Consider the following 56,409-nt stretch of genomic DNA (forward strand, 5'->3'; position numbering starts at 1 on the left):
AGCGGCTACGATACTTTGGGGGTTGCCCCACGGGACAATAGCTCGATGCCAGGATTAATCTTCAAACACCATTACCCTCTATCCGAAACGATAGGGGATTTTTGGTTTGGGTAATTTTTACCTATCCACGTACTCGATTAATAGTTTTATTGTGCCAGTAAGCTGTTAAAATTTGTGGGTTTGGAAGACCATGACGACATACAACCCTTAGTCCTCGAAGCGTATTGCCAAATTTATAATAAGGAGTTTTCTCTAAAATACGATCGCTGAGGGTGTAGATAACAGCACCTTTATTATATTGTTTACGGCCATAAAGAAGCGCAATCTGAATCATTATCTTATTTATAGCTCGCTGTTGCTGACGACGTTGAACATGATTAGTATCTTTTTGTGGTTGCAAGATATTTAAAGATTGAATTTTAATCTTGTTGCTGTCATCTTGAAAAATCTGGTAAATCTGTTTTTGTGTATTCATATTTTATTTCATATATTCGATAATTTGAGATTAATTGAAAAATCAAAGCTTAGAAAGAGCAGAACGCATCAGAAAAAAAGTGAGGTGATCTGAGCTTGTGTTGAATTTAGTGAACAACTATGATTTTGTTATGAGCTTTTGGGAACTCTAAATTATAAACATGAACATTCTTAACAAGATCGGTATGTCTACAAGAAGTGTTAAAGCAAATCCAGAAGGACAGAAGAAACTCAGATCAGCACAATGGCAAGATGGCAAATCTTTAACTTATGAGCGTATAGAAGAAATAACAGGAATATCTAAAACTACAATTGAACGATTTTTTAGAGGCATAGGTATTGATAGATCTAATGCAGAAGGAATTACTCAGTGTTTAAGATTAAATCTCTCTGATATAGTTGATTCTCCTTTCTCCTTAGAAAAAGTCAAAACTTTTACAGAAATGATAGAAGAACAAATTCAACGTCTTACAACTAATCCTCTAACAGCAAGAGGAGGAATGACGTTTAATAGTACAGATATTTACGTTCCTTTAGATTTAAAAGAAAGAAAACAACAACCAATCATAGATAATGTATCTATAAAAGATGATGTAAAATATACTGAAACTAAAGATGAAATAACTCGTGTATTTAATAATAATGAGTTTTTCGAGGAAGTTTTAGAAAAAGGAAATAGCCCTAAAAGTAATAATCAGCGAATTGCTATCATTGGAGAGCCAGGAGCCGGAAAAACAACATTTTTACAGAAGGTTGCAAAATGGCTATTGAATAATAAACAAGAAAATACCGTAATTTGGGTTTCTTTGGCGGATTTGCAAGAACAAAGTTTAGAAGATTATTTATTACAAGAATGGTTAAAACAAGCACTCAAAGTTAAACACACCACCGAAGAAGCCCAAAATACTCTAGTAGAAATTTTTAAACAAGGACAAGTATGGTTATTATTAGACGGTGTTGACGAGATGGGATTGAATAACCCCTTGTTGTGGATAAATACACAATTAAAAAGTTGGATAAATTCAGCAAAAATTATTTTAACTTGTCGTTTAAATGTTTGGGATACTGGAAAAAATTATTTAGAGAAGTTTGATGTATATTGCAATTTGAATTTTAATGAGCAACAAGTTGAGCATTTTATTGATAAATGGTTGGCTACGGTTAATCCAAATAAGTATGCTATCTCTCTAAAAGAAGAATTAAATAGAACAGGAAATCAGAAAATCCGTAATTTAATAAAACAACCTCTTTGTCTAACTTTACTGTGTTATTCTTGGCAATTAAGAGGAGAAAGATTACCAGAAACTAAAGCAGGTTTATATAAATGTTTTGTTGAGCATTTATATGAGTGGAAATCACAATACTTTTCTACAACATCAACACAGCAAGAGGAATTAAATAAAGCTTTAGGAGAATTAGCCAAAAATTCATTGGATCAGTCATCATCTCGTTTTCGATTAACTCATACTCAAGTTGTTAACGTTTTAGGTACAATAGATGAACCTTCATCTTTATTTAAGTTAGCTTTAAATATAGGATGGTTAAATAAAGTAGGGGTTGCTGCTGAAAATCCTAATGAGCCTGTTTATACTTTTTTCCATCCTAGTTTTCTAGAGTATTTTGCAGCAATTAGTATTGATAATTATAATTTTTTTATTAATCATATTCCTGAAAATCCAGAGCAAGGTATATATCGAGTTTCTGAGCCTCAGTGGAAAGAAGTAATTTTACTATGGTTAGGACAAGACAATAATAAAATTGATGAAAAACATAAAAACTCTTTTATTCAAACTGTTATTAAATTTATCGATAATGAAAATAATTTAAAATTTTATCGTTTAAAAGCTTTAAAAAATCTAAAAGATTGGCTAGAAGAATTTTCAGATTGTTTTTTAAATGAAATAATTTTTATTGATTATGATAATTTAGAGCAACAATATTTTTATGATTTTCATGTTGAAAAAAGTAGAATTAATCATTTTGATCAATCTATTTATGTAGATTTTTGTCAATGGCTTAATGTCGAAATTGACCCCAATTTTCCTGTTAGTTTATTAATCCATATTGATCAAGAGTTATTAAATGAAATTTTAGTTTTGTTTTTAAATAAAATTGGATATTTTAGTAGTAATGTAGAAGATAATGTCAATTTAATCATTAATTACTTTTTAGAGAAAGAATCAATCAATAAAATACGTTTAGGTAGTATTTTAAGTCTTAATAAAATCTTACATAATACGGAAAGTATAGATGAATCAATACTTATAAAGATAGTTCAATTATTCAAAAAATATCCAGAATACGAATGTAATTTGCTATTAGAATATTGTTCTAAACATATGAGCTATCCAAATTTCTCTAGAGCATGGCATGGAGAAGCTATAATAACTAACGAGACTACTATCCAATATTTAAATCAACAATATACGGATATAAGCGAGATCCTTAATCAACTCACTCCGACACAAACAATTTATCCCATTTGCATCAACATTAAAACTATTAGTGAAGAAACAAATATAGATAAACTAGCTAAAGGAATCAGTAACCGAATCTTTAAAACGATCGCTAATTACTCCAATCGTCAAATTAATGATGTCTACGACTTAGAAAATCAACTGATCAACCTCAAAACACATCTAAATATTTCAAAACTCGCTTTGATTTTTTATGGAGACAATCCTAGTAGCACTTTTTTAACTCTTTGTAAAATTTTTAGTGATGAAGCCTCTATTGCAGTAATCACAACACAACCTGTCGAACCTCCTTTACGAGGATTTATTCCTAATCAACCTTTTTTAGTTAATGCTTTACAAACTTGGCTAAATGAAATGGAATAATCAAACTTGGTCACATTCACTCTTTACACGATAACCTATAGCAGTAACCCCCGAAAATCGAACGCGTTATGAGGCTCCGTGCATCTTTTAAATACCTGCAAACGCTGGTTTAAATCTCGACACTTTGGACGAAGTGCGATCGATACCCGATATGCTCTTGTCGAAGCGTGTTTAATTGGGGTTCTCTCTGCTGTTGCGGCACTGCTCCTCAAAGAAGGGATCGGATGGTTAGGGGGGATACGCCTCGATGCAGCAAATCAGTTTGGAGCATGGATTACATTACCTCTAGCGGGTTTAATTTTTGGTGGTTTATCGGGCTGGGTACTCGAACACTATTCCCCTGCTGCTGCTGGTGGTGGAATTCCGCAAGTCAAAGCCGCCTTAGCTAGATTTCCTATTTCTTTATCATTAAAAGTTGCAATTGTCAAGCTTTTTGGGACAATTTTAGTTTTAGGAGCGGGGTTAACTCTGGGTAGACGAGCGCCGACGGTGCATATCGGGGCTGCTTTAGCCGCACAACTGTGTACTTGGGTGCCGACTTCGCCTGAGCATCGCCGTCAAATGATTGCTGCGGGGGCTGCTGCGGGGTTAGCTGCGGGTTTTGCTACACCAATTGCGGGGGTTTTGTTTGTTGTCGAAGAACTAATGCGGGATGTTTCAGGATTAACTTTAGAAACCGCTATTGTTGCTTCATTTACGGGTGCAGTTGTTTCGATGCTGCTTCAGTCAGCAGATTTGAATATTCCTGCTGTATTATTGGATACCGTTAAAACAAGTTTTTCAGCACCAGAAATTCCCTTTTATATTTTACTTGGTGCATTAGCTGGCGTTTTAGGCGCTTTTTTTAATAAAGGTGTGTTGTACTTTTCGGGGTTGCAGAGACGATTAAATTTATCATTATCCGTCAGAATTGGTGTAATTGGATGCTTTTCGGGGTTTATTATCGCTTTATTGCCGCCATTCTTCCGAGATAATGCAGGATTACGAGAATTCTTAGTCAATGGAGAATTATCGTCGCCCAACATCGCTATTGCATTTGTCGCCCATTTTCTCCTTACCATGTTAGCTTACAGTTCTGGTGCGCCGGGGGGTTTATTTGCACCAGCTTTAGTCATGGGTTCAGCGTTAGGATATTTAGTAGGGGAAGTAGAACACTTTATTACAGGTACATCGACAGAGGTTACGTTTGCTTTAGCGGGTATGGGAGCAATGTTTACTGGAGTCGTTCGAGTTCCCATAACAGCGATTGTAATTGTTTTCGAGTTAAATAGTGATTTTAATTTAGTTTTACCTCTAATGATTACTTGTGCAGTTTCTTATATTACTGCGGAAAGTGTTTTCGGGGGTTCACTCTATCAGCATTTACTCATCGCTAGTGGTATTCCTTTTAAAGAAGAAAACGCAAACGATAACTTTTTGAGTCATTTAACCGCAGCAGATGTCATGCAGTCTCAGGTAGAAACCTTATCGAGTGACTTAACCTTAGATGAAGTGCTAAAAATCATGTCTCTTTCCCATCATCGGGGTTTTCCAGTCGTTGCACAAGATGTATTAGTGGGAATTTTTACACAGAGTGATTTAGATAAAAAGCAACACTCAAAAGAAACCCTTCTAAAAGAAATAATGACAAATCAACTGATAACCGTCAACCCTTCAACTTCCATCAGTGATGTTTTATTTTTACTTAACCGCTATAAGCTTTCGCGTCTTCCCGTCACCGAAGGTAATAAACTGGTGGGAATTATTACGCGTACTGATATTATTCGAGTAGAAGTCAATCAATTGAGTGGACAACCTTTAGATTTAGTCAAAACTGCACCCTCATATATAATTTATCAGACTCGTTCCCCAGCTACAGGAAAAGGACGAATATTATTACCCATCGCTAACCCAGAAACAGCAACAGCCTTATTTCAAATAGCAGGAGCGATCGCACGTTATCATAACTATGAGATAGACTGTCTCCAGATTATCAAAATTTCTCGTCATAGTTCCCCATCAGAAACCCAAGTTGATACACGTGAAGCTAGAAAAATTATGCACCGTTTGGAACGAATGGGGAGACAACAGCAACTATCTGTACATACACAAATCAGAGTAGCGCAAGATATCTCTGAAGCTATTATAGAAACAATACGAGAACGTCATATCAAAATGATGGTGATGGGATGGAAAGGAAATACATCAACTCAAGGTGCAATTTTTGGTGATATGGTTGATACACTTATTCATCAAGCAACCTGTGAGTTAGTCTTAGTCAAACTGAGTACAAACCCTTTAGTATTTCCCTATTATCTAAATAATCGTGCAACTTGGTTAGTATCACTCGCAGGCGGACCAAATGCTCAAAGTGGCATACAATTATTACCAGCCTTTGCTAAATTATATGCTCGCCCTGATACACCCGAACTTTGGTTATGTCGAGTTTATCTTCCATCTGATCTTGACCCAGATTATCAAAGTTTGCAAGAAGTTACCCAAGCGTTAGAAAATAAAATAGATAAACCGATTATCTCTGTGCCTATTTGTTCTCATTCTGTTGTTGATGCCATTACAGACTTAGCACAAGCAAAAAACTGTGATGTGGTGATGTTGGGAGCAAGTCGAGAAGGATTACTCAAAAATGTGATTTATGGTAATATTCCCGAAACCATTGCGAAAAATGTCGATGGGACTGTTATTTTAGTAAGAGGAGCATTGTGATTTTTCTAAATGGAAATTTAATCTAATGACAAGTACACCAGTGAATGAATTCACTGTCTTATAGCAAAAGTCCATTAAAATGGACTAAACTCCTTGCAAAGAGTCGGTTTTAACCGACTTAAGCTTTGAGACAGGGATTTTAATCCCTGGCGTACTGTATTACAGCACAATTCCCTTAAAATGGACTGAAAGCCTTTTAAAATTAGTCGGTTTTAGCCGACTTAAGCTTTGAGACAGGGATTTTCATCTCTGGCGTATTTATTGTATTTATAGCATTAATGAAAGAAAACGCAGATTATTTAGAATCTTGGTGGGATGTTTTGCGAAAAGAACGAGTCATTGCTGTGATACGATCGCAAGATATCGATTTAGCTATTAGTTTAGCGTCATCAGTGGCAGCAGGTGGCATTAAATTAATTGAGATTACTTGGAATAGTAAAGATCCTGCTCAGATTATCCAACAATTGAATATAGATTTACCTGATTGTTGGATTGGTACTGGAACTATTTTAACCGTAGACGAACTCCAAAAAGCGATCGCATCTAAAATTCGTTTTTGTTTTACGCCTCATGTTAATCCTACACTAATCCAAATGGCGAATCAGGCTAAAATTCCGATTATTCCAGGTGCATTAACTCCAACTGAGATTATTACAGCTTGGCAAATGGGGGCAAGTTGTGTCAAAGTATTTCCCATACAAGCAGTAGGAGGTGTGGAATATCTTAAAGCATTACAAGGGCCTATGGGAGAAATTCCCCTAATTCCCACTGGAGGTGTTACGCTAGAAAATGCGAAAAATTTTATTAGTGCAGGTGCGATCGCAGTTGGTTTATCTAGTCAATTATTTCCCTCATCTTTAATTCAATCTCAAGCTTGGTCGAAAATCACCCATTTAGCAGAAAGACTGAAACTGGATTTAGCCTCATAATACTAAGAAAATAGTATCCCATCTAATTGTATTGACCGTCTTTTAAAGTTAGGATCATGAGTACTCTAGTAATTGGTGATATACATGGTTGTTCAAAAGCTTTGGATCATTTACTCAAAGCTGTAGGACTGCGATCGTATGATAAGATCATTACACTAGGAGACTATGTTAACAAAGGCCCTGATTCAAAAGGAGTCCTTGAAAGATTAATTAAATTAAATAAAACGGGTCAATTGATCCCATTACTGGGAAACCATGACATCATAATGTTAGAGGCGCGTACAGATAAAAAAGCTGCCCTAGATTGGTTTTACAAAAAAGATGGAAATAAAACCCTAGCATCTTATGGACAAAATGACTTAAAAGCTTTGTCCAACATACCTAACTCTCATTGGAATTTTCTAGAAAAGAAATGTTATTCCTGGTTAGAAACCGAAAATTTTATCTTTGTTCATGCCAATCTTAATCCGAAACTTCCCCTAAATCAACAATCCCAACAAGACTTATTTTGGAAAAAACTTGATAAACCGCTTCCTCACTATTCTGGTAAAACGATGATTTGTGGTCATACCAGTCAAAAAAATGGTAAACCAATTAATCTAGGTTATGCTATATGTATCGATACATGGGCTTGTGGTCGTGGTTGGTTAACAGGATTAGAAATAGAAACGGGTAGAGTATGGCAAGCGAACCAAAAAGGAGACATTAGAACCAGTTGGATTAATGATTATTATACTCGCCCGATCGCTTTACCCGCTAACCAAGAAGTTGTCCATGCACTCTGAAAATTAAAACCACCCGTCACCCCGTCAATATCTAAGATTTCCCCCGCAAAATATAAACCCCGACAGATTTTACTTTCCATCGTCTTAAAATCAATTTCTTTTAAACTCACCCCCCCACAAGTCACAAACTCCTCTTTAAACACCCCTTTACCTGTAATTTGATATTGACTTTGCGTTAATTCTTGCACCAATTGATTTAAAGAAGATTTCGATAAATCTGCCCAAAGGGTTTCAAAATTTATTTTTAGATAAATTAGAATGCTTTGCCAAAGACGTTTAGGCAATGAAAATGGACAAAAACTAGATACTTTTCGTTTAGAATGCTCATTTTTTATATTAATTAAAAATTGGCGAATCGTTTCAGAATTATATTCACTTAGCCAATTAATTTGTAAAGACATCTTATAACTGTGGTCATGGAGAATTCTAGCACCCCAAGCCGATAATTTTAACACCGCAGGGCCACTTAAACCCCAATGAGTAATTAAAACTGGTCCCGTTTGCTCTAATTTTGTTTTATCGAGAGTCAGTAACCTAACAGTCGCATTCTCGACGCTTACCCCTGCTAAATCTTTCAGACGAGAATCATTAATTTGGAACGTGAATAAAGACGGTACAGGTGGTTCGATGGTGTGTCCTAGGGTTTTTGCCCAACGATAGCCAAGAGGGTTACTTCCAGTAGCGATGAGAAGACGATCGCATTTTAAGATATTTCCATTTTTTAAAGCCACCTCAAAGCCATCTGATACGTGACTAACGGACTGCACTATCGTATTAGTCATCAGTTTTACCCCATTAAAATTAGCCGCATCCATCAAACAATTGACGATCGTTTGAGAATTATCTGTAACGGGGAACATTCTGCCATCGGCCTCCGTTTTTAACTTAACACCTTGCGTCCCAAACCAGGTCCATGTATCTTTAGGTTGAAAGCGAGTAAACGCACCTCTTAACGCTTTTCCCCCTCTAGGATAGTAATTAATTAATTGAGATGGTTCAAAACAGTGATGGGTGACATTGCATCTACCCCCACCCGAAATGCGAACTTTAGCGAGAGGTTCGCGTCCTGCTTCGAGTAAAGTAACTTGTACATTAGGATAGGTATTCCCGCAGGTTATCGCACCGAAAAAACCCGCAGCACCTCCACCGATTACAATAACTTTTTGTTGAGTCATAATCTAATTATGGAACACAAATAATTCCTAAACCTGCCATTTGACGGATGTGTTCATCAAAAGAGAAAACTTCTAAGACTTCTAAGCGATAAGCCATAACTAAAATAGAACAGTCTGTGTAACTCCATTTTTTGTCATCATATTTACAAAAAGCTTCCCAGACTTTAGCATCATCATAATCTGATAGATTAATATATAGATGTTCTGTTCTTAGAAGTTGACCAACTTGGATCGATACTTGACTAGAAATTTTAGTGCGAAGCCATGTGACTGTTTCATCAAAGACTGTTTCTAGGATAATCCAACGTTTTTGAGGGTTTTGTGAGATATATTGAATAGCTGAGTGATGATGAGTTTCAGAACGAACAAAAAAAGCGACTAAGGCAGATGTATCAACAATAATTTCTTGATTCACAGGTTTTTAGGAGAAAATTTCATCAATTTTTTCAGCATAGTTAGTCATTATCTCACCTTGTTCATTTTTGCCCACGATATATTTAGGGTCAGGCTGAGAAATTTCAAGAGTACCACACAGTTTCCACGTCTCGGTATGAGTAATATTATAGGTCTCCTCAAGATATTTTTCTAACGCTATGGCGATGATATCGGATACAGGTGTCGGAAGGCTATTCAGACGGGATATCAATTCATCGGGAATGTTAATCGTGATTTGAGTCATAAAGTGTTTATAGCGATCGTCACTATTTCTATGATAAATCTGTATAAGGGTTAATGGGTTAACTTCTACTTTTTTCCACATAGAAACCCTAGTATTTCCAAGTCTTTTGGGACTGACATGACTTTATCTCTCTTTTATTCTGTAGATAGTTAAAGAAAGAAGGAAAACCCATGTTAGTCAACTCTCTCATTCCCCAAGCAGTTCGTAATTATGTAATGATTAGTGCATCGGTTGTTGTTCTCAGCATGGGTTTAACAGATGTATTTTATAGCCCGCAGAGAATGGGTCAACAAGATAGAATCGATAACTATAGCAATTATATTAAAGCGGGTATGGTAGCTGCCACAAAAACCAGTTTAAAATCGGCACAATAAAGGTGGGTCATCCCCACCTCGATTAAAAAAGTTTAAGATAGTAATGCTTTAGTACTCGATTCTCCTAGTTTTCGTAGTTGACGTGACATCTGGAAACTGATTAATGATAAAGCTGTCCATTGTCCTAAAACAGACATTAAAAGCGGAAACAAAGACATTTGATGTTGAACCGCTAACATGGGAAAAGCAGAGAAAAACCAAGGCCAAGCGAGATCATCGGGAAAGATTCGTAATATACTAAGAAATAGTTGCGGTAATGTGATTAAAGATGCGATCGCACCACCTACCCATAAACTACGCTTCTGAGTTTTTTGTAATAAGATCCATTGGGCGATCGTACCATAAATTAAAATCATGTTTACGGTGATGAACAATCCCACGATAGTTGATATCTTGTATTCTTTGAGGGGTGAGAAAAGAATCGCAGGAACTAGAAATACAATCACAATGGCTAAATTTAGCGCGAATGCCACAGTAGACGGACTTTTTTCGCTAAATAGCAAATCATAAATCAGATTTTTGGGTTTATCTAAATGACGATAGCGCATCCAATCTTGCATTGCTTGTCGTCCTGGACTGATGGCAAACATTAAAATTATTGAAAATGCTACCAATAATCCAAGTAATATGGTATAATTAGCGAAAATTGCTTGAGGATTTGTGGTTTGTAAGACAAAACCTAAGCCAATAACGATAAAGCTACCTGTTACCCAATAACTCTGGGATTTACTTAATAGTGTTGCCCTAGGATTATGAAAACATCGTTTTAAACTTTGATGAATCCAATAAGTCCACAAAGCAAAATTGAGTAAGATAAAGGTTATAGTGGCGATCGTATTACTCCAGATATTTTGACCATACCATCCCCAAGTTGAACTACTCGGAAGACCTAAATAACCGACTGCGGAGTTAGAAAGAAAAGTCGATCGCACCAAATAGGGTAAACTAATTACTGGATTAAACAGTAAAAGGAAATTAAAAGGTGTAGCGGGCATATCTTCATAAGCATAACTATAACTATGGAAAAGCCATAGAGATGAAACGAAGAGAAACCACAAAATTGAGCCACTCGCTACAAAACCTTGAAAACTGCCAATTTTATGACCAATTAGCCCAAAAAGTAAAGCCGCACTATAGAAAAAGGCGCAACTAGCGATTAATACTCCATAAAAGCTTAAAATTAGACTTAAAGGAATACTTGCCAATAAACCCGCAGTAAGATGAAACGGTAGAGCCAAAGCCCCCACAATATAAAGTAAAATCGGAACACCGAAGATTTTGCCCAAGAAAATATCTTTAGCGGATTGAGGACTCAAACGTATAAAATTCAGTGTACCTCGGTTTTCCTCTTTAGATAAATCTGCGATAAGTAAATATGTACCAACCACCAAGAGAGCAAAAATCCCAAGGATGCTAAGACAAATAAAGATATCTAGCCACCATAATTTATCGAGAATCATTAAGTTATCATTAAGATCCTTGACACAGTAAGTATTGTTATGATAATAGCCTGATTGATAGCTTGGTGGCGGACTACCCGTACAATAACGGTTAAAAACTCCTTCAGAAACAGGTAAATCACTTTTGGAGTTGAGATAGACCAAAAATTGACCAATAATCGAGACAGCCGCAGCGATGAATATGTTTCGAGGTTTAAGCTGTCCTTTTAATTCTCGCAAAAGTTGGGGATTCCATTCACCTAGTAGATCGATTTGTTTTAATCCCATCATCTGTCATTCCTCATTGTAGGGGATTCGAGGTTCTTTCGCTCAACCTCTATGCAATCCATAATGACGCGATTTTGTTCAATTGCCAAGCTACCGCCCCCTAGCCCCCTCCTTCAAGGAGGGGGAACTGGAAAACATCGCTCAATTCTCCCATCTCCTCATAGGAGAGGGGCTGGGGGTGAGGTTCAATAAGGAGGGGGAACTGGAAAAAATTGCTCAATTCTCCCATCTCCTCATAGGAGAGGGGCTGGGGGTGAGGTTCTCTAAAAAACAAAAAAATTTTTTCTTTTAGTGATATGTATTTTGATCAAAGTGGGTACATTGTATTTAGAAGAGAAAAACCCACCTACCACAAGGAAAAAATACTCACATGAATACTCAATTTAAAGTCAAATTTCTCAACCACCTCGCTAAAAAGAAAAATAACAAAGGTTTCACCTTAATTGAACTATTAGTCGTTGTTATCATCATCGGTGTACTGGCTGCGATCGCACTTCCCAACCTCCTCAGCCAAGTTGCTAAAGGCAGACAAGCAGAAGCTAAAACCAACCTCGGCGCTCTCAACCGCGCACAACAAGCTTACCGTTTAGAAAAAGCGACCTTTGCTAATGCCATGACGAGACTACCCATTCAAATGGATTCTGGACAATACTACACTGTTACTGTAGTAGGTGGCACTGTAGTGGGTGCTAATCACCTAGCATCATCACTACCAGCCTATACTAATGATATTAAAGATTATACCTCTGCTGTTGGTCAACTTGCTGATGGCACATATAGTGCGATCGTCTGTGAACAAAACACGAATCCATCTCTAAACAACATCGGTCCGGCTGTTGCTACTGGTACTGCTGCTTGTGGTACTAATAGTGAAGCAGTTAACTAAGTCTAATCGGTTAGAAATAGCTTAATTCTATATATTTACGGAGGGTTTGATTTTACCTTCCGTATTTTTTGTTTTATTGGGGTGGGTGAGGTGTAGCGAAGTATGCTAGAGCCAAGTATGCTAGGGATTTTAGTCCATAACCCACCGCGAAATAAATTTCACGGCTAATAGCAAAAGTCCATTGAAATGGACTACAAACCATTTAATTAAATTAGTCCGTTTTAACGGACTTAAGCTATGAGACAGTGAATTTATTCACTGGCAAACCAACAAACCAACAAACCAACAAACCAATAAACCAACAAACCAATAAACCAACAAACCAACAAACCAACGAACCATCAAACCAACGTACCAATAAACCAACAAACCAACGAACCATCAAACCAACAAACCATCAAACCAACGAACCAACAAACTAATACCAATTCTAAAAAATTTGACTACAGATCCTGATTAGCGATCCCCCCAACCCCCCTTATGAAGGGGGGTGCCGCAGGCGGGGGGATCAAAACCTGTAGCATTGGAAAAGTGAATTGATATAACTAACAAACCATCAAACCAACAAACCATCAAACCATCGAACCAACGAACCAACAAACCAATAAACCATCGAACCATCAAACCAACAAACCATCGAACCATCAAACCATCAAACCATCGAACCATCAAACCATCAAACCATCAAACCAATAAACCAATCAACCAACGTACCAATAAACCAATCAACCAACGTACCAATCAACCAACGAACCATCAAACCAATAAACCAACGAACCAACGAACCAACAAACCAACAAACCAACGAACCATCAAACCATCAAACCAATAAACCAATAAACCAATAAACCATCGAACCATCAAACCTACGAACCAACGAACCATCAAACCATCAAACCAACAAACCATCAAACCTACGAACCGACGAACCAATTAAACCATCAAACCAACAAACCAACGAACCAATAAACCATCAAACCATCAAACCATCAAACCAACAAACCAACAAACCAATAAACCATCGAACCATCAAACCATCAAACCAACGAACCAACGAACCAACGAACTAACGAACCATCAAACCAACAAACTAATACCAATTCTAAAAAATTTGACTACAGATCCTGATTAGCGATCCCCCCAACCCCCCTTCATAAGGGGGGTGCCGCAGGCGGGGGATCAAAACCTGTAGCATTGGAAAAGTGAATTGATATAACCAACAAACCAACAAACCAATAAACTGATAAACATAATAAAGGAAACAAAAAAATGGCATTATGGCGATTATATTATCATCTTGTCTGGGCTACAAAAAACCGTTATCCCTATTTAACATCTGAAAAAGAAAAAAAACTTTATCCTTATATAATAGGTAAAGCCGATTCATTAAACACAATTATTCATGCAATTGGAGGAATAGAAGATCATATACATCTTGTTGCTTCAATTCCACCTAGTATATCAATTACTGATTTTGTGAAAAACCTCAAAGGCAGTAGCTCTCACTACCTCAAGACTAAATTAATAAATTCTCCTAAATTCTTTTGGCAAGAAGGATATGGAATTTTTTCTTTAGGAAGGAAACAATTAGACCAAGCAGTAAATTATGTTATAAATCAAAAAACACATTATCAACAAAAAACTATTATTACATCCTTAGAAACAACTAGCTTTGAAAATAATCCCCCATCCCGTGAGTATTTGATTAGTCAATCAGAGAATTATGAAAGTTAAAAATTAATCAGGTAATCGTTAGAACACCAATTCGCCAGGGATTAAAATCCCTGTCTTAAAGCTAAAGTCGGCGGGGCTTACAAGGTGCGGACGCAGGTTCCGCACACAGCCCCTTGTTAAAACCGACTAAAAGAACGACTTCCAGTCCATTTTAATGGACTTCAGCTATGAGACAGAGAATTCATTCTAGATGCGGTATTAATATTTCAACAATTACCCAATTAAATCTTCAATTTCTATCATTCACTGGCGTTTTCAATGTTAAATTTATAATATTTAGCGTTTTGAGAACTAATAACTAACGTAAAAGCTTCATTTAAGAAAGCTTGCCAAATTATGCTAGGTGAGCTAAATACCTCACTTCTATAGTTAGCTGATATAATTACTGAAGTATCTAAAATAACTCTTAGCTTATCCTTTTTAGGATTCACCATTTAAAGCCTCATCTAAGATTCTGCTAATCTCTAATTGTTCTTCAGGTGTACGAGGCATACTTCTAACATCCCGAAGTTATTTTTAAAATAAGCTGTTCAGAACATTTTAAGGGGTTTAAGCTAATCTGTTCTGCTGCTTGAATTGCATTTATAATAGCAGTTTTAGTATCTAACCAATTATTAAGATACAATTCTGATAAACTTGGTATGCTTTTAGTAAAGTCCATTTTATTCTCAATAAAACTAAATATATAATCTTTATTTATAGTCATTAAATTAAAATTTTTATAAAACTAGATAAGAATGAATGACTTAATGTAAATATAATTACAATAGTGATTAATTTATATTCTATCTTGATTGTAGAGTTGGCGGCAACTGACACTTTGTAGGTCAGAAGTAAACATTCTACTTCTACAAAGACGTTAGCATAAATATCAAGATTTGATGAAGATGACATATCTTTAGCTCAAAGTGGGTATCCTGTAACTAATAAGACGAAATCCCTACCACAAAGATACAAGGACAATGAACACCCACTTTACAGCCGAATTTCTGCAAAACCTTGTTAGGAAAAGAGAAAACAGAGGTTTTACACTAATTGAACTTCTAGTTGTTGTAATTATGGTAGGTGTTCTTGCCGCTATTTCTCTACCCATGCTACTACAACAAATAGCAAAAGGAAGACAAGCCGAAGCTAGAGCAACTCTTGGAGCGATGAACCGCGCACAAATGGCTTATCGCTATGAAAAAACGGTTTTTGGACAAATACAAGACTTACCGATGAAAATTCCATCACCAGGGCAATACTATTCTTTTGCCAATGATGGAACACCTGATGCAACCTATGGCGCACAAAAAGCACTAGCTTTACCTGACTATGACAACGATATCAAAAACTACGCCTCAGCATCTGGACAAAGTGCCTCTGGTGGCTACAATGCGGTGTTATGCGAAGATGATACACCCATTCAGGATAATGTTACTACGGCTAATGCAGCAGGTGTTGTATCTTGTGTCGATGGAATTGACCTAAAATAAAAAGCTTATGATTACAACTTTTAATCAACAATGGGTAAAAACAATTGGTTTAGTTAGTGGGTTAATAGCCTGCTTAGGTAGTATTAGTTATCTGCAATTATCTCGCATTAATATTGTATCTAACAATTTAGGAGTTAGAGACGTTCAACAAGAAGCGAATACCGAAAAAGTTAAATTAAATTTTGTTAATTCGATGCCTAGTTTTGGCTTCAAAAACCTAGTCGCCAATTGGTCATTATTGCAATTTATTCAATACTACGGTGATGATGATGCGAGAAAAGTAACAGGATTTGATCTAAGTCCCGATTATTTAGATATCATTGTCAAAAATGATCCACGTTTTGTTAAATCTTATTTACTAATTTCTCCTGCTTCTTCCATTAATGCAGGTCTTCCTCTAAGAACTATTTCTGCAATGAATAAAGGTTTAGAGAAATTATCACCTCAAACAAAAGACGCTTATCTAATTTGGTTATATAAAGGTGTTGATGAACTCTTATTCTTAGGCGATATAAACGCAGCAAAAAACTCTTATAGTATGGCGGCAGACTGGGCAAAAATAGCTAACAATACACGCCTAGAAAGAGCGGCTCGTGGTACAGTTGAGTATCTTTCTAATAATCCCGATAGTAGTCAAGCACAAGTCGGGGCATGGTTTTTAGTCTGGGTAAATGCTCGTGATCAAAATACTCGTAAAATGGCTCAAAATAATATTGAAAAGTTAGGGGGAAAAATTGTATTTGGTGAGAATGGTCAAGTTTTTGCAGTACCTCCAAAGTCGCTCAAAGATTAAAATTCCTGTCTCATAGCTAAAGTCGGTTAATGAAAGAAGATAATGATTTAATTGGGTAATCGCTAGAATAACAATATCACCAGGGATTAAAATCCCTGTCTCATAGCTAAAGTCGGCGGGGCTTACAAGCTGGGCGCGCAGGTCGCCCAGACAGCCCCTTGTTAAAACCGACTAATTGAATGGCTTACAGTCCATTTTAATGGACTTCAGCTATAAGACAGTGAATTCATTCACTGGCGGTCCTGGCGGTACTGAGTTTAGATAAAAATATTTGTGCAAGAGTTCTAATAATTAACTCAATAATTTTAAACTTTCATCATTTTTGAACAGAATTTCCTACTTATTTACTCTCCTTTAAATATATCTTCTGCGGTTAATTTTAACTCAGGAAAACTCTTAGAATTGATTAACTCATTGCCTCTAAATTGAATGGATTGATACTCACCATTTACAAGATTATATATCGTTAAAGTTGGCTGTTTAGGAGAGCCAATAAACTTTCTTCCACCTAAACCTAAATAATCAATAATCCAATATTCAGCAATACCTATTGATTCATAAACATCTAATTTGAGAGCATAATCATCACTCCAATTGCTGCTGACTACTTCAATAACTAATTGTATAGATTGTCCGAAGATAATTGTAGATTCTTTTTCCCATCTCGGTTCATTTTTAATAAATTCCTTCTTTAAAACAATAACATCTGGCTCATATCCAGATAAATCATCTGCCTTAATAAGACATTCTTTTGGTATAAAATAAGGTAAACCCAACCGTCGAATCTCGAAACTGAGTTCATTCATGGAAAATCCAGCAATTTGAGAATGTTTTCCTCGCGGTTTAGGCATTGATATAATCACTCCATCATGCAATTCATAACGATTTTCTGAGCTTTCTGGATACCAGTGAATAAACTCATCAAAATTAACCAAATTTGTTTTTAATAAAGATAAAATCATATTTGTTTTCCCATTTATTAATGTGAATTAACTCATCCATTCTGAGTGACGCAGTTGGCGTACCCATTCGGTACTATCTTTTAAATCTTCTCGCTCCTGCCACATTCCAACAAAAGGTTCATTTTTCATCCTTAAAGGTTGAACTTCTTTAGCTTCAGAAGTTTTCTTTAACTGAATATCAAGTAAATGTTTTTCTTCCTGACTTAGAGAATTAATAATATTTACTAAAGAATTAATTAATTGAGTATTCATAATAAACGATCGATCATAGTTATAGAATTATTCTATGTTAAAATAACAATCTATGAATTATTCTACCGTTCATGTTATTGGCGGCGGTTTAGCTGGAACTGAGGCCGCATGGCAACTCGCAAGCGCTGGTATTCCTGTTGTTTTTTCGGAAATGCGTCCAGTTCGCTCCAGTCCTGCCCATCATACCGCCGAATTAGCCGAGTTAGTCTGTAGTAATTCCTTTGGGGCGAAAGAAAGCGATCGCGCAGCCGGTTTACTACACGAAGAATTGCGCCGTCTTAATTCAATTATCATCCAAAAAGCCGATCAACACGCCGTACCCGCAGGCGGTGCCTTAGCCGTAGATCGAGCGATATTCAGCCGAGAACTCACCGAAACCCTCGCCAGTCACCCATTAATCGAATTTCGCCGCGAAGAAGTAACCGAAATCCCCACAGATAGTATAGTTGTTCTAACCACTGGACCCCTAACCAGTCCCGCATTAGCGCAAGATCTCCAACGCTTTACGGGGATGGACTATCTTAGCTTTTTCGATGCCGCTAGTCCCATTGTTACGGGAGATTCCATCAATCAAGATATCGCATTTCTCGCCTCTCGCTACGATAAAGGAGAAGCCGCCTACTTAAATTGTCCTTTTACTAAAGAGCAATATCTTGACTTTTTACACGAATTGTGCATAGCCGAACAAGCCGAATTAAAAGACTTTGAACGCGAGACAGCCAAGTTTTTTGAAGCTTGTCTCCCCATAGAAGAACTCGCTAGACGCGGTGAAGATACGATGCGTTACGGGCCACTAAAACCCGTTGGTCTTTCGGATGCTCGTTATACCGGACAAAGACCCTATGCTGTGGTACAGTTACGCCAAGAAGACAAAGCCGGGCAACTTTGGAACATGGTCGGTTTTCAGACGAATCTAAAATGGGGTGAACAAAAACGCATTTTTAGCATGATTCCAGGGTTAGAAAACGCCGAATTTGTCCGGATGGGTGTCATGCACCGTAATACTTTTATTAATTCTCCTCAGTTACTTTCCCCTAGCTTACAGTTTAAGACCTGTCCGACTTTATTGGCAGCCGGTCAATTAGTGGGAACCGAAGGCTATACCGCAGCAGCAGCAGGAGGATGGTTAGCGGGAACGAATGCCGCTAGATTAATCTTAGGACTAGAACCCCTTACTTTACCTGTAACAACTATGATGGGGTCATTGTTTGAGTTTATCAGTTCCGCATCTGTCAAACATTTTCAACCGATGCCCCCGAATTTTGGTATATTACCCAGTTTTGACGCAAAAATCCGCAGTAAACGGGAACGATATCAAGCATACCGCGATCGCTCTCTAGCTGATCTAGAAACTTGGAAAACTCAACTCAAACAGCCTTGTTTAACCTAAAAATATGAATTCTGTTACCGTCACTGTACCCGCAACCACCGCAAATATCGGCCCCGGTTTTGACTGTTTAGGGGCAGCTTTAACCCTGTATAATGATTTTACTTTTACCATTCTCGATACTCCAGAAACCGTAGAAATTAGTGTCACGGGAACAGAAGCGGCAAAAGTAGGCACTGACAAAGATAATTTATTGTATAAATCTTTTCTTTCGTTATATCAACACGCAGGTTTAACCCCACCACCCATAAAAATCGAAATTGGCTTAAATGTACCTTTAGCGCGTGGTTTAGGAAGTTCTGCTACAGCAATTGTTGGCGGTTTAGTTGGTGCAAATGAACTAGCGGGGCAACCCTTTAGTATCAATGATGTAATGGAACTTGCGATCGCCCTTGAAGGTCATCCAGATAACGTTGTACCAGCTTTATTCGGAAAATGTCAATTATCCGTCGGACAGCCTGGAAACTGGCAAATTTGCGAAATTCCTTGGCATGATGATCTTATTCCCATCGTCGCAATACCTAACTTTGAACTCTCTACCGAAGCCGCCCGCGCCGTATTACCCAAAGATTATAGCCGACAAGATGCTATTTTTAATATCGCGCATATGGGCTTATTAATTCGTGGACTGGAGACAGGAAACGGCAACTGGTTAAGTCAAGCAATGGATGATATGATTCATCAACCCTATCGTCTAACCCTAATTAAAGGATACGATGCCGTCAAACTAGCCGCCTTAGCGAGTGGGGCTTACAATGTAGTAATTAGTGGTGCAGGTCCCACTTTACTCGCTTTAGCCTATCGTCCGCAAGCAGAATATGTCGTTACAGCAATGCGCGAGACTTGGGCAATGGAAGAAGTGGAAGCCGATGTACAGATATTAGCATTAGACTTAGAAGGTGTAAGGGTTAAGCCTTAGATAAGCGTATTAATACTGATGCTTAATGACGAACCCATTTAGCGTCAGTGACTAAACAAACTCCGCCCCCTTTTTTGAGAATTGGGTTAATTTTTTCCACAAGATGACTCAGTTGAGTTTCATCTTTACAAACCGTCATCACATAACTACCACTAAAAGCACAACCGATATCCGAACAAGATATACCGCGATCGCCTTTTCCTGCCGTATCATCAATCACTGTATAACCCGATACTTGAACTTCATCTAAAATCCTCAAGGTTTTTTCTAAATAAGAGTGATTTACAATAATTTCTACTCTTTTTACTTCCTCAAAAAAACTCATTACTTCATTCATTTTTTATATTCCTATTCCAATCAGTTTAATAATTTCTAAGTAAAGTGGAATTCCGACAATAATATTAAAGGGAAAAGTTAAAGCTAAAGCCATTGAAACATAAAAGCTAGGATTGGCTTCTGGTATTGTTAATCTCATTGCAGCAGGAACAGCGATATAAGATGCACTAGCACACAAGACAGCAAATAATAAAGCATTTCCCACCGTAAAGCCTAAACCTTTGGCGAGGAGAATTCCTAACAACGCATTTAACATCGGAATGAGTAGAGAAAACCCGACTAAAAATGAGCCTGTTTTTTTTAAATCTTTAATTTTTCTAGCGGCAATTAATCCCATATCTAAGAGAAAAAAGGTTAACACCCCATAAAAAATACCCTGGGTAAAAGGTTCTAATTTTTGCCATCCTTTCTCACCTGTAAGCATTCCAACAATTAAACTTCCTACCAAAAGAAAAACCGAAGCATTTAAAAAAGCTTCATGTAAAACTTTAGGCCAAGAAAACTCTTCATTAGTTTCTTTTTTTGCTGCAAAAACCCTGACCAAAATTAGACCAACAATAATAGCTGGGGACTCCATTAAAGCAAGTGCTGCCACCATATGACCACCATAAGGAATCTGTAGCTTTTCGAGAAACGAACTCGCTGTAATAAATGTTACCGCACTAATTGAACCATAAGCCGCCGCGATCGCTGCCGCATTATAATCATCTAACTTTAATCTTAAAATAAAAAAGGTATAGACTGGCACAAGACAAGCCATTATAATAGCTGCTAGTAATGACAGAATAACTTCTGTATTTAACCCACTTTCTGCAAGTTCATATCCTCCTTTAAACCCAATTGCTAAAAGTAAATAAAGTGAAAATAACTTTGGCAATGGTGGCGGAATTTCTAAATCAGATTTGACAAAAACCGCTATCATTCCCAAAAAGAAAAAGAGAACGGGCGGATTTAAAATGTTGAATAATATCAAATTTCCATCCATAAGCTATTAAGATATGTTAAGGTCACGGTTAACTATGATTAAAATACTATACACGTTTAATCGTCCAATCAAAGAAAATGATTGAAACTTTTAAATGATGATACATTTTAAAATCAATCATCCGAGACACCAAAGCAAAAAAGTTTTAGACTGTAGGTGATTTGTCCAACAATCATCATGAGTACATCTACTTACCCAAACTTAAAAAACATAACATTACTTTTCTTAAAAATCGGTATAATTGGTTTTGGCGGACCGGCTGCACACATCGCACTAATGGAAGATGAGGTTGTTAACCGTCGTCGCTGGATGTCTAGAGAAGATTTTCTCGATTTAGTTGGGGCGACTAATCTCATTCCTGGTCCGAATTCGACAGAAATGGCGATTCATATCGGTTATATTTTAGGTAGATTGCCAGGACTCATTTTAGCTGGAGTTTGCTTTATCTTACCGGCTGTTATTATTACTGGTTTTTTTGCTTGGATGTATCAGTCTTTTGGCACTCTCCCACAAATTGCACCTTTATTTTACGGTCTTAAAGCGGTTGTGTTGGCCGTTATTTTAAATGCAGTTTGGAAACTAGGACAAAAAGCGATTAAAAATCGTAAATTATTAATCATTGGCTTAGGCGTAGTGGGATTATTATTACTAGGCTTTAATGAAATCATTGCACTTTTAGTGGGTGGAATTGTCGGAATGTTGTTTTTAAATTTATTATCTAACCAAGCAACCACAACAATGATTTTAGGCGGTTTTGGAGTAAGTTTAGTCGCTCAAACATCGACAGGTGTAAGTACTTTAGTAACTCCCAGTCTAGGGCAACTTGGATTATTTTTTCTCAAAGTAGGTAGTGTATTATTTGGCAGTGGATATGTTTTAGTTGCTTTTCTAGAAGGAGAATTAGTTAATCAATATCACTGGTTAACCCAACAACAATTATTAGATGCAGTCGCTATCGGACAGTTTACACCAGGTCCCGTTCTTTCTACAGCCACATTTATCGGCTATATTATTTTAGGAATTCCAGGGGCAATTATCGCCACTGTTTGTATATTTTTACCGTCTTTTTTCTTTGTATTGGCTTTAAATCCACTTATTCCTAAAATGCGACAATCAAAATGGGCAAGTGCTTTTTTAGATGCAGTGAATGTCAGTGCTGTAGCATTAATGGCGGTTGTCTTATTAAAATTAGCATACTCAACCCTTTTACAACCTGTTGATTTAGGTGCGATCGTCATTGCTCTTGTTGCTACTATTTTATTATTACGTTACAAAATCAATACAACTTGGTTAATCATAGGAGGAGCGCTCGTTGGATGGTTAATCAAAATAGTTTAAATTTATCTCCAAAGAAAAGTCTTAAAAAAGATCTAGTATGCCCAATCGGGATAAAATGAGAAACTAATAGCAATCACGAGGGGAAAAGTATTATCCCAATAATGAAAACCAAGAAAGCATCCTCAACAACATCGGTGCAGACTCCTAAAATTGTCGCGGTGGTGAATGGTAAAGGGGGAGTCGGAAAAACAACGACATCCGTTAATTTAGCGGCAATTTGGGGGGAAAAACACGAAGTATTGTTAGTAGATGCAGATCCTCAAGGTTCGGCGACATGGTGGATAGAACGTAGTGACGCGGGTATGGATTTTGATTTAACGAAAGAAACCGATACTCAATTACTATCCGACTTACGCAAAGTAAAAGACTATAATTTAGTAGTGATTGATACCCCTCCCGCTTTACATTCTGAGGTTTTCCAAACAGTCATTCAATCATCTGATTATTTGGTATTACCGACACCACCCGCACCGATGGACTTGACAGCATTAATTGAAACGGTACAAACTGCTGTCATGCCTTTGAAGATGCCATATCGAGTCTTGTTAACGAAAGTCGATTCTCGCAGTCTAAAAGAAACTTTAGAGGCACAAAATACCCTCCTAGAATTAGGAATACCCGCGTGTCATGCTTTTATACGTTCTTATAAAGCCCATGAAAAGGCAGTTTTAGACGGTTTACCGATTAAAGAATGGCGCGGGAAAAATGCCTCTGAAGCCGCCGCCGACTATCGCCGTGTTGCTGAAGAATTAGAAAGAGACTGGTAATTATTATGAAAAAAAAACTATCTGATTTACTACGCGAAGAAGTAGCCAAAGAAAACCCGACAACCGAGGGAGAAACCCCCACTGCTAAAACATCTCGTCGCCGAAATACAACCCCCGAACCTGAATCAGTTACTCCGCCGCATACCACAGAAATCGAAGAAAGTCCAGATATAAAATTAGAATTAGAAAAACAACAGAATTTAGTTAAAACCTTACAAGAACAAGTTAAAGAAAAACAAGCCTTAGAAACCGAAATCAAGGAAATAAACCAACAATTAGAACAGCAATTACAAGAAAAACAAACCTTATCGAATCAATTAAGTGAAGCTCAAACCCAAATTGAAGACCAAAAAAAGTTAATCGAAAAATTATACGCCCAGTTGATGGAAAAACAGGAAGAGCAATCACTTAAATTTGAACCCGAACCCGAACCCGAACCCGAACCCCCAAAGGCGGCGATCGTACAAAATTTTAGAAGATCATCGAATTATGTCGAACGTTTAATCGCCCCAAATGGATCATCTAGAACCCTTTCCGATGAAGTTATTGGATGGTTTGATTAAAAAATTGCGTCAGAATATGGGAAGACCGAAAAACTTAGGATAAAAATCTGATGACAACAAAGGCAACGGCTCAACCGATATCTTTTGAGCAACGATTAGATGAGTCTAACATTACCCGTACCATGTGGTTATTGTGGGCATTGTCCGCCGGATTAATTGCACTAGATGGGTTTGACTTATTTATTATTGGCCTTGCACTCCCATTCTTACAACGCGATTTTACACTTAGTGCCACCGAAGTAGGAGCCATTGCTGTCGCTGCTTTAGCGGGTTCACTGGTGGGCGCACTGACACTAGGGCCGCTTACTGATAAGATTGGCCGTCAGTTAATGTTACTCGTCGATATTGCGATTTTTGTTGTTGCTACGGCGGGAACTGCTTTCGCTTGGAATGCGATTTCTTTAATTATTTTTCGCTTTCTTGTTGGTGTAGGAATTGGGGCGGATTATCCGATTAGTGTGTCTTATATCACCGAAAATGTCCCCTCTCGGCTGCGGGGACGTATGGTGATTGGTGCGTTCACATTTCAGGCTTTTGGCGCACTTTTAGGGGCAATTACGGGGCTAGTCGTTATCCATCTTTTTCAAACTTTTTACCCAGATTCCGAGTTACCCGCGATTCAGTATGCTTGGCGTTGGATGCTTGGAGTTGGCTTAGTTTTAGCGATTTTTGTCGGTATTTTACGTTTTAGTTTTTTGCACGAAAGCCCTCGTTATTTTATCGCAAAAGGAGACTATGAAGCCGCAACCCAATCCGCCTCAGATTTACTCAATGAACCGATTAAGATTACACCCGAAACTGATCCAAGAGAACGCGAACCCAGTCTAGAATATGGTACATTATTCACGCCTCCCTATATTAGAAGAACGCTTTTAACGACGATTCCTTGGTTTCTACAAGATATTGCGACTTATGGCATCGGGATTTTTACGCCCGCGATTATTGGTGCTTTAGCTTTTTCTAATCAAACTGACTTTCTCGATAAAGAATTCGCCTCCGCAAAAGGAGCCGCTTTTGTCGATATATTTCTAATTATTGGCTTTATCGTAGCTATTCTTCTCATTGAGCGCGTCGGACGCATTAAATTACAAATTGTCGGTTTTGTTGGTATGGCGGTTGGGCTTGTAATTTTGGCGGCATCTGATGTAATTGATGATGGGAGTAGGTTTGATGTCGCCTTGGTCTTTTTAGGCTTTTTTGTGTTTAATTTAATGATGAATGCTGGCCCAAATTCCACAACTTTTCTCTTATCGGGTGAAGTTTTCCCGACTTCGATTCGGGCTTCTGGTGCGGGATTTGCGGCGGCGGTAGCAAAAGCAGGGGCGGTTTTAGGGGCGTTTGCTTTGCCCATTTTACAAAAAGATTTTGGGACACCGATTTTACTTGTTATACTGGCTGTGATCTGTGTTTTGGCTGCTGTGTTAACTTACTTTTTTAAAGTCGAAACCACAGGACGATCGCTACAATCGGTGAGTTTTGACGAGTATTAATTTCTACTTTATTCTTCTTGACAATAAAGCCAATATATGATATGTAAAAAGATTGGCAATGGGACTGACATCCTAATCATAAACGACTATTGTAGAGATAAATCGTTAAATTAATGAAAAGGAGCATTAAAAATGAAAACGATCGTAACCCTATTGCTCATTCTAGGCGTGACTTTTAGCCCCACTTTGAGGGCAACGGCAACAGAGTACGAACATCATGGGGATCATTTTACATTTGCTGCTAATAGCGATTGTAAAGGCGATAAAGATGACGATTGTCGATAAACGCCTTTTAAATTACGGGTTAAATAACTCGAAAACCTGTCGGCAAAATTGCTTTAGCTTGTCTACAACATCTGCCACTGGTTGATAAGATCCGACTAATTGCCAGTCATCGATCGTAGACATTCGCCAAGCTTGCCCTTGATGATTGAAAGCAACTATCTCTACCCCTATGAGACGTTCTTTCTTTTCTTCTGGATCTTTATGAAAGCGAATTTGGACAAGAATACTCCGACTCTGAAAGCGTGGACTCCAACCGGGTAAATGGAACCCAATATCGATCGAATTAGGATCAATCCATTCACGGGTATCAGGATCATTATGCCAGGGTTTGAGGTCTGCCCTAGCATCAGGAAAAGCTAACTTAAATAAGCTGACTACAGAAGCAATTTTAGTAGCGAGTTCTAATCCTTTTGCTTGTTCGGATGCGTTCATGTTTCTTTTATAACACTTGGGTGCTTTTATCTTTGGTTAATAACTATTTAATACAAGTTAACCTAGATTGGCTGCTGTATCCTATGAACTAACTGTGACTCGCCGATAATTAAGAAAAAGTTCATTTTCAACCCGTTCCACCTTGAACAATTCCCAATTCCGCGCCCCTGTACCTATTATTCCCGTTCCTTCGACGGGCGTTGGCGCATCCACACCCCCTAAAATCACCGGACAAAGGGTTAAACAAAATTCATCAATCAAATCCTGCTCAATCAGTGAAGCGACTAATTCCCCTCCTCCTAGGATAGCAAGCTTTTTGATTCCGTATTCCCATAATTGTTCAAGTAAGGTGTTCCAGTCTTCAAGAAGTAAAATTCTCTCAAAATAATTGGGATCTTCAAACCATAACTGAGTCGCCTTGTGCGTCGTTAATAACCATTTCTGAACCTTTTGACGAAAAAAATGGAAATTAGGATCAATATTTCCAGACGCAGAACAAACAATATGGATCGGTTGAGGCGGTTTATTTTGTTGTTGTCGCCATTCGATTAGATCTGGAGTCTTGATTGGTAAAGTCGTTCCGTAAGCCCGTAAAGTTCCCGCCCCGAACAAAGCAGCATCTACATAAGCGAGTTGTTTTTCTAAATGGAATCTATCCACTGAAGAAGAAAAACGGGCTTTACTTCGTTTAGCATCTGCTATCTTACCATCGAGTGACATCGCCAAAATAACTACGGTTTGAGGTCGTTTCATGATTAATTTAACTAACTAAGCTAATATTATTTCTAGTGGAACACAGCTAATGACAAAAAAAACAGTCTATATGCCTTGGAATCAATTTTCGTTTCGCAGCATTATTCTGACTCGTTTACTGTTAGTGAGTGTCCCCATTTTATTAATGGGTGTTTATATCACTTATCGTAAAGCGCGATCGGCTTTTTTAGAAACAGCACGTCAAAACCTGACGGAAAGTGCTGTCAGAAATGGTGAAAGTATGGAGCGTTTGATTAAAGCTTTAAAAACCAATTTAGCCACTGCTAGTGATCATGTAATTTTCACTTTAGATGAGTCAAAAGATCAACAGCCATTTTTAGAACAATTAGCTAATACATTTTCCTCAGAAATTAATTGTGTTCAGTTGGTTGAACTTCCCACAAATCAACTCATCAATAGTACTTGTAATAAGCAAATCATTTATCCAGTTCCTTTTGCTGATTGGCCAACTCAAAAAAAACAAATTTTAACCAATTCTTCATCTGTCTATATTCAAAAACTGCCGACACCTGATGAAAATAAATCCACCAGTATTTCACAACTTAATTTACTTTTTTCCGTTCCTGTTTATGATCAAAAAAATCAGCTAAAGTATTCTCTTAGCATTAAAACAAGTTTAATCAATCGAGAGAAAATGGCACCAGGCTCATTAACGGGTTATCCTGTTGTGATCAGTCAAAACGGTGTTATATTAGCCCATCCACTCCCGCAAAGAATTGGTTTAAATATTACTCAAGAAGAAGATTATAAAAGATTAAAAAGTTTAATTAATAGTGCGATCGAAGGGCGAAGAGATTTTCTTCATTTATTTTCTTTTGAAAAAGACGGTGTAGAAATAGTAGCGGGTTATAGTTCTATTCCGAGTCCCTTAACCTCTGACAAAAACCAAAAATGGATTGTTTTAGCAGTTAGTCCTCTTGACTATGCTTTGGCACCTTTGAGAGATATTAAAAATGTTCTTGCTAACATGGTTTTAACATTACTCATTGGAAATATTTTAGCCATTTTATATATTGCTCGTGAATTATCACGTCCTATTGAAAAACTTCGTGATTATGCGTTAAATAAAGATAATATTCACTCTCAAGATCCTATTCCCAGAAATTTTTATATCAAAGAACTCGATCAACTCGCAACCTCATTAGATGATATGTTAGAATCACTCAAAACTTGGGGTGATGAGGTTGTATCTTCTTGGCGTGAAGCCCAAAATGCCAATCAATTAAAAAATGAATTTCTCGCTACAACTTCCCATGAATTACGCACACCACTAAATGGAATTATTGGATGTTTAAGAATTATAAAAGATGGTTATTGTGATGATTTAGAAGAGGAGAAAGAATTATTACAACAGGCGGATAATGCGGCGGTTCATTTACTGGGAATTATTAATGATATTTTAGATATTGCTAAAATTGAATCGGGTAAACTTTCTATTCATCCTGAGCCAATTGAACTTAAAAAGCTTTTAACAGAAGTGGTCAATTTACAATTAGTTCATATTCAAAAGAAAAGAATTATCTTAAATCTTTCCAATTGGCAACCTAATATTATGATTTATGGTGATGCTGCTAAACTAAAACAGGTTTTATTAAATGTATTAAGCAATGCAATTAAATTTACTGAAGTTGGTAGTATTACGATTAGTACGGTTGCTGATGATTCAATGGCATTTATTACGATTAAAGATACAGGAATTGGCATCGAACCGAGTCAACAACATAAATTATTCCGTCCTTTTGTTATGATTGATGGCTCTACTACACGTAAATTTGGCGGCACGGGTTTAGGTTTAGCTATTTCTAAAAATCTGATTTCTTTAATGGGTGGTGATATTACTTTATTTAGCCCAGGTTTAGGGAAAGGAACAACAGTAGAAATCATTATCCCTTTAGCAGAATCATCTTTAATTATTAAAGATTCTGAAAGTCAATATGACCCATCTTTATCAATTCCACATTAATTTTGCTATAAATACTCTATACAAAAATTATGTAGGGATTTAGTCTCCAAATCCTCTAAAAACGAGGGTTTGGACTCCCTACCCCTACAGTTATCTATTATCAGTTTCTTTAAGCATGGCATTGACAGCCACTATGAGAACACCCTACACCATTTGGATGACCATTAGCGCAAATCTCACTACAATAATTTTTTCCGTCTTTTTGAACTGCTTTTGTGGTGTCAACAACACACAGACAAGATTCGCACGCACATTTCATTAAGTTTACCGTTAGTGAATCCATGATTAATTTTCTCCTAAATAACATATGAACCATCGTTCAGATATTTTTAGTATAACACCTGAATGAGCATTCATATATAAAAGTCTAAATTTGCCACTCCGACGAAAAATCCTGACGCTTTGTGTAACAATAGGGACCCATCATCGCCCCCCAGATCCCTTGACCTGTGTTAGGATCAATTCCTTTATCATAAGTTTTCAACTCATCGGAAGACACTTCAAACCCTAAAGAGACTTGAAAAGTTGCGCCCTCATAAGTAAAGCTACAAGGTGTATTGGAGGTGGGCAAAGCTTTAAAGTGAAAATTATTGCCCCCGAATCGTTCAAGATTAACCGCAAGATTGCAAGTTGGTAAAACGGTGATCTCATCGAGTGTAATATTTTGTAAACGTTGGGGGTTGCGTCCTGCACCTTGAATCGATCGAATATCATTAAACATATAATGCTGAACTTCAATCACAAGCGGACTGGTTTGCATTTGACGCAATCTTAGAAGACGAGGACGATAGGGCTGGTCTAACTTAACAATATTAGCCTGTTCTGCAAACAAAGTCAGACTATCTTCAGTAAATAGAGGTACAGGACGTAACCAAAGAATAAGATGAACATACCATATCGGTTCGGCGATCGCTTGTTTTTGATTCTCGAATTCTCCTGCAAGATAGCGTCCAAGGGTAATCAGTTCTGGCGTTAGCATATGTGTTACATTGACCGTTAAAATTTTGAGGGGCTAGATTAATTATTATTGACCAATGACCATCTAAACTTTACATTAAGGTCAAGTGTTTAAATCACGCAGGATAAAAGCATGAGTAAAAAATATCACGTTTACGGTGTTGGTAATGCTCTGGTAGATATGGAGTTTGAAGTTACTCCAGAAATCCTACAAGAATTAAAAATAGATAAAGGGGTTATGACTCTCGTTGATGAATCCCGTCAAGCGGAAATTGTCGTTAAATTAACCAAACTTCATTGTAAACGGTGTAGCGGTGGCTCGGCTGCTAACACAATGGTGGCAATTAGTCAACTAGGTGGCAAAGGTTTTTATTCCTGTAAAGTGGCGAATGATGAAACGGGTTCGTTTTATTTAGAAGATTTAATCAACTGTGGTTTAGATACCAATTTACGCTATACCGATCGAGAAAGCGGTACAACGGGTAAATGTATCGTAATGGTAACACCAGATGCCGATCGCACGATGAATACTTTTTTAGGGATTACGGGTACTCTATCGACGAGTGAATTGGTACCTGATGCGATCGCAGACTCAGAATATATTTATCTAGAAGGATATTTAGTAACTTCTGCCACTGGAAAAAATGCAGCGATCAAAGCGAGAGAAATTGCGATGAAATCAGGGGTTAAAACTTCGCTTTCTTTATCTGATCCTAATATGGCAAGCTTTTTTAAAAATGGTCTTTTAGAGATGATTGGGGACGGAATAGATCTGATTTTTGCGAACGAAACTGAAGCGATGAAACTGGCTAATTCTCATAATATTAATGATGCGATCGCTTATCTAAAAACCCTATCTAAATGTTTTGCCATGACTCGTGGGGCTAATGGTTCCATCATTTTTGATGGGGAAAACTTACTCGAAATAGCGCCCGTTCCCGTGCAAGCAGTTGATACCGTCGGTGCAGGTGATATGTATGCTGGTGCATTCCTTTATGGTATCACTCATGGCATGAGCGATCGCGCAGCCGGGAATTTAGCCTCATTAGCTGCATCTCGGATCGTCAGTCGTTTTGGCGCACGTTTAGCTACCGAAGAAATGCAAGACATTCTTAACGGTTATCATTCGGCGCAAAACTGATCATTAATAAATGTAAGAACTTTCCCTGATTAGTTTTACATGGGGGAAAGGTCTTTATTGTCAAGAAATCTTTAAAGAAATTAATATTCAATTTCCGATTTCATCCGTTTTAAAGTCCAATCCATTTGATCAAACATCTGCTGAGGAGTCATCCCAAACTGACTGAGTTGAGTTTTGAGTTGTTCAACAGTCATTTTTGCCATAAAATCCTCTGATAGCTCAAATCGCTTCATAAAGACTCGATAGCGATCCATTAAATCTTCCATCTTTTCAATAAACATCTTTTTCCCTTCACGATCAAATTTACCGTATTCGCTCCCTAATTGCGTCAGGGATTGATACTCTTCAAACAGTTGTCTAGCTTCGTGTTGGACGACTTCTGAGTCAAAGAATCCCATAGTTTTTAAGTTTATTTTCTAAGTAAGGTTGATTGGCGTTATTCTTACATTTTAGAGGAGTTGTTAGTTAGTGAAAGATGCGGTTTTCCGTAAACAAGAAACGATCAAAGCAGAAAACCTCTAGTGTTCGGTTTATATTATAAAAAGGAAACGTTACTAGGATTTGAGTGAATGCGAGTTGCGATCGTCGGTGCTGGATTAGCTGGAATGGTAACAGCGATTGATTTAGTCGATGCAGGATGTGAGGTAGAAATCTTTGAATCTCGTCCTTTTGTAGGTGGTAAAGTGGGAAGCTGGATAGACGCGGATGGCAATCATTTGGAAATGGGGTTACACGTCTTTTTCGGTTGCTACTACAACTTGTTTGAAATCATGAAAAAAGTTGGGGCGTTTGAATCTCTTTTGCTCAAGGAACATACCCACACTTTTATCAATCAAGGGGGAAAAGTCGGCGAACTCGATTTCCGCTTTTTTACTGGTGCGCCGTTTCATGGATTAAAAGCTTTTTTCACGACTTCCCAACTCTCAGCAGTCGATAAACTCGCTAATTCTCTCGCTTTGGGAACTAGCCCAATTGTAAGAGGTTTGGTAGACTTTAATGGAGCGATGAACAGCATTCGGGAACTCGATAAGATTAGTTTTGCCGATTGGTTTCGGAGTCATGGGGGAAATGATGGAAGTTTAAAGAAAATGTGGAACCCCATTGCTTACGCCCTTGGTTTTATCGATACAGAAAATATATCCGCACGTTGTATGTTAACCATCTTCCAGTTTTTCGCAGCGAAAACAGAAGCGTCAGTTTTACGGATGTTGGAAGGTTCACCCGATGAATATTTACACAAACCGATCGTTAATTATTTAGAATCGAGAGGCGCGAAAATTTATACTAGACGGCGCGTCAGAGAGATACAATACACCGAAGAAAAAATCAAAGTTACTGGTATTGTTGTAGCAAATGGTGAAAGCGAAGATATCATTACTGCTGATGCTTATGTCTGCGCTTGCGATGTGCCTGGTATTCAGCGTTTGATTCCCGATGGATGGCGTAAATATTCGGAGTTTGATAATATCTTTAAACTTGATGCGGTTCCTGTAGCCACGGTACAATTACGTTTTGATGGATGGGTGACAGAGTTACAAAATCCTGAACAACGTAAACAGTTAGAAAAAGCCGTCGGAATCGATAATTTACTTTATACTCATCAAGCTGATTTTTCTTGTTTTGCTGATATGGCTTTAACCAGTCCCAGTGATTATTATAAAGAGGGACAAGGATCATTATTACAGTTGGTTTTGACTCCTGGTGATCCGTTTATTAAAGCCAAAAATGAGGATATCGCCCAACACGTATTAAAACAAGTACATGAATTGTTCCCCTCGTCTCGTGAACTGAATATGACTTGGTATAGTGTAGTTAAATTAGCACAATCTTTGTATCGTGAAGCTCCTGGGATGGATCGTTATCGTCCTCATCAGATTACACCGATTCCTAACTTTTTCCTAGCTGGCAGCTATACACAACAAGATTACATCGATAGTATGGAGGGGGCTACTTTATCTGGCAAACAAGCGGCTAAGGCGATTCTAGCTCAAGCTGAAGCCCTAAAAACTCCCCTTTCTACCTCAGTGGTTTAATCTTCGTTTTTGTGGGCAGGATTACGCCGAATCTAGCACAATAGTAATAATTATTCTTAAAAACTTTTTATGACAAGTTGGTTAGAACATACGGTACAAGCTGAAGTCGATGCCCCTATTGAATTTGTTTGGGGTTTATGGTCTGATTTAGAACAGATGCCCCGTTGGATGAAGTGGATCGATTCGGTTAAAGTGATGGAGAATGATCCCGATTTATCTCGTTGGAAGTTAGCCAGTGGTGCTTTAGAATTTACTTGGTTATCGAAAACGGTTAAAGTTATTCCTTTACAGATTCTACAATGGGAATCGGTGGATGGTTTACCGAATCGTGGTGCTGTTCGGTTTTACGATCGACATGGTAGCAGTATAGTTAAACTAACCGTTGCTTATGGGGTTCCCGATTGGTTGGCTAAATTGATGGATAATGGATTAGTGGGTCGTGTCGTGGAAACGACTTTACAAGCGGATATGAATCGTTTTATTGAGTATGCAACCAAAGCTAAAGATAGTAGTAAAGTTTGAAAAAGTATAATTTTTGTATTATATCATACTATTTTTTTGTAATCTTAAAAATGATGTATGATGTAATATAAAAATACTAATTAGAATAGCTGAATATTAATCATGAAAACTTATAATATATTGCTATCTGATTCTTTAAATGATTTCTTATCTGAACGTATTGCTACCAGTGGATATAGCAGTTTTGAGGAATATATTTATTATTTAATTGAACAGGATCAAAAAACAGCGGCTCAAGAACAGTTAGAATCACTTTTGCTAGAAGGTCTTGAAAGCGTAGAAACAATTGAAGTAACAGACGAATGGTGGGAACAAAAACGTTTAAAATTATTAAACAAAATTAGTCAGAATCAGCGATCGCTTTTTCTTGCCATAAATTAATCAGGGTTTGGCAACCAAACTGCACCGCTCACGGAATTTAGAATTCCGTGATACGGCGTGCAGTCGCCTTCCGCGACCCCTACAGATTATCTTATAGACGGGCGGCAAAGGCGATAATTAAACCAAAAACGGTTAAAACGCCAATTCCCCAAACAACGTTGGCAGGTTTGTTAGTATTTGCTTGAGCAGCTTCAGGGGTTTTCATTTTTTGTTCTCCTACATGGAAAGATTATGATCATAAATAATCAAGTTAAAAGGGGCAAGATTGCACCTATCGTTAGTAATAATTAATATAAGCCCGATAGCGATCGCTTTTTTATTCTTCAATAATCGGAAATATGACGGTAAAAGTTGTCCCAAATCCTACTTGACTTTTTACGCTTATTGTGGCTTGGTGGGCTTCAACACATCGCTGTACAATCGCTAAACCTAAACCAGTTCCAGGTATGGTATCGACGTTACTAGCACGATAAAAAGGTGAAAATAGATTTTCTAATTCTATTGGAGGAATACCAATTCCTTGATCTTGAATAGAGAAAATCATCTGTTTTGCTTCTTGTTTGACGGTAAAATGAATTGTACCGCCTTGGGGTGAATATTTAATCGCATTTCCCATTAAATTCGTAAATATGTGTCGTAATAAAGTTTCATCCCACAACCCCTCTTGTAAGTTACCTTGAGTTGTCAAAATAATTTGATATTTTTCTGGGTTACTGAGTTGGAAAGTTTCAATGATTCTTTTACAAAAATATTCTAAATCAATCGCTTCAAACTGACACAGCAATCTTCCTGAGTCTGCACGACCAATTAAAAGCACTTCAGTTAATAATTGATCCATATCTTTAATTGCTGTACGAATCATGCGAAAATAAGATATCTGCTGTTCTTTTGTAAGACGATCGCGGCTATCTTCTAATAATCCTGCTGATAAAAGAATCGTATTCAAAGGATTTCTAAAATCATGAGATAGCATCGAAACAAACTCAGTCTTTAACTGATTGAGTTCTTGTGCTTTTTCGAGTTCTGCGGTGCGTTCTTGTACTCGCACTTCTAGTACTTTTTGGGATTCTCTTAAAGCTTCTTCGGTTTGTTTTCGTTCGATCGCATAACATAAAGAACGGACTAACAAATCTAAATTCACCTGACGTTTAACTAAATAATCTTGCGCTCCGCATCGTAAAGCAGCTAAGGCCAGTTTATCATCATTAGTATTCGTTAAAACAACGATCGGGAGTTGTGGAACTTTTTGGACTAAGGAAACAACAGAATCTAACCCTTGACTATCTGGAAGAGTTAAATCGAGTAAAATAACATCAAAAGATTTTTTTTGCAGTTGTGCGAGTCCATCTTTAAGACGTTGCACATGAGACCAACTAAACTGTTTAGGTTGGGAACCTTTGAGGATTTCTTGTAGGAGTCTTGCTTCAGCGAGATTATCCTCTATGAGCAAAACACGGATGAGATCAGTCGAAATCATTGTTATACGTCCTGTATTTCCTCCTGTAACCATTTTTGCTTATTCAAAAGGTAAGGTTACTGTTGCTAACCAAAATTCTTCAATTCCTTTAACAATTTTAAAAAGTTCATTGAGATTACGAGATTTAGTAATATAACAATTGACGTGCAATTCATAACTATAATAAATGTCTTCCTCGTTGCGCGATGTCGTTAAAACAACAACTGGAATGCGCTTTAACTCAGGATCAGATTTAATCTCTGCAAGCACTTCTCGACCATCTTTACGAGGAAGATTCAAGTCTAGCAAAATCAGGTTAGGACGGAGAGCATTACTAAACTCTCCCTCCTGACGCAAATAGGCCATTGCATCCATCCCATTTCTGACGATAATCAGTTCATGAGAAACAGAACTACTTTTCAGCACTTCTTGTACTAGACGGATATCAGCTTTACTGTCCTCCACCAACAAGATAATTTTGTGCTTGGCGACCTCTTCTGCGATCACGTTCACGGCCTCCTATGGGAATGGTAAAATAAAATGTGGCTCCTTGTCCGAGTTCAGATTCTACCCAAACTCGACCTCTGTGACATTCAAGAATTTTCTTACAAATTGCTAACCCCATTCCTGTACCTGGATATTCATCCCGTGTGTGCAGACGTTGGAAAATAACAAAGATTCGTTCAGAGAACTGAGGATCAATCCCAATACCATTATCGCGTATCGCAAATAACCAGACATCATCTAAGCGTTGTGCGCTAATCGAAATTTCTGGGGGTTTTTCGCTACGGAATTTAATCGCATTTCCGAGCAAATTTTGGAACAATTGCATTAATTGTGTGCCGTCTGCCAAAATGGTCGGTAGGGGATCATGAGTAATCTTAGCACCTGTTTCGGCAATTCGTCCCCGTAGATTAGCTAAAGCTCTTTCTAATGCGGTTTCAGCGTTGGTCAGTTGATATTCTACACCCTGCATATCGACTTTAGAATAAGCTAAAACATCATCAATGAGGGTTTGCATTAAACTAACCCCTTCTACCGCAAAATTGATAAATTCTTTGGCATCTTCATCGAGTTCCCCATGATAGCGCATTTCTAGTAATTGTACATAGTTAGCGACTTGGTTAAGTGGTTCTTGTAAGTCATGGGATGCAACATAAGCAAACTTTTTCAATTCAGCGTTAGACCGTTCTAAATCTTGCGCGAGTTGGGCTAATTCGTCCGCTTGACGGAGTACAATATTAACGATCGCTTTTCTGAGTTCTAATGCTGCATTGACTTCGACTTGTTTCCAAGGAAGCGAGGATAAACGTACTGTTTCTTTCCACAATTCAAAGGATTTGCGCGGACATAAACGGAGATTTCCATTATTATTAGAGGTAAAGAACGCTTTATTGGGATCTCCTCCCCAGTTTACCGTCTGAATGACTTCGGGACGGAACCACAGTACATAATTTCGTTTAGATATGGGAATGGCTAATAGTCCACTAGCAATATCTTTGTACTTAATTGCATCTGGATAAATTTGCGGTAAAGAATCTGTATAGAAAATATCATCCTCAACGTTATTTTGTAACCATTGAATGAGATAGTTTAGGTCTTCTTCTTCTGGTGTTTTTCCTACCTTAGTATAATTTCCCCCAATACAAATAGCTGCACCTTGGGAACTGGTAACATTCAAAAGATTGGGATTATGATTGACTAAACCGTTAATAAAATTATCATCTTGGGACATATAATCAATCAATAGGGATTGAATATAAGTAAGTCTCATCCGATAATCATAATCTTCGGTTTCTTCACGAGAGGATATTTCCGAAAATACAACGCGTCCTAAGAATTCGCAAGCTTTCCGTAATTCATAGGATACATATTTCGGAGTTTGATGATGACAGGCAATAATTCCCCAAAGTTTTTGATCTTTGATTAAAGAAATAGTCAGGGAAGATCCCACATTCATGTTATGGAGATATTCTAAATGACAAGGTGAGGCACTTCTAAGAATTGAATGGGTAAAATCAATGGGTTGCTCAATAATAGAATTAATAGCAGGAATTAATTGAACAGATTCTGCTTTTGCATCGGGAATTAGACGAATCCAATTTGAACTAAGTAATTGTCTTGCGGGTTTGGGGATATCGGTTTCAGGAAAACGTAAACCTAAATAAGATTCTAATTCTTCTAATTTATCTTCTGCGAGTACATCACCGTGATTTTCTTCATCAAATCGATATAACATGACGCGATCAAATTCGGTCATTTTGCGAATTTCTTGTACAATGACTTGACAATAATCATTCAATGTGGCAGTTTCTTCGAGTTTATTAATAGAGGTTTTTGCTAGATGATAGAAACTCAAGAAAGGGATATTTTCATAAGAGATCGCGGGTTCTAATTCTAGGATCAAAACACCTTGAGAATTCCGATGGAAAATCGCATCAAATACCACATATTCATCGCCTTTAACTCTCGCCCAAACTTTAGAAGGATTAAGAAAATCAAAATTATTGTCTTGAATTCCTTGTTTGATAGGTTCAAGTTGGAAAGAATCAAAAATATCTTCTAAGTTAGCGTCTAAAATTTCGTCAATTTGTAGACCTAAAATCTGTTGAGCATTACTACTTACTTGAACAATGTTTAAATCGGGTTCGTCGAGAACAAAAACAACGCCATGAGGTTGAATTTGATGATATAAATGAATCGGTTCTTCAAGGCGAGTTAGATGATTATTTTGGGTTGATAAGTCTACTTGAGTCATAGGTTTTTTCCTTTGTCTAGAGGGTCGTTTTTGTAAAAATTTTAGTTTGGTTTTTTTTAGCCCGCAAGGAAATTAATCGTTTTAAGTTGAAAATATAATGAGTAATAATAACTATCGTGGTTCTCTAGTTTTTGTACCTTATTTCAAAGTATAACTTAGAGGTTTCTAATTCTCCTTGAAGTATCTATTAACTATTGCGTTGTTTTCTCAAGTATCTGTAAGAAAATGATGTAAATGATATAATAAATTCATAATTTTTATTGTGTTGTGATAAAACTTTACATTTTCAATCCGATCGCTTTATGACAATGGTTAAAAATCCAGTTCTTCTTATTCATGGTCTTTACGATACAGTAACCGTTTTTGATCAATTATCCGCGTATTTAGCGCTAGGGGGTTGGTCAGTTCATTCCCTTAATTTGATCCCGAATTATGGCAGCGCAAAATTAGAAGATTTAGCCTCACAAATGGCTGATTATATTACTAATACTTTTTCCGATGAGCAACCCATTGATATTATTGGATTCAGTATGGGTGGCTTAATTACAAGGTATTATTTACAACGTTTAGATGGGACAAAACAGGTTCAAAGATATATTAATATTTCGGCACCCAATAGAGGTACAACTGTTGCTTATTCATTACCTTTACCTGGGATCGTACAAATGCGCCCAGATAGTGAATTTATTAAAGATTTGAATAAAGATTGCCAAAAAAAATTAAATCAAGTAAAATGCACTTTTATTTGGACTCCTTATGATTTAATGATCATACCGCCGAGTAGTACCTTATTAGGTATGGGTAAAGAGATTCAGATTCCAGTAATCCTACATGGTTGGATGGTCAAAGATCAACGGGTATTAAAAGTAATCAAAGAAGCATTATTAGAACCCATTGTGTAGTCAAATTGACAAAAGATCGAGAAAAATCTAGATTAGAAGCTAATTTTACAAATATTCTAGCGAGACGGCGTTATATTGAATCATACTGGGTAAAGTCATCTTTAAATCAATTTTCCTATTGGTTTTTAGGTAAGCGAACCTTGTATGCTGAATATAGATGACTGACATTCGATCGCGGGTAAAGAAAATATATCCTTGAGTGGTGGATATGCTACGAAAGAATATTCTTGATTTTTTTAACCCACTTAAAGTAACCGCTAATCTGCTTTCATAATTGCCGATCATGTCTAAGAGAAAGAAAAAGTTTACTTGTGGTCAAAATCTGGTCACGTGGGAAGATAGGAAACAACAGAAAAATTCTTGGGAAGCTACTTTCGCGGCTGATCCTATTGACTTGAGAACATTACCAAAAAATGTCGTTCTTAAAGCAAGAGAAATTATTGAAGGATTAGAAAATCGGAAAAATTATCGAGATTATCATGGAAAGCGTCTACGTCACGATCGCTTCATTATTAGTATTCCTGTAACTCGTCATTATCGCTTACTCTGTCGTGATTATGGAACATTTCTCGTTCCAGTTTCGGTGATCTCCCATGAGGATTATAACGTGTGTAAGCCTGGAGGATGAAAGAAGGCGAAACGGAAAACAGTACAATAGAAAATGACAAACTCTCGATCTAACGTCTGGGAAAGTATGCAAATTTATTTAGACTACAGTGCAACCACTCCACCACGTCCAGAAGTTAGAGCTTTTTTACAAGAGGTTTTAACCCAACAATGGGGAAATCCTTCTAGTTTGCATACTTGGGGAAATAACGCCGCAACCGTCATCGAAACCGCTAGAATACAAGTCGCAAGTTTAATCAACGCATCCGATCCAGAATCAATTATTTTTACATCAGGGGGAACCGAAGCGAATAACCTCGCTATCATGGGAGTAGCGAGAAAATACAAAACACCCCAACATATCATTATTTCGAGTATAGAACATTCATCGGTTTCTGAACCAGCACGACTTTTAGAAGAATGGGGATGGGAAGTCACCCGTTTAGAAGTCAACCGAACTGGTAGAATAAACCCCATTGATTTAGAAAACGCAATTCAACCGAATACGGTGTTAGTATCGATTATCTATGGACAAAGTGAAGTCGGTACACTACAACCGATTGAAGAATTATCGCATATTGCTCGTACTCGTGGCGTTCTTTTCCATGTAGACGCGGTACAAGTCGCCGGAAGATTACCTATCAATGTACAACAATTAAACGTTGATCTTCTTTCTCTATCTAGTCATAAACTTTATGGGGTACAGGGTGCAGGTGCATTGTATGTTAAAGAAGGAGTGGAATTAGTGCCTTTACTGAGTGGTGGAGGACAAGAAAATCACTTGAGATCTGGAACCCAGGCAGTGTCTACTATTGCAGCTTTTGGAGTCGCCGCAGAATTAGCCATTTGTGAATTAGAGATAGAAACTTCGCGTTTAATTAGTTTACGCGATCGTCTATTCGATTTACTAGCAGATTGTCCCTATCTTATTCCCACAGGTGATAGATTTTATCGACTACCCCATCATGTGAGTTTTATTATCAATGATCCTGATGCTCAGATTACGGGGAAAACAATGGTACGTCAACTAAATTTAGCAGGAATTGGCATTAGTTCGGGTTCTGCGTGTCATAGTGGTAAACTTAATCCCAGTCCTATTTTATTAGCGATGGGATATAATTCTAAAGAATCTTTAGGCGGAATTCGTTTAACATTAGGCAGAGAAACCACTCTAGAAGATATCGACTGGACTGCAATGGTTTTAAAACAAATTTTAGATCGATTGGTTTTTCCATTGGCGGTTATTAGATAGTTATGATGGAAGAGCCGCTAACTTTAATAAACTTAATAAAGACAGATCCAGTATCTTTAAAGAAAAATAGGTAAATCTTATTGATAGGAGAGTTAGTCAAATATGAAAATTAAAGTTACTCAACAGGGTGTATTAATCCCTAAAGAATTATTGGAAGGAATTGAGGAAGTTGAAGTTCAAAAAGAAAATAATGTTATTATTCTTACTTCAACCTATTCTAAAGAATTAACTCAATCTATCCGAGATTTACTCTGGGGAATTCGCAACCGCCATCGAGTTAATCCTTCTAATTTTGGAATACCTGATAGTACTGAACTGATTCGGGAAGATAGAGAAAGATGACTGAAGACCTTTATTGTGTTCTCGATGTTAGCGTCAGTACGAAACAATTTATGGTTACTTGTAAATTTTTTTACATATTCCTGATGAATACCCCTCAAGGGAAGCATTTAGATAATGTTTATTGTCCAAGAGTGCTTATAATCCTGTAATCTGATAATATAGAGTGGAACTAAAATCATCTTTTTTGCTCATACAACGCTCTTTTTCCTTACCTGCAAAATTGGGTCTATAACTCCTATTTAAAATAAATAACTTAATTAAAATGCTACAAATTCCTAACACATTAGAAGAAACAGTTAATCAAGCTAAAGAAGCCACCAAAATCGCTTTAGAAGAAGGATTAAGACGGATTCAAATTGAGTTTGTGATTCCAGAAATTGCCTTAGAAGCACAAGCATTAGCTTTAGAATTTGCGTCTTTATTTGAATCTTATCAATCTGGATTAAAAGTCATATTCGCGGATACAGGTGCAGCCGCTTTAGCACGTCGAGACTGGGGCGAAACTTGGTTTAAAGTGACTGATTTAGGAAGTCGTTTTACAGGGATAGAAACAAAAGTATCACCCGATGACCAAATCTTTTTAGTCGTTTGTCCTTCTTCAACAGAAGTGCAAGCAGTCGAGAAATTGTGTAATATAGCAGACGATCGCCCTGTTATTCTTTTAATTCCCCAATTAGAAGATGTTTCTATTGTTGGTATCGGATTTGCGGCTAGACAGCTACGAGAACGTTTTTTAAGTAGTCTGACTTCTGCTTATTATTTTAGACCCCTAGAAGGCGTTATCGTCTTACGTTCTTATCCTTCTTTATGGCAAGTGTGGCTTGAAAAAGATGGAGAATATGAACTGATTGCCGAAGAATCTCAAAAACCAGCAGGAGATACTTTAGAGATTATCGTTAATCGTGCGATTCAAAAAGATGAAAACCCATCTACTGAAACACCAAAACCGAGGAAAACAGGTTTATTAGGGAATATGCAACGCATCTTAAAAGCTTTAAATCAATAAATTTAATTAGGTTTGGGATGTAGTAAAACCCGATTAAATGATAGGTAAATATAAATCATTAAGTTAATTATGATAAATATTTATTAGGCGATTCATCATCCATATTGTTACTAAAGTTACTATTTAGAAAGGGTAAAATTTTATGAAGAAAAATAACTATTAATGTAACAATTGTGATTGTAGTTGCAGTACGACAATCTCCGATTATACTGATTTTAGACAAGTGATTTACTATTAAAAAAATTGGTAAATGAGGAATTAAAATGAGTTTAAATAACAGTGAAAGTCGGAGATTAAAAGAGGATAACGAGCAACAAAAACCTTGGAAGAAATGGGGCCCCTACTTAAGTGAACGACAATGGGGGACTGTACGAGAAGATTATTCCACAAACGGCAATGCTTGGGATTATTTCCCTCATGATCAATCTCGTTCTCGTGCTTACCGTTGGGGTGAAGATGGTTTAGCTGGCATTTCTGATAATCAACAGCAAATGTGTTTTGCTCTAGCGTTGTGGAATGGAGTCGATCCCATTCTTAAAGAGCGCTTATTTGGGCTAACCAACAGCGAAGGAAATCACGGTGAGGATGTCAAAGAATATTACTTTTATCTTGACAGTACGCCGACTCATTCTTACATGAAATATCTCTACAAATATCCTCAGTCTCCATTTCCCTACGATGATCTCGTGAACACAAACCGTCATCGCAGTCGGCAAGAATTAGAATACGAACTACTTGACACTGGTGTATTTGATGATAATCGCTACTTTGATGTTTTTGTCGAGTATGCTAAAGAATCGCCCGAAGATATTTTAATTAAGATTAGCATTTTCAATCGTGGGCCATTGGCCGCAACCCTACACGTTCTACCTACTTTTTGGTTTCGTAATACTTGGAACTGGTTTCCAGAGCATCCACCAAAACCAATTTTAAAACAACTTAACGATCGTACAATTGCCGCAAATCATTCTACAATAGGCGATCGGTTTTTATATTGCGATCGTACTGTACCCCTACTATTCACCGAAAACGAGACAAATATTGAACGGATCTTCAACATTCCGAACCGAGGCCCCTACGTCAAAGATGGCATTAATAACTATGTTGTAGAAGGAAAACAAGATGCTGTAAATCCCGATCAAGCGGGTACTAAAGCCGCTCCTCACTATATCATAGAAGTTCCTGCGGGTGGGGTAGAAGTGATTCAATTACGCCTGAGCGACCAATCCTACCAAAATCCCGTTTTTGGCGATGAATTCGAGCGTATTGTCCAAGAACGCCGTCAAGAAGCAGATGAATTTTATAATACAATTATACCACAGAGTTTAAGCCAAGATGCGCGGAATGTGGCGCGGCAGGCATTTGCGGGTATGTTGTGGACAAAACAGTATTATAACTTCCCCGTCGATGAATGGATCAAAGACGAAATATTGCCGCCAGATTGTCCTAAGCGTTTAGCCAACCGTAACAAAGAATGGTTTCACCTCGAAAGTGCAGATATTCTCTCCATGCCTGACAAGTGGGAATATCCCTGGTTTGCCGCGTGGGATCTAGCCTTTCACTGTGTCGTTTTGGCCTCAGTTGATATGGAGTTTGCTAAAGAACAGTTGCGCGTCATGACAAACCAACTGCATCTACATCCAAATGGGCAAATTCCCGCCTATGAATGGAACTTTAGCGATGTTAATCCACCCGTTCACTGTACGGCTACTTGGCAAATTTATCTAATAGATAAGGCGCAGAATAATGGTAAAGGCGATCGCTTGTTCTTAGAAACCCAGTTCCACAAGCTATTAATGAACTTTACCTGGTGGGTTAACCGTAAAGATGCCTCTGGTAAAAATGTTTTTGAAGGTGGCTTTTTGGGTTTAGACAATATTGGTGTATTTGATCGCAGTTCCAAATTACCGACGGGTGGAACTCTAGAACAAGCTGACGGCACAAGTTGGATGGCGATGTTTTCTCTAGATATGTTAGAAATCTCACTAGAACTAGCCCTGGATAATCCTGCCTATGAAGAACTAGCTAGTAAATTCTACGAACATTTTATCTACATTGCGGCGGCGATGGATCGAATTGGCATCAATAATGATGAACTTTGGGACGAAGATGATGGATTTTTCTATGATGTGTTACGCCTTCCTGATGGTAACTCTTTTCGGATTAAAGTGCGATCGATGGTCGGATTGATTCCTCTATATGCTTCGGCCGTCATCTCGAAGGATCTGATCGATCAACTGCCCATCTTTAAAAAACGATTCATCAAGTTTAACGAACAACATCCCGAATTGCTACAGAATATCAGCAATCCCAATGATCTTGGTCTTGGCGATCGCATATTACTCGCACCCGTAAACGGTGAAAAACTACGCCGCATTTTAGAAAAGATGCTGGATGAAACCGAGTTTTTAAGTGATTACGGTATCCGCGCTTTGTCTCGCTATCATCGGGATAACCCCTATATTTTTGAACTAGGGGATCAGGTGTATCGGGTAGACTATGAGCCAGCAGATTCATCTACAGGGTTGTTTGGGGGTAATTCTAACTGGCGTGGTCCGATTTGGATGCCAGTGAATGCACTACTGGTACAATCGATACGGCGGATGTATTCCTATTATGGCAATGATTTTAAAGTAGAATGTCCCACAGGCTCAGGTCAATGGATGACGTTGTGGGAAGTTGCTGACGAAATCTTAACTAGGCTAAATAATATCTTTTTACAAGATAAACAAGGTTGTCGCCCTGTTTATGGTAGTACTGAGAAATTTCAAACTGATCCACACTGGAAAGATCTGATCTTATTCTACGAGTTCTTTCACGGTGATAACGGTGCAGGGGTTGGAGCGAGTCATCAAACAGGATGGACGGGTTTAGTTGCTCGTTATTTAATCGCTCAAAAGGTTGTTAAACCAGAAGATGTGTTAGAGAAGGGTTATGCTTCAGTTGTTTCTAAAAAACTGTCCGTAGCTTCAGCCTAGTTTTATCTTTAAAGTTAGACAGGCGATCGTCTTTATCTATCTCATCCTATAACAATCGCCTGTTCTACACCTTTGTTACTCAACAATAGATGCAACTTCAGACTCTACCATGTGAGGATATAAGATCCCTTGAGCAAACTTATAAGAATTGGTTTGAGCGATTTCAGTATAAGATTGACGCACTTGGGAATTAACCGCTACCGTCGTTGTATCATACATTTGTGTCGCTAGTTTTGGATAGAACCCAATTCCGACAATGAGAACAAGGAAGCAAACCGCGATAAACACTTCACGAGGTTTAGCATCGCTGTAGACTGCATTCATCGGTAATACACAGTTTGTACCAAAACACACCGCTTCATCTTCACCGAGTCTAAGATTTTTTCCTTCAATATCACAAGTCGGAGCAGTACCAGGCTCAAAAAAGACCTGTCTGAGCATCGAGAGGAGATAAATAGGCGTTAGAATTAGACCAACTGCGGCGAGGAAAACGGTTACGGTACGGAATGGTGAACTATAGATATCGCTAGTGCTGACACCGACGAATACTGCTAATTCACTCGCAAACCCACTCATTCCGGGAAGGGCTAAAGATGCCATTGCACCAGCGGTAAATAAAGCGAATACTTTGGGCATTACTTTACCAATACTACCCATTTCATCCATCCAGAGGGTGTGAGTGCGATCGTATGTTACACCCGCAAGGAAGAAGAGTAAAGCAGCAATTAAACCATGAGACAGCATTTGTAACATTGCACCACTGATACCGACATCTGTAAAGGATGCGATACCGAGTAGGACAAAACCCATATGAGAGACTGAAGAATAAGCTAGACGACGTTTCATATTCGTCTGACCAAAAGAACTAAACGCACCGTAGATAATATTAATAACACCTAACATTGCTAGAACTGGTGCAAAGTAAACGTGTGCATCAGGCAATAAACCTAAATTGAGGCGTATTAAACCATATCCACCCATTTTTAGTAATACACCAGCGAGAATCATCGATACAGGTGCAGAAGCTTCACCGTGTGCATCGGGTAACCAAGTATGTAAGGGGAAAATCGCTAGTTTTACACCAAAAGCAATCAATAAACCAGCATAAAGGAATAATTCTAAAGCAAGGGGATAATCTTTTAGTCCTAGTTCAACCATATCAAAGGTCGGCTGTCCACCGCCATAGAGTGCCATCCCCAGACCTGCGATTAAAATAAATATAGATGCAGCAGCAGTATATAGTAAGAATTTTGTAGCAGCATAACGACGTTTTTGACCGCCCCAAATGGAAACCAGTAAGTAAACTGGAACCAATTCTAATTCCCACATGATGAACAGTAACAACACGTCTTGGGCAACAAAAACCCCAATCTGTGCCGCATACAGCAGTAACATTAGGAAATAGAATAAACGAGGTTTGCGATCGACTTGCCACGATGCTAGGATCGAAAGCGTGGTTACAAGTCCTGCTAAGAGTACCAAGGGCATCGATAAGCCATCGACGGAAACCGCCCAACTAAAGCCGATTTGCGGAACCCAATCATACTTTTCAACGAGTTGGAAACTAGAATTACTAGCGTCGTAATTTTTCCAGAATACATAGCACATTAAGACGAAATCCGCAAGACCTACGCCCAAAGAAAATAGGCGTACTGTTTTGCCGTCTTTATCGGGTAGTACAGGAATAGCGAAAGCTGCAACGAGGGGAAGCAGAATAATGATACTTAACCAAGGGATTTGCTCGAACATGATGTCAATGAGGAAAAATACCTATTTGTTATATTGCTATTGTATTAAACTTTGTAAACATTTGTAAAATAATCTTTTATCTCAAAATACATAGCTTTTAATCTATGAATGGTAAAAGTATGATAGCCAAAAAACTATAATTTGGTTTCGTTTTTCCCTATCTGTCATTGGGCATACTAATACCAATTTCAAAAAACATGACTACAAATCCTTTTGAGTGATCTCCCCGCATAAATGCACCCCTCTTAAAAAGGGGGGTTGGGGGGATCTGTAGGATTTAAAAAGTGAATTGGTACTAGAACGGCTCGGTTGACTGGGGAAAAGCCCCATAATATAAGTAATCCCCTAGAGGTACGACTCTGGGGGCTTGCAAAAAAAAGATTTGTGTTAGGAAGTGTAACAAAATGTCTACAGTAACAGAAGCCGATTTAAAAGAACTGAAAGAATTAATTAATAATCGGTTTAGTGAATTAGACCGCAAAATTAGCGAGTTAGATCGTAAAATTGACGGATTAGACAAAAAACTTGACATACATATCGTTCGTACTGATGAACAGCTAAAAGCGATTAATAATACAATCGCACAAATGGATAAAAGAACAGATCAACGGTTTGACGAAACTAACAAACGGATTGATGATACTAACAAACGGATTGATGATACTAACACTCGTCTTAACACGATAACCTTTGGTATTTTTAGCGTTGTTGGTGTTTTAGCTACAGGTATTTTAGGAATTATGGGTAAAGTCGTCTTTTTTCCCAATCCTTAGTTTATTTTAGGTGGAACTTCTTCGCCACCTTCTTTTTTACACATCTAAGTTTACAAAATTTCTTATTTATGCCCAGTCTCAGCCTGAAACCATCCCACAAACCGATTAAAGCCTACTATGAAGCATTAGCGGATTATGCTAAAAAAGGGGTGAATCATGAAGGGGCTGTACAAACTGCTTTTCAAGATTTGCTCGTATCGTGTGCTAAACAGTTTAAATGGACGCTAGTACTACAATATGCCGTCAAACGAGAGAAAAAATCGCCGATCCGACTCGATGGGGCGTTAGTCGATGACTATAACCTAGCGCGGGCATTTTGGGAGGCAAAAGATAGTAAAGATGATCTAAAAAAGGAAGTTCAAAAAAAGTTTGCTGTCGGTTATCCCAAAGACAACATTATCTTTCAACAGCCCGATCGCGCTATTTTATATCAAGATGGTAAGTTGGTGATAGATGCGGATCTCACCCAAGAACAGGAATTAGTCGATATTGTACGTCAGTTTTTTGAATATCGTCCACCTGCGATCGAGCAATGGGAAAAAGCAGCCGCAGAATTTGGCGATCGTGTGAGAGATCATGCCACCGCACTGTTAAACTTGATCCAAGAACAGGGAAAAAAGAACAAAAAGTTTATTGATGCTTTTGCTGCCTTTTTGCAACTATGTCGTCAGTCGATTAATCCTAATTTATCAGAATCAGCAGTCGAAGAGATGTTGATTCAGCACTTGCTCACAGAAAGGATTTTCCGTAGTGTATTTAATAACCCTGATTTTGCTCAACGTAACATCATTGCTGTAGAAATAGAAAAGGTAATTAACGCGCTTACCTCAAAATCATTTAGCCGTAACCATTTTTTGAGTAGTTTAGATCGATTTTATGGCGCAATTGAAGAAACAGCCGCTACGATCGATGATTTTTCCCAAAAACAGGATTTTCTCAATACAGTTTATGAAAAGTTTTTCCAAGGATTTTCGGTAAAAGTAGCTGATACTCACGGTATTGTCTATACACCGCAACCTATTGTTAATTTCATGGTGAGAAGTGTTGAAGAAATATTACAAAAAGAGTTTGGGAAATCATTAATTGATCAAGGTGTGCATATACTCGATCCCTTTGTTGGGACAGGAAACTTTATCATTAGAGTCATGCGAGAAATAGCCGAGATCCAGAAATCAGCTTTACCCAACAAATACGAACACGAATTACATTGTAATGAGGTGATGCTGTTGCCTTACTATATTGCTTCGATGAATATTGAGCATGAATATTTTGAGCAAACGGGAAGTTATCAACCCTTTGAAGGTATTTGTTTAGTCGATACATTTGAAGATCAGAACATTCAACAACTTGATCTCTTTAGCCCCGACAACATGAAACGAGTCGATCAACAAAGACAAACCGATATATTTGTAGTCATTGGGAATCCTCCTTATAATGTAGGACAGTTAAACGAAAACGACAACAATAAAAATCGGAGATATACTAATAAAAGTAAAACAGGAATAGACGATCGTATATCTGTAACCTATGCCAAATCATCCAAAGCAACTAATAAAAATGCCTTGTCAGATATGTATGTTAAAGCCATTCGTTGGGCATCCGATAGAATAGGAGATGAAGGGGTTATCGCTTTCGTGACTAATAATAGTTTTGTTGATGCAGTCGCTTTCGATGGAATGCGCGAACTTTTAGAAAAAGAATTTAGCCAAATCTATGTTTATGATTTAGGCGGTAATATTAGAAAAAGAACCTCAAAACCGGTTTATAACGTTTTTGATATTCAAGTCGGCGTAAGCGTTAATATCTTTGTTAAAAAGGAGAATAAATAACTATGAGATTTACCAGAATTACAGTCAATCCGAAAAAAATGGGCGGTGTGCCTTGTATTCGTGATGTACGAATTCCTGTTGCTACTATTGTTGGTATGTTTGCTGAAGGAATGAGAGACGACGAAATTTTAGAAGCTTTTCCCGATCTACAAATAGAGGATATTAAAGAAGCTTTACATTATGCGGCTCAAGCACTCCGTGAAAGAGAACTACCTTTATTAAGTGCATGAAATTTATAATTGATAACGCCTTATCTCCAATCATTGCTACTGGTTTAAGACAAGCAGGTTTTGATGCTTTTCATGTTCGTGATTATGCAATGCAAACATCAGAAGATATTGAAATTTTTGAACGTGCAGCAAAAGAAGATCGCACAGTAATTTCGGCAGATACAGACTTTGGTACTTTACTAGCACTTAAACAGGAAAAAAACCATCAGTTATTTTATTTCGACGTAATAGCGAGCGCCGCCCCGAAATACAGCTACAAATTCTTTTAAGAAATCTTCCTAACCTTCAAGAAAGTATTGAAGCAGGTAGTATTATCATTTTTGACCGCGATCGGATTCGCATTCGTTCTTTACCAATTAATGGAGATGAATAATCATGTGAAAAGCATCCTTATAATCTAAGACCAAAATTTTTCTACTGACACCTTAATATTTGGAAAGGCAAAAGGAGTAATATAGTCTTTACTGATAATTGAAGAAGCTTGATAGTCATCCCCAAAAGGTTGTCGAAAAACGTAAACTTGTGATTTATTGACATCAACTACCCAATACTCTTGAATTCCTGCTCTAGCATAGGCTTGTTTTTTCTCACTTAAATCATAATTTAAAGTAGATTGCGAGATTTCAATTAACCAAAAAATCTCAGATGCTTGGGGATGGCGAGTTTTATATTGTTGTCGAGGCAATTTGCAGATAGCTAGATCGGGTTCGGGTTCAGAATCTGCTAGAGTAATAGGATGAGCTTCGCGGACTAAAGCCAATTCTTGCAATAAAGCTTGTAGATACTTAGCAAAACCTTCAGTTACGAACGCATGAAAAGGCCTTTCAGGAGACATCTCGATAATTTCTCCAGCAATAAGTTCTACTCGACGCTGATCTAAAAAACCAGAATCGATAAGACGATGATAATCTTCTACTGTCCATTTAGCTAAGGTTTTCATGAGTATCCTGTCCTCAGTAATGGGTCAGTCTAGTATGTCCATGTTATCTATATTCTATATTAATATTAAATGGCTTTGACTGTTCAGAAGTTGTAGATACTATTGAGGTTTTGTGAGCAATATGTGATTCTGTATGGGAAACCCATTCAGATGTATATTATTAATCTAAAAACTTCTATAATAAACAAAAAATCTTAAAAAATATGGTTTGGCAACCAAACCCCTACGCTTTCGGTTTTAGGATTATTCAATAATAAAATTTATGTCTAATTACTTAACAATAGAAGTTGAACAAGAAAACGATGGTCGTTGGATTGCAGAGATTTTAGAATTATCGGGTGTTTTGGTGTATGGTTTAACTCAACAAGAAGCCATTTCTAAGGTGCAAGCTTTAGCTTTACGAGTGATTGCGGACAAATTAGAACACGGAGAAATTAGAAATTGTTTAACAAGTCCACCGTAAAATAAATTTTACGGCTTAAAGCTTAAGTCCATTAAAATGGACTAAATATCATCAAAGTTAGTCGTTTTTAACAAGGGGCTGTCTGGGCGACCTGCGCGCCCTGCTTGTAAGCCCCGCCGACTGTAGAGACGCGCCATGGCGCGTCTCTACGAGACAGGGATTTAAATCCTTGGCTTACTATAATATTTATTCTTTGGTGATTTTAAACAAAACTCAGGTTATTTATGAAAAAAGCAATAATTTATTATAATAAAATCGATGACACTTGGACAAAAGAAGAAAAACTTGGTCATCTAGAAAAGCTTAAGCATATTAATAATGTAGAATGGCAAAAGATTACACCAGATAAAAATTATACTTGGCTGACTGATGGTTTAGCTGATGATTTTAATACATTTTTGTCACTTCAAGAGCGTAATTCAAATCTGAAATCAATATTCAACTTAGGCAGTAATGGGGTTAAAACTAATAGAGATAGTTGGGCTTATAATTTTAAACGTGATATATTAATTAAAAATATTGTAAGAATTATAGAAACTTATAATGGAGAAGTTTTTCGGTGGAACCAATCTTCTAAAATTAAAAAGGAAATTGATAATTTTTTAATTGAAGATAATCTAAAAATTAGTTGGTCAGAAGGATTAAAGAGTCATGTTTTAAGAGGAACAAAAATTGAGTATGATAAATCAAATATAAGGCAATCGCTTTACCGTCCTTTTACTCAATCTAATCTTTACTTTAATTCGGTTTTAAATGAGCGTAGATATCAATTCCCTTCAATCTTCCCAACTCCTGAAACAGAAAAAGAAAATAAAGTAATTTGGCTTAAAGTTGGGACTGAAATTCCAATGTTTGCTCTTGCTGTAAATCGAATTCCTGATCTACTTCCTCAAGGTGGCTCTCAATGTTTTCCCTTCTATATATACGATGAAGATGGAACTAATAGAAAAGAAAATATAACTGATTGGGCGTTAGAAGAGTTTCGCACACACTATAAAGATCCGACAATTACTAAATGGGATATTTTCCATTATACCTATGCGGTTCTCCATCATCCCCAATACCGCGATCGCTACGCCGCAAACCTAAAACGCGAATTACCCCGCATCCCATATACCCCAGAATTTCGCCCTTTTGCCGAAGCTGGTAAACGTTTGACCGAAATTCACATTTATTACGAACAACAGCCCGAATATCGTCTTAAACACATAGAGAACAAAGATTTACCGATTGATTGGAGGGTCGAAAAAATGCGCCTCAGCAAAGACAAAACCCAGTTAAAATATAACGACTTCCTCACCCTGACAAATATTCCCTCAGAAGTATTTGAATATCGTTTAGGCAATCGTTCCGCGCTTGAATGGGTAATCGATCAATACCAAGTTAGCATAGATAAACGCAGCAACATCACTAATGATCCGAACCGTCTTGATGATGAACAATATATCCTACGGTTAATCAAACAGGTTATTACTGTTAGTTTAGAAACCGTTAAAATTGTTAAAGGATTGCCAGATTTAGGCTTACCAAACGATTGATAGAAGTAATTTACTATGATATATTAGGATTACTTGAACATAATTAGATTATGACTAATTTACTGATAGAAGCTTTTAAAAAAGCACAAGATTTACCAGATTATTTGCAAAATGAACTGGCAGAACAGCTAATTCAAGATGTTGAAAATGAACTAAAGTGGCAACAGTTATTAACTCAACCGCAGAATGTAAAGTTGGAAGAATTAGCAGCTAAAGCTCTCAGCGATTCCATGAATGGTAACACTAAAAAAATGGGTTTTGATGAACTATGAAGTCAGAATTGACTAATGAGTTTATAAAATACTTTTCTGATTTGCCTGAAAGAGTGCAAAAAACAGCACGAAAAAACTACAAGCTTTGGAAACAAAATCCTTCACATCCAAGTTTAGAATTTAAAAAACTTAATACAAAACAGCCGATCTATTCAGTAAGAGCCGGAATAGGTTGGCGTGCTTTAGGAGTCATGAAAAACCCCGAAACAATAGTATGGTTTTGGATCGGCTCACACAGCGATTATGATAAACTACTTAATAACTTGTAAAGATAGGGTTTAGTGACATTCAAACTCTCTCCAATGAACTATTTATACAAGGCGGTCTCGCTGTGCAAGTGCCGTTAGCATCGCAATTATTTAAAGCGATAATAGGTATATTATTTATTATGTGTAGTTCAGGAGAAAATCGAATGTCTGAAGATAGATTAGATCGGTTAGAAGCTTTAGCCGAAAAAATTCTCGAAGGTTTAGCCGAAACTAGACATAGAACGGATTCTAACGCTAAGTCGATACAAGCTTTGAGTGATGCTGTAGCGAGAGATCGTGAAGCATTTAATATTGAACGTAAAGAATGGGCGCAGGATCGCCGTCGTGTTTTTGAATGGATGGCGCGTTTAGCTGCTGCACAAGCTGACTTTTATGAAATGCAAGCTGATCATCTCAATCATTTAGAACGAATTGACGCGCTGCGAAGCAGTCCCCGAAGGGAACGCCTCACTGATATTCTCGATCGTTTAACTCCAAAACCTGATTAAGAACAAGCTTAGTTTAAAATTTTTTAATTTGAGCAAATTAATCAAAGCGTTTTGCGAGATCGTTCTAATTCATATAAAGCTAAGTCTTTATAGTAATAAGCTATAGATAAATCAGGATTAATGTTGATAGCTTCGGTCAAATCTTGAAATGCTTCTTGATAATGTCCTAAATCATAGTTAATAATTCCTCTTTTATAATAATTATTTGCATCATTGGGTTTAAATTTAATTACTTCGGTCAAATCTTGAAATGCTTCTTGATAATGTCCTAAATCATAGTTAATAATTCCTCTTTTATAATAATTCTCTACATTATTATGATTAATAGTAATAGCTTCAGTAAAATCTTCTAACGCTTCTTGAGCTAATTCTAAAATTTTTTTATCCACTTCGGAAGCTTCTTGATTTATTTCTGCATATAAAACTCGATCAGTATAATAAGCATCAATTCTTTGATATTCTAAAAACTCTGCACTTATTTCTAACTCTTCTTTTAATTTCAACTTAGCAATTCCTCTTTTGCTATAAGCATTTGCAAAATTAGGATTGATTATAAGAGCTTTCGTAAAATTCTCTATTGCTTCTTTGTGTTTTTGTTCTTCTATTTTTTGATTTCCCAAGTTATAGTAATAATTAGCTTGAATTCTCTCTTCTGAACAAGGTTTATATATGACAAGATAGTTGAAAGAAACATTTTTTCTAGGAATAAGGTTATTTGCTCCAGTTAATAAATTATTTTTAATGATTTCAGGTAAGCAAATATTATGACGTATATGTATATTTTCAAGGTTACTGGAGCGAAGTATTATGACAGTGCAATTTTGAGCTACAATATCCTCTATTTCTTTAAATAACTCTATAACTGATGGATAATTACAAAAATCCCCAATTATTAAAATAGTATCTTCATTAATTTGATTTAATAAATATTCAAAATTATTTAAAAATTTTTCTTTTTCTTTAACAACTTCATTTAAACAATTTTGGAAAAATAAAATATCTGCTTTTATAATTTGCTCCTCGTACTGACTAAAAGCTTCTTTAGACAATAAATTAATTTGATGAGGAATTAAACCCGTAATTAATGAATTACATTCAGATAGCACATAGCTTCTAGTTAAATGCCTACTTAATGACCAACTATGCCAATTTATATCAAAAGTATTTAATTGTATTTTGTTCGATAGATTTGATTGTTCATTAATAAAATATTCAGTAATATATTTACACAAAGCTACTGATTCAGGCGCTGGCCCTGCTGCAAAAAAGCAAGCTGTTAATCCTTGCTCGTTTTCAAATAACTTTCTTTCTATAACATCTTTTAAATTTTCTGTGGTATTACTATCTTGAAAAGTCTCCAAACTTTTAAATATTTCATATGCCATATCTACATACTGAGGAAAATAAGCCAACATATAAGCAGCTTGAATATTACTTGCTGTATAGTCAATTTGTACGGAATTTGTTTTATATGCTTGACGAAGTTTGATCACACTTTCTTGCAAAGACTGAAGATATTCGGCAAAAACGGGAGATTCTACTGATTCAAAACCCATGAATTCCCGTAAACCTTCTAAAATCTGATGATACATTTAATTCCTTTCTATCTTATTGATGATTAAAAACTTGACAATTTAGCTAATGAATGATTCTAAAAGTTAAATTAATTCTTGGTTTAACTTGTTTTTTTGTTTTAGGAACTTGATGTAACCAATACTTTTGTGTTTCTCCACTCATTAAAAGGAAACTGCCATGAGCTAATTCAAGTTCATATTTTTGATTACTTTCTTTATTTTTGGGCTTAAGCATAAAGCGACGTATTCCACCCAAGCTAACTGACCCAATTACTGGATATTCGCCTAATTCATTCTCATCATCGCTATGCCAAGCTACACTATCATTTCCATCACGATAAAAATTGATTAATACACTATTAAATTTAACTTTTGTTACCAATTCAATTTCTTTTTTGATGAATAACAAAGGTTCAATCCAAGGATGCGGATTCATTTCAATCCCTGAATAGGCATAGCGTTTTTCTGGCTCACCATACCATGCAGTTAATCGCGGTAAAGCTATTGATTTTCCATAAATTTTCAAGTAGTCTTGTGTCCATTTAATATTATTCTCTAATTCTCTGTATAAAAAATCGCTGGTTGGTTGCTCAAAAAAATTGGAATAGTAAATAATTTCTCCTTGCTCAATCGGTAATTGCTCACCGTTTTTAATGGGGTTGGAAGATTTTGGTTGATTGCTGTTATCCAAGCTTAAAAGGCTAGATTGGTCAGAAAAAAGATTTAATTGTTCAAAACTTTCCATATCTAAAAAAAAATTTAATTTTTTTAATGATAAATCATTTTAAACTTTAACAAAGAATCTTGATTTTTTGTGTTGCAAATAAAAAACGTTAAGTTTGTCATTTCAGCACCTTATCTTGATATACCGCTTTTCTTTAATATTCCCTTATTGAAGAAAAAAATTACAAAGCTTCTCTTAA

62 protein-coding genes are annotated in these 56,409 nt (G+C 37.1%); 37 read left to right on the plus strand and 25 right to left on the minus strand.

All coding sequences use genetic code 11. The annotated features are described in order from the left end of the window. Nucleotides 1–121 precede the first annotated feature (121 nt). Nucleotides 122–475 carry a DUF4258 domain-containing protein gene (locus C7H19_RS18685; RefSeq protein WP_106458443.1) on the minus strand — a complete coding sequence of 118 codons (354 nt, stop codon included), beginning with the start codon at nucleotides 473–475 and terminating at the stop codon, nucleotides 122–124. Nucleotides 476–659: 184 nt separating this feature from the next. Between C7H19_RS18685 and C7H19_RS18690 the strand changes: the two genes are divergently transcribed. The 4 genes from C7H19_RS18690 to C7H19_RS18705 all read left to right on the plus strand — a co-directional run bounded on the left by C7H19_RS18690 (nucleotide 660) and on the right by C7H19_RS18705 (nucleotide 7,731). After that, nucleotides 660–3,314 (plus strand): NACHT domain-containing protein, encoded by a 2,655-nt coding sequence (locus C7H19_RS18690; protein ID WP_106458444.1) that lies wholly within the window; start codon nucleotides 660–662, stop codon nucleotides 3,312–3,314. A gap of 78 nt (nucleotides 3,315–3,392) precedes the next feature. Beyond that, nucleotides 3,393–6,017, plus strand: coding sequence for a chloride channel protein (locus tag C7H19_RS18695; RefSeq protein WP_106458445.1), 2,625 nt, complete (start codon nucleotides 3,393–3,395; stop codon nucleotides 6,015–6,017). Nucleotides 6,018–6,295: 278 nt separating this feature from the next. Next, a complete protein-coding gene (locus tag C7H19_RS18700; protein WP_106458446.1) occupies nucleotides 6,296–6,946 on the plus strand; it encodes a bifunctional 4-hydroxy-2-oxoglutarate aldolase/2-dehydro-3-deoxy-phosphogluconate aldolase in 651 nt (216 codons plus the stop codon). Between the two features lie 56 nt (nucleotides 6,947–7,002). After that, a complete protein-coding gene (locus tag C7H19_RS18705) occupies nucleotides 7,003–7,731 on the plus strand; it encodes a metallophosphoesterase family protein (RefSeq protein ID WP_106458447.1) in 729 nt (242 codons plus the stop codon). On the opposite strand, the gene C7H19_RS18710 is transcribed toward C7H19_RS18705, so the two are convergent. The 3 genes from C7H19_RS18710 to C7H19_RS18720 are packed head-to-tail and all read right to left on the minus strand — an operon-like array spanning nucleotide 7,677 to nucleotide 9,666. Beyond that, nucleotides 7,677–8,906, minus strand: a complete 1,230-nt coding sequence (locus tag C7H19_RS18710; RefSeq protein WP_106458448.1) for a BaiN/RdsA family NAD(P)/FAD-dependent oxidoreductase — start codon at nucleotides 8,904–8,906, stop codon at nucleotides 7,677–7,679. The genes C7H19_RS18705 and C7H19_RS18710 overlap by 55 nt on opposite strands. 7 nt (nucleotides 8,907–8,913) lie before the next feature. Beyond that, complete coding sequence (locus C7H19_RS18715) at nucleotides 8,914–9,321, minus strand: type II toxin-antitoxin system VapC family toxin (protein WP_106458449.1); 408 nt, start codon at nucleotides 9,319–9,321, stop codon at nucleotides 8,914–8,916. A 6-nt stretch (nucleotides 9,322–9,327) separates the two neighbouring features. Then, entirely contained in the window at nucleotides 9,328–9,666 is a 339-nt protein-coding gene (locus C7H19_RS18720; RefSeq protein ID WP_245927631.1) for a hypothetical protein, read from the minus strand. Nucleotides 9,667–9,755: 89 nt separating this feature from the next. Between C7H19_RS18720 and C7H19_RS18725 the strand changes: the two genes are divergently transcribed. Further along, on the plus strand, nucleotides 9,756–9,959 hold the full coding sequence (locus C7H19_RS18725; protein WP_106458450.1) for a hypothetical protein: 204 nt from the start codon (nucleotides 9,756–9,758) through the stop codon (nucleotides 9,957–9,959). Nucleotides 9,960–9,991: 32 nt separating this feature from the next. Here C7H19_RS18725 and C7H19_RS18730 read toward each other — a convergent pair whose 3' ends face one another. Then, nucleotides 9,992–11,686 (minus strand): hypothetical protein, encoded by a 1,695-nt coding sequence (locus C7H19_RS18730; protein ID WP_106458451.1) that lies wholly within the window; start codon nucleotides 11,684–11,686, stop codon nucleotides 9,992–9,994. A gap of 370 nt (nucleotides 11,687–12,056) precedes the next feature. On the opposite strand from C7H19_RS18730, the gene C7H19_RS18735 reads away from it, so the two are divergent. Together C7H19_RS18735 and C7H19_RS25835 are read left to right on the plus strand one after the other, a co-directional pair. Continuing rightward, complete coding sequence (locus C7H19_RS18735; protein ID WP_106458452.1) at nucleotides 12,057–12,572, plus strand: type IV pilin-like G/H family protein; 516 nt, start codon at nucleotides 12,057–12,059, stop codon at nucleotides 12,570–12,572. A gap of 245 nt (nucleotides 12,573–12,817) precedes the next feature. After that, on the plus strand, nucleotides 12,818–12,994 hold the full coding sequence (locus tag C7H19_RS25835) for a hypothetical protein (protein ID WP_181280666.1): 177 nt from the start codon (nucleotides 12,818–12,820) through the stop codon (nucleotides 12,992–12,994). Between the two features lie 34 nt (nucleotides 12,995–13,028). Here the strand turns inward: C7H19_RS25835 and C7H19_RS18740 are convergent, their stop codons facing one another. Then, nucleotides 13,029–13,241 carry a hypothetical protein gene (locus tag C7H19_RS18740; protein ID WP_106458453.1) on the minus strand — a complete coding sequence of 71 codons (213 nt, stop codon included), beginning with the start codon at nucleotides 13,239–13,241 and terminating at the stop codon, nucleotides 13,029–13,031. Between the two features lie 87 nt (nucleotides 13,242–13,328). Next, nucleotides 13,329–13,481 carry a polyprotein gene (locus tag C7H19_RS25840; RefSeq protein ID WP_106458454.1) on the minus strand — a complete coding sequence of 51 codons (153 nt, stop codon included), beginning with the start codon at nucleotides 13,479–13,481 and terminating at the stop codon, nucleotides 13,329–13,331. Between the two features lie 360 nt (nucleotides 13,482–13,841). On the opposite strand from C7H19_RS25840, the gene tnpA reads away from it, so the two are divergent. Beyond that, nucleotides 13,842–14,306 carry an IS200/IS605 family transposase gene (tnpA, locus tag C7H19_RS18750; RefSeq protein ID WP_106458455.1) on the plus strand — a complete coding sequence of 155 codons (465 nt, stop codon included), beginning with the start codon at nucleotides 13,842–13,844 and terminating at the stop codon, nucleotides 14,304–14,306. A gap of 239 nt (nucleotides 14,307–14,545) precedes the next feature. Here the strand turns inward: tnpA and C7H19_RS18755 are convergent, their stop codons facing one another. Together C7H19_RS18755 and C7H19_RS25845 are read right to left on the minus strand one after the other, a co-directional pair. Next, nucleotides 14,546–14,740, minus strand: a complete 195-nt coding sequence (locus C7H19_RS18755) for a PIN domain-containing protein (RefSeq protein ID WP_106458456.1) — start codon at nucleotides 14,738–14,740, stop codon at nucleotides 14,546–14,548. A 62-nt stretch (nucleotides 14,741–14,802) separates the two neighbouring features. Then, nucleotides 14,803–14,967 (minus strand): hypothetical protein, encoded by a 165-nt coding sequence (locus tag C7H19_RS25845; protein WP_181280667.1) that lies wholly within the window; start codon nucleotides 14,965–14,967, stop codon nucleotides 14,803–14,805. A 301-nt stretch (nucleotides 14,968–15,268) separates the two neighbouring features. Here C7H19_RS25845 and C7H19_RS18760 point away from each other — a divergent pair, with 301 nt between their 5' ends. Beyond that, nucleotides 15,269–15,781: a type IV pilin-like G/H family protein gene (locus C7H19_RS18760; protein ID WP_106458457.1), complete on the plus strand. Its 513-nt coding sequence runs from the start codon at nucleotides 15,269–15,271 to the stop codon at nucleotides 15,779–15,781. Between the two features lie 7 nt (nucleotides 15,782–15,788). Then, on the plus strand, nucleotides 15,789–16,574 hold the full coding sequence (locus C7H19_RS18765; RefSeq protein WP_106458458.1) for a hypothetical protein: 786 nt from the start codon (nucleotides 15,789–15,791) through the stop codon (nucleotides 16,572–16,574). A gap of 344 nt (nucleotides 16,575–16,918) precedes the next feature. Here the strand turns inward: C7H19_RS18765 and C7H19_RS18770 are convergent, their stop codons facing one another. Continuing rightward, nucleotides 16,919–17,536, minus strand: coding sequence for a Uma2 family endonuclease (locus tag C7H19_RS18770; protein WP_106458459.1), 618 nt, complete (start codon nucleotides 17,534–17,536; stop codon nucleotides 16,919–16,921). Nucleotides 17,537–17,563: 27 nt separating this feature from the next. Further along, a complete protein-coding gene (locus C7H19_RS18775) occupies nucleotides 17,564–17,788 on the minus strand; it encodes a hypothetical protein (protein ID WP_106458460.1) in 225 nt (74 codons plus the stop codon). A 52-nt stretch (nucleotides 17,789–17,840) separates the two neighbouring features. On the opposite strand from C7H19_RS18775, the gene trmFO reads away from it, so the two are divergent. Both trmFO and thrB read left to right on the plus strand, forming a co-directional pair. Then, nucleotides 17,841–19,178 (plus strand): FADH(2)-oxidizing methylenetetrahydrofolate--tRNA-(uracil(54)-C(5))-methyltransferase TrmFO, encoded by a 1,338-nt coding sequence (gene trmFO, locus C7H19_RS18780; RefSeq protein ID WP_106458461.1) that lies wholly within the window; start codon nucleotides 17,841–17,843, stop codon nucleotides 19,176–19,178. Nucleotides 19,179–19,182: 4 nt separating this feature from the next. Next, nucleotides 19,183–20,094 (plus strand): homoserine kinase, encoded by a 912-nt coding sequence (thrB, locus tag C7H19_RS18785; RefSeq protein ID WP_106458462.1) that lies wholly within the window; start codon nucleotides 19,183–19,185, stop codon nucleotides 20,092–20,094. 22 nt (nucleotides 20,095–20,116) lie between these two features. Here the strand turns inward: thrB and C7H19_RS18790 are convergent, their stop codons facing one another. Next, entirely contained in the window at nucleotides 20,117–20,431 is a 315-nt protein-coding gene (locus tag C7H19_RS18790; RefSeq protein WP_106458463.1) for a P-II family nitrogen regulator, read from the minus strand. 3 nt (nucleotides 20,432–20,434) lie between these two features. Then, complete coding sequence (locus C7H19_RS18795) at nucleotides 20,435–21,415, minus strand: sodium-dependent bicarbonate transport family permease (protein WP_106458464.1); 981 nt, start codon at nucleotides 21,413–21,415, stop codon at nucleotides 20,435–20,437. Nucleotides 21,416–21,592: 177 nt separating this feature from the next. Between C7H19_RS18795 and chrA the strand changes: the two genes are divergently transcribed. From chrA to C7H19_RS25850, 5 genes are all read left to right on the plus strand, one after another. Next, nucleotides 21,593–22,753, plus strand: a complete 1,161-nt coding sequence (gene chrA / locus C7H19_RS18800; RefSeq protein WP_106458465.1) for a chromate efflux transporter — start codon at nucleotides 21,593–21,595, stop codon at nucleotides 22,751–22,753. 101 nt (nucleotides 22,754–22,854) lie between these two features. Continuing rightward, nucleotides 22,855–23,520 (plus strand): ParA family protein, encoded by a 666-nt coding sequence (locus C7H19_RS18805; RefSeq protein ID WP_106458466.1) that lies wholly within the window; start codon nucleotides 22,855–22,857, stop codon nucleotides 23,518–23,520. A gap of 5 nt (nucleotides 23,521–23,525) precedes the next feature. Next, nucleotides 23,526–24,083 carry a hypothetical protein gene (locus tag C7H19_RS18810; protein WP_106458467.1) on the plus strand — a complete coding sequence of 186 codons (558 nt, stop codon included), beginning with the start codon at nucleotides 23,526–23,528 and terminating at the stop codon, nucleotides 24,081–24,083. Nucleotides 24,084–24,133: 50 nt separating this feature from the next. Further along, complete coding sequence (locus tag C7H19_RS18815) at nucleotides 24,134–25,573, plus strand: MFS transporter (RefSeq protein ID WP_106458468.1); 1,440 nt, start codon at nucleotides 24,134–24,136, stop codon at nucleotides 25,571–25,573. Between the two features lie 132 nt (nucleotides 25,574–25,705). After that, on the plus strand, nucleotides 25,706–25,858 hold the full coding sequence (locus C7H19_RS25850) for a hypothetical protein (protein WP_181280668.1): 153 nt from the start codon (nucleotides 25,706–25,708) through the stop codon (nucleotides 25,856–25,858). A 12-nt stretch (nucleotides 25,859–25,870) separates the two neighbouring features. Here C7H19_RS25850 and C7H19_RS18820 read toward each other — a convergent pair whose 3' ends face one another. Then, nucleotides 25,871–26,290: a hypothetical protein gene (locus C7H19_RS18820; RefSeq protein WP_106458469.1), complete on the minus strand. Its 420-nt coding sequence runs from the start codon at nucleotides 26,288–26,290 to the stop codon at nucleotides 25,871–25,873. 81 nt (nucleotides 26,291–26,371) lie between these two features. Next, complete coding sequence (locus C7H19_RS18825) at nucleotides 26,372–27,043, minus strand: RibD family protein (RefSeq protein WP_106458470.1); 672 nt, start codon at nucleotides 27,041–27,043, stop codon at nucleotides 26,372–26,374. 49 nt (nucleotides 27,044–27,092) lie between these two features. Here C7H19_RS18825 and C7H19_RS18830 point away from each other — a divergent pair, with 49 nt between their 5' ends. Then, nucleotides 27,093–29,027: a HAMP domain-containing sensor histidine kinase gene (locus tag C7H19_RS18830; protein WP_245927634.1), complete on the plus strand. Its 1,935-nt coding sequence runs from the start codon at nucleotides 27,093–27,095 to the stop codon at nucleotides 29,025–29,027. A 109-nt stretch (nucleotides 29,028–29,136) separates the two neighbouring features. Here the strand turns inward: C7H19_RS18830 and C7H19_RS18835 are convergent, their stop codons facing one another. Next, nucleotides 29,137–29,310, minus strand: a complete 174-nt coding sequence (locus C7H19_RS18835) for a metallothionein (protein WP_106458472.1) — start codon at nucleotides 29,308–29,310, stop codon at nucleotides 29,137–29,139. 84 nt (nucleotides 29,311–29,394) lie between these two features. Further along, a complete protein-coding gene (locus tag C7H19_RS18840) occupies nucleotides 29,395–30,006 on the minus strand; it encodes a chromophore lyase CpcT/CpeT (protein ID WP_106458473.1) in 612 nt (203 codons plus the stop codon). Nucleotides 30,007–30,117: 111 nt separating this feature from the next. On the opposite strand from C7H19_RS18840, the gene C7H19_RS18845 reads away from it, so the two are divergent. Beyond that, on the plus strand, nucleotides 30,118–31,125 hold the full coding sequence (locus C7H19_RS18845; RefSeq protein WP_106458474.1) for an adenosine kinase: 1,008 nt from the start codon (nucleotides 30,118–30,120) through the stop codon (nucleotides 31,123–31,125). 80 nt (nucleotides 31,126–31,205) lie between these two features. Here C7H19_RS18845 and C7H19_RS18850 read toward each other — a convergent pair whose 3' ends face one another. Continuing rightward, nucleotides 31,206–31,523 (minus strand): DUF1825 family protein, encoded by a 318-nt coding sequence (locus C7H19_RS18850; protein ID WP_106458475.1) that lies wholly within the window; start codon nucleotides 31,521–31,523, stop codon nucleotides 31,206–31,208. Nucleotides 31,524–31,694: 171 nt separating this feature from the next. Here C7H19_RS18850 and zds point away from each other — a divergent pair, with 171 nt between their 5' ends. From zds to C7H19_RS18865, 3 genes are all read left to right on the plus strand, one after another. Continuing rightward, nucleotides 31,695–33,158: a 9,9'-di-cis-zeta-carotene desaturase gene (gene zds / locus C7H19_RS18855; RefSeq protein ID WP_106458476.1), complete on the plus strand. Its 1,464-nt coding sequence runs from the start codon at nucleotides 31,695–31,697 to the stop codon at nucleotides 33,156–33,158. Nucleotides 33,159–33,227: 69 nt separating this feature from the next. Continuing rightward, complete coding sequence (locus tag C7H19_RS18860; protein ID WP_106458477.1) at nucleotides 33,228–33,680, plus strand: SRPBCC family protein; 453 nt, start codon at nucleotides 33,228–33,230, stop codon at nucleotides 33,678–33,680. 102 nt (nucleotides 33,681–33,782) lie between these two features. Next, nucleotides 33,783–34,061 (plus strand): type II toxin-antitoxin system ParD family antitoxin, encoded by a 279-nt coding sequence (locus C7H19_RS18865; RefSeq protein WP_106458478.1) that lies wholly within the window; start codon nucleotides 33,783–33,785, stop codon nucleotides 34,059–34,061. Between the two features lie 316 nt (nucleotides 34,062–34,377). Here C7H19_RS18865 and C7H19_RS18870 read toward each other — a convergent pair whose 3' ends face one another. The 3 genes from C7H19_RS18870 to C7H19_RS18880 are packed head-to-tail and all read right to left on the minus strand — an operon-like array spanning nucleotide 34,378 to nucleotide 38,275. After that, nucleotides 34,378–35,538, minus strand: a complete 1,161-nt coding sequence (locus tag C7H19_RS18870) for a hybrid sensor histidine kinase/response regulator (RefSeq protein ID WP_106458501.1) — start codon at nucleotides 35,536–35,538, stop codon at nucleotides 34,378–34,380. Nucleotides 35,539–35,577: 39 nt separating this feature from the next. Then, the gene (locus C7H19_RS18875; protein ID WP_425428919.1) at nucleotides 35,578–36,021 is read right to left on the minus strand and encodes a response regulator; all 444 of its coding nucleotides are present in this window, start codon (nucleotides 36,019–36,021) and stop codon (nucleotides 35,578–35,580) included. Beyond that, a complete protein-coding gene (locus tag C7H19_RS18880; RefSeq protein ID WP_106458480.1) occupies nucleotides 35,969–38,275 on the minus strand; it encodes a sensor histidine kinase in 2,307 nt (768 codons plus the stop codon). The genes C7H19_RS18875 and C7H19_RS18880 overlap by 53 nt, the downstream gene beginning before the upstream one ends. A 308-nt stretch (nucleotides 38,276–38,583) precedes the next feature. Between C7H19_RS18880 and C7H19_RS18885 the strand changes: the two genes are divergently transcribed. From C7H19_RS18885 to C7H19_RS18910, 6 genes are all read left to right on the plus strand, one after another. Then, nucleotides 38,584–39,177, plus strand: coding sequence for a lipase family alpha/beta hydrolase (locus C7H19_RS18885; RefSeq protein WP_245927635.1), 594 nt, complete (start codon nucleotides 38,584–38,586; stop codon nucleotides 39,175–39,177). 283 nt (nucleotides 39,178–39,460) lie between these two features. Further along, complete coding sequence (locus C7H19_RS18890) at nucleotides 39,461–39,805, plus strand: ParE family toxin-like protein (protein WP_106458481.1); 345 nt, start codon at nucleotides 39,461–39,463, stop codon at nucleotides 39,803–39,805. A gap of 66 nt (nucleotides 39,806–39,871) precedes the next feature. Further along, the gene (locus tag C7H19_RS18895; RefSeq protein ID WP_106458503.1) at nucleotides 39,872–41,035 is read left to right on the plus strand and encodes a cysteine desulfurase family protein; all 1,164 of its coding nucleotides are present in this window, start codon (nucleotides 39,872–39,874) and stop codon (nucleotides 41,033–41,035) included. Nucleotides 41,036–41,137: 102 nt separating this feature from the next. Next, the gene (locus C7H19_RS18900) at nucleotides 41,138–41,377 is read left to right on the plus strand and encodes a hypothetical protein (RefSeq protein WP_106458482.1); all 240 of its coding nucleotides are present in this window, start codon (nucleotides 41,138–41,140) and stop codon (nucleotides 41,375–41,377) included. A 262-nt stretch (nucleotides 41,378–41,639) separates the two neighbouring features. Beyond that, entirely contained in the window at nucleotides 41,640–42,383 is a 744-nt protein-coding gene (locus tag C7H19_RS18905; protein ID WP_106458483.1) for a DUF1995 family protein, read from the plus strand. A gap of 263 nt (nucleotides 42,384–42,646) precedes the next feature. Next, nucleotides 42,647–45,361: an MGH1-like glycoside hydrolase domain-containing protein gene (locus C7H19_RS18910; protein ID WP_106458484.1), complete on the plus strand. Its 2,715-nt coding sequence runs from the start codon at nucleotides 42,647–42,649 to the stop codon at nucleotides 45,359–45,361. 75 nt (nucleotides 45,362–45,436) lie between these two features. Here C7H19_RS18910 and C7H19_RS18915 read toward each other — a convergent pair whose 3' ends face one another. Next, complete coding sequence (locus C7H19_RS18915; RefSeq protein ID WP_106458485.1) at nucleotides 45,437–47,110, minus strand: NAD(P)H-quinone oxidoreductase subunit 4; 1,674 nt, start codon at nucleotides 47,108–47,110, stop codon at nucleotides 45,437–45,439. Nucleotides 47,111–47,514: 404 nt separating this feature from the next. On the opposite strand from C7H19_RS18915, the gene C7H19_RS18920 reads away from it, so the two are divergent. From C7H19_RS18920 to C7H19_RS18935, 4 genes are all read left to right on the plus strand, one after another. After that, nucleotides 47,515–47,883, plus strand: a complete 369-nt coding sequence (locus tag C7H19_RS18920) for a hypothetical protein (RefSeq protein ID WP_106458486.1) — start codon at nucleotides 47,515–47,517, stop codon at nucleotides 47,881–47,883. A gap of 68 nt (nucleotides 47,884–47,951) precedes the next feature. Then, entirely contained in the window at nucleotides 47,952–49,712 is a 1,761-nt protein-coding gene (locus C7H19_RS18925) for an N-6 DNA methylase (protein WP_106458487.1), read from the plus strand. A 2-nt stretch (nucleotides 49,713–49,714) separates the two neighbouring features. Then, nucleotides 49,715–49,942, plus strand: a complete 228-nt coding sequence (locus tag C7H19_RS18930; protein WP_106458488.1) for a DUF433 domain-containing protein — start codon at nucleotides 49,715–49,717, stop codon at nucleotides 49,940–49,942. Then, nucleotides 49,939–50,211, plus strand: a complete 273-nt coding sequence (locus C7H19_RS18935) for a DUF5615 family PIN-like protein (protein ID WP_219907688.1) — start codon at nucleotides 49,939–49,941, stop codon at nucleotides 50,209–50,211. Before C7H19_RS18930 ends, C7H19_RS18935 begins: the two co-directional genes overlap by 4 nt. A 128-nt stretch (nucleotides 50,212–50,339) precedes the next feature. Here C7H19_RS18935 and C7H19_RS18940 read toward each other — a convergent pair whose 3' ends face one another. Next, on the minus strand, nucleotides 50,340–50,882 hold the full coding sequence (locus tag C7H19_RS18940) for a Uma2 family endonuclease (RefSeq protein ID WP_106458489.1): 543 nt from the start codon (nucleotides 50,880–50,882) through the stop codon (nucleotides 50,340–50,342). Nucleotides 50,883–51,144: 262 nt separating this feature from the next. Between C7H19_RS18940 and C7H19_RS18945 the strand changes: the two genes are divergently transcribed. The 5 genes from C7H19_RS18945 (at nucleotide 51,145) to C7H19_RS18965 (ending at nucleotide 53,912) form a co-directional block, all read left to right on the plus strand. Then, nucleotides 51,145–51,345, plus strand: coding sequence for a type II toxin-antitoxin system HicB family antitoxin (locus tag C7H19_RS18945; RefSeq protein WP_106458490.1), 201 nt, complete (start codon nucleotides 51,145–51,147; stop codon nucleotides 51,343–51,345). 224 nt (nucleotides 51,346–51,569) lie between these two features. Next, entirely contained in the window at nucleotides 51,570–52,883 is a 1,314-nt protein-coding gene (locus C7H19_RS18950; protein WP_106458491.1) for a type ISP restriction/modification enzyme, read from the plus strand. Between the two features lie 50 nt (nucleotides 52,884–52,933). Next, nucleotides 52,934–53,155 (plus strand): hypothetical protein, encoded by a 222-nt coding sequence (locus C7H19_RS18955; RefSeq protein WP_106458492.1) that lies wholly within the window; start codon nucleotides 52,934–52,936, stop codon nucleotides 53,153–53,155. Further along, the gene (locus C7H19_RS18960) at nucleotides 53,152–53,424 is read left to right on the plus strand and encodes a ParE family toxin-like protein (RefSeq protein WP_106458493.1); all 273 of its coding nucleotides are present in this window, start codon (nucleotides 53,152–53,154) and stop codon (nucleotides 53,422–53,424) included. The genes C7H19_RS18955 and C7H19_RS18960 overlap by 4 nt, the downstream gene beginning before the upstream one ends. Before the next feature lie 143 nt (nucleotides 53,425–53,567). Continuing rightward, entirely contained in the window at nucleotides 53,568–53,912 is a 345-nt protein-coding gene (locus C7H19_RS18965; RefSeq protein WP_106458494.1) for a hypothetical protein, read from the plus strand. A 41-nt stretch (nucleotides 53,913–53,953) separates the two neighbouring features. Here the strand turns inward: C7H19_RS18965 and C7H19_RS18970 are convergent, their stop codons facing one another. Further along, nucleotides 53,954–55,504: a tetratricopeptide repeat protein gene (locus C7H19_RS18970; RefSeq protein ID WP_106458495.1), complete on the minus strand. Its 1,551-nt coding sequence runs from the start codon at nucleotides 55,502–55,504 to the stop codon at nucleotides 53,954–53,956. A gap of 46 nt (nucleotides 55,505–55,550) precedes the next feature. Further along, nucleotides 55,551–56,231, minus strand: a complete 681-nt coding sequence (locus C7H19_RS18975; RefSeq protein WP_106458496.1) for an alpha-ketoglutarate-dependent dioxygenase AlkB family protein — start codon at nucleotides 56,229–56,231, stop codon at nucleotides 55,551–55,553. Nucleotides 56,232–56,409 lie beyond the last annotated feature (178 nt).

The sequence above is a fragment of the Aphanothece hegewaldii CCALA 016 genome (genome assembly GCF_003007785.1).
Taxonomy (GTDB): domain Bacteria; phylum Cyanobacteriota; class Cyanobacteriia; order Cyanobacteriales; family Microcystaceae; genus Chroococcus; species Chroococcus hegewaldii.

Coding starts and splice junctions, on each gene's coding strand:
- C7H19_RS18685 (WP_106458443.1), bottom strand. CDS start 475: ATGAATACACAAAAACAGATTTACCAGATTTTTCAAGATGACAGCAAC.
- C7H19_RS18690 (WP_106458444.1), top strand. CDS start 660: ATGTCTACAAGAAGTGTTAAAGCAAATCCAGAAGGACAGAAGAAACTC.
- C7H19_RS18700 (WP_106458446.1), top strand. CDS start 6,296: ATGAAAGAAAACGCAGATTATTTAGAATCTTGGTGGGATGTTTTGCGA.
- C7H19_RS18705 (WP_106458447.1), top strand. CDS start 7,003: ATGAGTACTCTAGTAATTGGTGATATACATGGTTGTTCAAAAGCTTTG.
- C7H19_RS18710 (WP_106458448.1), bottom strand. CDS start 8,906: ATGACTCAACAAAAAGTTATTGTAATCGGTGGAGGTGCTGCGGGTTTT.
- C7H19_RS18720 (WP_245927631.1), bottom strand. CDS start 9,666: ATGTGGAAAAAAGTAGAAGTTAACCCATTAACCCTTATACAGATTTAT.
- C7H19_RS18725 (WP_106458450.1), top strand. CDS start 9,756: ATGTTAGTCAACTCTCTCATTCCCCAAGCAGTTCGTAATTATGTAATG.
- C7H19_RS18730 (WP_106458451.1), bottom strand. CDS start 11,686: ATGGGATTAAAACAAATCGATCTACTAGGTGAATGGAATCCCCAACTT.
- C7H19_RS18735 (WP_106458452.1), top strand. CDS start 12,057: ATGAATACTCAATTTAAAGTCAAATTTCTCAACCACCTCGCTAAAAAG.
- C7H19_RS18740 (WP_106458453.1), bottom strand. CDS start 13,241: ATGGTTCGATGGTTTGATGGTTTGATGGTTCGATGGTTTGTTGGTTTG.
- C7H19_RS25840 (WP_106458454.1), bottom strand. CDS start 13,481: ATGGTTTGTTGGTTTGATGGTTTGATGGTTCGTTGGTTCGTAGGTTTG.
- tnpA (WP_106458455.1), top strand. CDS start 13,842: ATGGCATTATGGCGATTATATTATCATCTTGTCTGGGCTACAAAAAAC.
- C7H19_RS18755 (WP_106458456.1), bottom strand. CDS start 14,740: ATGGTGAATCCTAAAAAGGATAAGCTAAGAGTTATTTTAGATACTTCA.
- C7H19_RS25845 (WP_181280667.1), bottom strand. CDS start 14,967: ATGGACTTTACTAAAAGCATACCAAGTTTATCAGAATTGTATCTTAAT.
- C7H19_RS18760 (WP_106458457.1), top strand. CDS start 15,269: ATGAACACCCACTTTACAGCCGAATTTCTGCAAAACCTTGTTAGGAAA.
- C7H19_RS18765 (WP_106458458.1), top strand. CDS start 15,789: ATGATTACAACTTTTAATCAACAATGGGTAAAAACAATTGGTTTAGTT.
- C7H19_RS18770 (WP_106458459.1), bottom strand. CDS start 17,536: ATGATTTTATCTTTATTAAAAACAAATTTGGTTAATTTTGATGAGTTT.
- C7H19_RS18775 (WP_106458460.1), bottom strand. CDS start 17,788: ATGAATACTCAATTAATTAATTCTTTAGTAAATATTATTAATTCTCTA.
- trmFO (WP_106458461.1), top strand. CDS start 17,841: ATGAATTATTCTACCGTTCATGTTATTGGCGGCGGTTTAGCTGGAACT.
- thrB (WP_106458462.1), top strand. CDS start 19,183: ATGAATTCTGTTACCGTCACTGTACCCGCAACCACCGCAAATATCGGC.
- C7H19_RS18790 (WP_106458463.1), bottom strand. CDS start 20,431: ATGAATGAAGTAATGAGTTTTTTTGAGGAAGTAAAAAGAGTAGAAATT.
- C7H19_RS18795 (WP_106458464.1), bottom strand. CDS start 21,415: ATGGATGGAAATTTGATATTATTCAACATTTTAAATCCGCCCGTTCTC.
- chrA (WP_106458465.1), top strand. CDS start 21,593: ATGAGTACATCTACTTACCCAAACTTAAAAAACATAACATTACTTTTC.
- C7H19_RS18805 (WP_106458466.1), top strand. CDS start 22,855: ATGAAAACCAAGAAAGCATCCTCAACAACATCGGTGCAGACTCCTAAA.
- C7H19_RS18810 (WP_106458467.1), top strand. CDS start 23,526: ATGAAAAAAAAACTATCTGATTTACTACGCGAAGAAGTAGCCAAAGAA.
- C7H19_RS18815 (WP_106458468.1), top strand. CDS start 24,134: ATGACAACAAAGGCAACGGCTCAACCGATATCTTTTGAGCAACGATTA.
- C7H19_RS25850 (WP_181280668.1), top strand. CDS start 25,706: ATGAAAACGATCGTAACCCTATTGCTCATTCTAGGCGTGACTTTTAGC.
- C7H19_RS18820 (WP_106458469.1), bottom strand. CDS start 26,290: ATGAACGCATCCGAACAAGCAAAAGGATTAGAACTCGCTACTAAAATT.
- C7H19_RS18825 (WP_106458470.1), bottom strand. CDS start 27,043: ATGAAACGACCTCAAACCGTAGTTATTTTGGCGATGTCACTCGATGGT.
- C7H19_RS18830 (WP_245927634.1), top strand. CDS start 27,093: ATGACAAAAAAAACAGTCTATATGCCTTGGAATCAATTTTCGTTTCGC.
- C7H19_RS18835 (WP_106458472.1), bottom strand. CDS start 29,310: ATGGATTCACTAACGGTAAACTTAATGAAATGTGCGTGCGAATCTTGT.
- C7H19_RS18840 (WP_106458473.1), bottom strand. CDS start 30,006: ATGCTAACGCCAGAACTGATTACCCTTGGACGCTATCTTGCAGGAGAA.
- C7H19_RS18845 (WP_106458474.1), top strand. CDS start 30,118: ATGAGTAAAAAATATCACGTTTACGGTGTTGGTAATGCTCTGGTAGAT.
- C7H19_RS18850 (WP_106458475.1), bottom strand. CDS start 31,523: ATGGGATTCTTTGACTCAGAAGTCGTCCAACACGAAGCTAGACAACTG.
- zds (WP_106458476.1), top strand. CDS start 31,695: ATGCGAGTTGCGATCGTCGGTGCTGGATTAGCTGGAATGGTAACAGCG.
- C7H19_RS18860 (WP_106458477.1), top strand. CDS start 33,228: ATGACAAGTTGGTTAGAACATACGGTACAAGCTGAAGTCGATGCCCCT.
- C7H19_RS18865 (WP_106458478.1), top strand. CDS start 33,783: ATGAAAACTTATAATATATTGCTATCTGATTCTTTAAATGATTTCTTA.
- C7H19_RS18870 (WP_106458501.1), bottom strand. CDS start 35,538: ATGATTTCGACTGATCTCATCCGTGTTTTGCTCATAGAGGATAATCTC.
- C7H19_RS18880 (WP_106458480.1), bottom strand. CDS start 38,275: ATGACTCAAGTAGACTTATCAACCCAAAATAATCATCTAACTCGCCTT.
- C7H19_RS18885 (WP_245927635.1), top strand. CDS start 38,584: ATGGTTAAAAATCCAGTTCTTCTTATTCATGGTCTTTACGATACAGTA.
- C7H19_RS18890 (WP_106458481.1), top strand. CDS start 39,461: ATGTCTAAGAGAAAGAAAAAGTTTACTTGTGGTCAAAATCTGGTCACG.
- C7H19_RS18895 (WP_106458503.1), top strand. CDS start 39,872: ATGCAAATTTATTTAGACTACAGTGCAACCACTCCACCACGTCCAGAA.
- C7H19_RS18900 (WP_106458482.1), top strand. CDS start 41,138: ATGAAAATTAAAGTTACTCAACAGGGTGTATTAATCCCTAAAGAATTA.
- C7H19_RS18905 (WP_106458483.1), top strand. CDS start 41,640: ATGCTACAAATTCCTAACACATTAGAAGAAACAGTTAATCAAGCTAAA.
- C7H19_RS18910 (WP_106458484.1), top strand. CDS start 42,647: ATGAGTTTAAATAACAGTGAAAGTCGGAGATTAAAAGAGGATAACGAG.
- C7H19_RS18915 (WP_106458485.1), bottom strand. CDS start 47,110: ATGTTCGAGCAAATCCCTTGGTTAAGTATCATTATTCTGCTTCCCCTC.
- C7H19_RS18920 (WP_106458486.1), top strand. CDS start 47,515: ATGTCTACAGTAACAGAAGCCGATTTAAAAGAACTGAAAGAATTAATT.
- C7H19_RS18925 (WP_106458487.1), top strand. CDS start 47,952: ATGCCCAGTCTCAGCCTGAAACCATCCCACAAACCGATTAAAGCCTAC.
- C7H19_RS18930 (WP_106458488.1), top strand. CDS start 49,715: ATGAGATTTACCAGAATTACAGTCAATCCGAAAAAAATGGGCGGTGTG.
- C7H19_RS18935 (WP_219907688.1), top strand. CDS start 49,939: ATGAAATTTATAATTGATAACGCCTTATCTCCAATCATTGCTACTGGT.
- C7H19_RS18940 (WP_106458489.1), bottom strand. CDS start 50,882: ATGAAAACCTTAGCTAAATGGACAGTAGAAGATTATCATCGTCTTATC.
- C7H19_RS18945 (WP_106458490.1), top strand. CDS start 51,145: ATGTCTAATTACTTAACAATAGAAGTTGAACAAGAAAACGATGGTCGT.
- C7H19_RS18950 (WP_106458491.1), top strand. CDS start 51,570: ATGAAAAAAGCAATAATTTATTATAATAAAATCGATGACACTTGGACA.
- C7H19_RS18955 (WP_106458492.1), top strand. CDS start 52,934: ATGACTAATTTACTGATAGAAGCTTTTAAAAAAGCACAAGATTTACCA.
- C7H19_RS18960 (WP_106458493.1), top strand. CDS start 53,152: ATGAAGTCAGAATTGACTAATGAGTTTATAAAATACTTTTCTGATTTG.
- C7H19_RS18965 (WP_106458494.1), top strand. CDS start 53,568: ATGTCTGAAGATAGATTAGATCGGTTAGAAGCTTTAGCCGAAAAAATT.
- C7H19_RS18970 (WP_106458495.1), bottom strand. CDS start 55,504: ATGTATCATCAGATTTTAGAAGGTTTACGGGAATTCATGGGTTTTGAA.
- C7H19_RS18975 (WP_106458496.1), bottom strand. CDS start 56,231: ATGGAAAGTTTTGAACAATTAAATCTTTTTTCTGACCAATCTAGCCTT.